The sequence below is a fragment of the Parvibaculum sp. genome, from assembly GCF_019635935.1.
Classification (GTDB): domain Bacteria; phylum Pseudomonadota; class Alphaproteobacteria; order Parvibaculales; family Parvibaculaceae; genus Parvibaculum.
In genome coordinates this window covers 1,012,660-1,066,543 of record NZ_JAHBYN010000001.1, presented here as the reverse complement: position 1 = coordinate 1,066,543, position 53,884 = coordinate 1,012,660, and the positions used below count along the sequence as shown (strand labels likewise).

At 65.1% G+C, this 53,884-nt stretch carries 61 protein-coding genes (2 of these 61 running past the window's edge); 21 read left to right on the top strand and 40 right to left on the bottom strand.

Annotation, left to right across the window (positions count from 1 at the left end; all coding sequences use genetic code 11):
* Positions 1–363, top strand: the 3' portion of a protein-coding gene (locus KF719_RS05375; protein ID WP_293507695.1) for an NUDIX domain-containing protein. 114 nt of this gene lie to the left of the window's left edge; 363 of the gene's 477 nt are visible here — the last part of the coding sequence; the start codon falls outside the window, past its left edge; it ends in the stop codon at positions 361–363.
* Between the two features lie 3 nt (positions 364–366).
* Here KF719_RS05375 and KF719_RS05370 read toward each other — a convergent pair whose 3' ends face one another.
* Positions 367–1,794 (bottom strand): amidase family protein, encoded by a 1,428-nt coding sequence (locus KF719_RS05370; RefSeq protein WP_293507694.1) that lies wholly within the window; start codon positions 1,792–1,794, stop codon positions 367–369.
* A gap of 165 nt (positions 1,795–1,959) precedes the next feature.
* Between KF719_RS05370 and KF719_RS05365 the strand changes: the two genes are divergently transcribed.
* Positions 1,960–2,331: a hypothetical protein gene (locus KF719_RS05365; protein WP_293507693.1), complete on the top strand. Its 372-nt coding sequence runs from the start codon at positions 1,960–1,962 to the stop codon at positions 2,329–2,331.
* Between the two features lie 3 nt (positions 2,332–2,334).
* Here the strand turns inward: KF719_RS05365 and KF719_RS05360 are convergent, their stop codons facing one another.
* The 3 genes from KF719_RS05360 to wrbA are packed head-to-tail and all read right to left on the bottom strand — an operon-like array spanning position 2,335 to position 4,720.
* Positions 2,335–3,321 (bottom strand): glutathione S-transferase family protein, encoded by a 987-nt coding sequence (locus tag KF719_RS05360; protein ID WP_293507692.1) that lies wholly within the window; start codon positions 3,319–3,321, stop codon positions 2,335–2,337.
* 32 nt (positions 3,322–3,353) lie between these two features.
* Positions 3,354–4,064, bottom strand: a complete 711-nt coding sequence (locus KF719_RS05355) for a pirin family protein (RefSeq protein WP_293507691.1) — start codon at positions 4,062–4,064, stop codon at positions 3,354–3,356.
* Positions 4,065–4,108: 44 nt separating this feature from the next.
* Positions 4,109–4,720: an NAD(P)H:quinone oxidoreductase gene (gene wrbA, locus KF719_RS05350; RefSeq protein ID WP_293507690.1), complete on the bottom strand. Its 612-nt coding sequence runs from the start codon at positions 4,718–4,720 to the stop codon at positions 4,109–4,111.
* 122 nt (positions 4,721–4,842) lie between these two features.
* Between wrbA and KF719_RS05345 the strand changes: the two genes are divergently transcribed.
* Positions 4,843–5,769 (top strand): LysR family transcriptional regulator, encoded by a 927-nt coding sequence (locus KF719_RS05345; protein WP_293507689.1) that lies wholly within the window; start codon positions 4,843–4,845, stop codon positions 5,767–5,769.
* Here KF719_RS05345 and KF719_RS05340 read toward each other — a convergent pair.
* A complete protein-coding gene (locus KF719_RS05340) occupies positions 5,745–5,906 on the bottom strand; it encodes a hypothetical protein (RefSeq protein ID WP_293507688.1) in 162 nt (53 codons plus the stop codon). The genes KF719_RS05345 and KF719_RS05340 overlap by 25 nt on opposite strands.
* A 76-nt stretch (positions 5,907–5,982) precedes the next feature.
* Positions 5,983–6,897 carry an SDR family NAD(P)-dependent oxidoreductase gene (locus KF719_RS05335; RefSeq protein WP_293507687.1) on the bottom strand — a complete coding sequence of 305 codons (915 nt, stop codon included), beginning with the start codon at positions 6,895–6,897 and terminating at the stop codon, positions 5,983–5,985.
* 358 nt (positions 6,898–7,255) lie between these two features.
* On the opposite strand from KF719_RS05335, the gene KF719_RS05330 reads away from it, so the two are divergent.
* Positions 7,256–7,774 (top strand): N-acetyltransferase, encoded by a 519-nt coding sequence (locus KF719_RS05330; protein WP_293507686.1) that lies wholly within the window; start codon positions 7,256–7,258, stop codon positions 7,772–7,774.
* Here the strand turns inward: KF719_RS05330 and KF719_RS05325 are convergent.
* The 8 genes from KF719_RS05325 to KF719_RS05290 all read right to left on the bottom strand — a co-directional run bounded on the left by KF719_RS05325 (position 7,771) and on the right by KF719_RS05290 (position 17,440).
* Positions 7,771–8,727 (bottom strand): zinc ABC transporter substrate-binding protein, encoded by a 957-nt coding sequence (locus KF719_RS05325; RefSeq protein WP_293507684.1) that lies wholly within the window; start codon positions 8,725–8,727, stop codon positions 7,771–7,773. The two genes, KF719_RS05330 and KF719_RS05325, sit on opposite strands and share 4 nt — an antisense overlap.
* A 14-nt stretch (positions 8,728–8,741) precedes the next feature.
* Positions 8,742–9,617 carry a metal ABC transporter permease gene (locus KF719_RS05320; protein WP_293507683.1) on the bottom strand — a complete coding sequence of 292 codons (876 nt, stop codon included), beginning with the start codon at positions 9,615–9,617 and terminating at the stop codon, positions 8,742–8,744.
* Positions 9,614–10,348 (bottom strand): metal ABC transporter ATP-binding protein, encoded by a 735-nt coding sequence (locus KF719_RS05315; protein ID WP_293507681.1) that lies wholly within the window; start codon positions 10,346–10,348, stop codon positions 9,614–9,616. The genes KF719_RS05320 and KF719_RS05315 overlap by 4 nt, the downstream gene beginning before the upstream one ends.
* Entirely contained in the window at positions 10,345–10,494 is a 150-nt protein-coding gene (locus KF719_RS05310; RefSeq protein WP_293507679.1) for a hypothetical protein, read from the bottom strand. The genes KF719_RS05315 and KF719_RS05310 overlap by 4 nt, the downstream gene beginning before the upstream one ends.
* Positions 10,495–10,593: 99 nt before the next feature.
* The gene (locus KF719_RS05305; protein ID WP_293507666.1) at positions 10,594–12,669 is read right to left on the bottom strand and encodes a hypothetical protein; all 2,076 of its coding nucleotides are present in this window, start codon (positions 12,667–12,669) and stop codon (positions 10,594–10,596) included.
* Positions 12,670–12,680: 11 nt separating this feature from the next.
* The gene (locus KF719_RS05300) at positions 12,681–15,479 is read right to left on the bottom strand and encodes a DUF4159 domain-containing protein (protein ID WP_293507664.1); all 2,799 of its coding nucleotides are present in this window, start codon (positions 15,477–15,479) and stop codon (positions 12,681–12,683) included.
* A 2-nt stretch (positions 15,480–15,481) separates the two neighbouring features.
* Positions 15,482–16,426, bottom strand: a complete 945-nt coding sequence (locus KF719_RS05295; RefSeq protein WP_293507663.1) for a DUF58 domain-containing protein — start codon at positions 16,424–16,426, stop codon at positions 15,482–15,484.
* A gap of 15 nt (positions 16,427–16,441) precedes the next feature.
* Positions 16,442–17,440, bottom strand: a complete 999-nt coding sequence (locus tag KF719_RS05290; RefSeq protein WP_293507662.1) for a MoxR family ATPase — start codon at positions 17,438–17,440, stop codon at positions 16,442–16,444.
* A gap of 142 nt (positions 17,441–17,582) precedes the next feature.
* Between KF719_RS05290 and KF719_RS05285 the strand changes: the two genes are divergently transcribed.
* The 6 genes from KF719_RS05285 (at position 17,583) to hemN (ending at position 23,411) form a co-directional block, all read left to right on the top strand.
* Entirely contained in the window at positions 17,583–18,218 is a 636-nt protein-coding gene (locus KF719_RS05285) for a DUF1285 domain-containing protein (RefSeq protein ID WP_293507661.1), read from the top strand.
* An 11-nt stretch (positions 18,219–18,229) separates the two neighbouring features.
* Positions 18,230–18,880: a CoA pyrophosphatase gene (locus KF719_RS05280; RefSeq protein WP_293507660.1), complete on the top strand. Its 651-nt coding sequence runs from the start codon at positions 18,230–18,232 to the stop codon at positions 18,878–18,880.
* A gap of 82 nt (positions 18,881–18,962) precedes the next feature.
* Positions 18,963–20,228: a CCA tRNA nucleotidyltransferase gene (locus KF719_RS05275; protein ID WP_293507658.1), complete on the top strand. Its 1,266-nt coding sequence runs from the start codon at positions 18,963–18,965 to the stop codon at positions 20,226–20,228.
* A 12-nt stretch (positions 20,229–20,240) separates the two neighbouring features.
* Positions 20,241–21,395: a hypothetical protein gene (locus KF719_RS05270; RefSeq protein WP_293507656.1), complete on the top strand. Its 1,155-nt coding sequence runs from the start codon at positions 20,241–20,243 to the stop codon at positions 21,393–21,395.
* Positions 21,396–21,435: 40 nt separating this feature from the next.
* The gene (locus KF719_RS05265; protein ID WP_293507655.1) at positions 21,436–21,981 is read left to right on the top strand and encodes a hypothetical protein; all 546 of its coding nucleotides are present in this window, start codon (positions 21,436–21,438) and stop codon (positions 21,979–21,981) included.
* 80 nt (positions 21,982–22,061) lie between these two features.
* Entirely contained in the window at positions 22,062–23,411 is a 1,350-nt protein-coding gene (gene hemN, locus KF719_RS05260) for an oxygen-independent coproporphyrinogen III oxidase (protein WP_293507653.1), read from the top strand.
* Between the two features lie 4 nt (positions 23,412–23,415).
* Here the strand turns inward: hemN and hemF are convergent, their stop codons facing one another.
* Together hemF and KF719_RS05250 are read right to left on the bottom strand one after the other, a co-directional pair.
* Positions 23,416–24,324, bottom strand: a complete 909-nt coding sequence (hemF, locus tag KF719_RS05255; RefSeq protein ID WP_293510583.1) for an oxygen-dependent coproporphyrinogen oxidase — start codon at positions 24,322–24,324, stop codon at positions 23,416–23,418.
* A 2-nt stretch (positions 24,325–24,326) separates the two neighbouring features.
* Entirely contained in the window at positions 24,327–24,803 is a 477-nt protein-coding gene (locus tag KF719_RS05250; RefSeq protein WP_293507651.1) for a tRNA (cytidine(34)-2'-O)-methyltransferase, read from the bottom strand.
* 244 nt (positions 24,804–25,047) lie between these two features.
* Between KF719_RS05250 and petA the strand changes: the two genes are divergently transcribed.
* The 6 genes from petA to mtnA all read left to right on the top strand — a co-directional run bounded on the left by petA (position 25,048) and on the right by mtnA (position 30,385).
* A complete protein-coding gene (petA, locus tag KF719_RS05245) occupies positions 25,048–25,587 on the top strand; it encodes a ubiquinol-cytochrome c reductase iron-sulfur subunit (protein ID WP_293507649.1) in 540 nt (179 codons plus the stop codon).
* Between the two features lie 13 nt (positions 25,588–25,600).
* Positions 25,601–26,869, top strand: a complete 1,269-nt coding sequence (locus KF719_RS05240) for a cytochrome b N-terminal domain-containing protein (RefSeq protein ID WP_293507647.1) — start codon at positions 25,601–25,603, stop codon at positions 26,867–26,869.
* Positions 26,870–26,880: 11 nt separating this feature from the next.
* The gene (locus KF719_RS05235) at positions 26,881–27,681 is read left to right on the top strand and encodes a cytochrome c1 (protein WP_293507645.1); all 801 of its coding nucleotides are present in this window, start codon (positions 26,881–26,883) and stop codon (positions 27,679–27,681) included.
* A gap of 153 nt (positions 27,682–27,834) precedes the next feature.
* The gene (locus KF719_RS05230; protein WP_293507644.1) at positions 27,835–28,725 is read left to right on the top strand and encodes an S-methyl-5'-thioadenosine phosphorylase; all 891 of its coding nucleotides are present in this window, start codon (positions 27,835–27,837) and stop codon (positions 28,723–28,725) included.
* Complete coding sequence (locus KF719_RS05225; RefSeq protein WP_293507642.1) at positions 28,694–29,263, top strand: adenine phosphoribosyltransferase; 570 nt, start codon at positions 28,694–28,696, stop codon at positions 29,261–29,263. Before KF719_RS05230 ends, KF719_RS05225 begins: the two co-directional genes overlap by 32 nt.
* A gap of 27 nt (positions 29,264–29,290) precedes the next feature.
* Entirely contained in the window at positions 29,291–30,385 is a 1,095-nt protein-coding gene (mtnA, locus tag KF719_RS05220) for an S-methyl-5-thioribose-1-phosphate isomerase (RefSeq protein WP_293507640.1), read from the top strand.
* A 314-nt stretch (positions 30,386–30,699) separates the two neighbouring features.
* Here the strand turns inward: mtnA and KF719_RS05215 are convergent, their stop codons facing one another.
* The 11 genes from KF719_RS05215 to lgt all read right to left on the bottom strand — a co-directional run bounded on the left by KF719_RS05215 (position 30,700) and on the right by lgt (position 40,037).
* Positions 30,700–31,377 (bottom strand): dienelactone hydrolase family protein, encoded by a 678-nt coding sequence (locus KF719_RS05215; RefSeq protein ID WP_293507638.1) that lies wholly within the window; start codon positions 31,375–31,377, stop codon positions 30,700–30,702.
* A 25-nt stretch (positions 31,378–31,402) separates the two neighbouring features.
* Entirely contained in the window at positions 31,403–31,879 is a 477-nt protein-coding gene (locus KF719_RS05210; RefSeq protein ID WP_293507636.1) for a MaoC family dehydratase, read from the bottom strand.
* A gap of 2 nt (positions 31,880–31,881) precedes the next feature.
* Entirely contained in the window at positions 31,882–32,355 is a 474-nt protein-coding gene (locus KF719_RS05205; protein ID WP_293507635.1) for a MaoC family dehydratase, read from the bottom strand.
* A gap of 240 nt (positions 32,356–32,595) precedes the next feature.
* Positions 32,596–33,705: a redox-regulated ATPase YchF gene (ychF, locus tag KF719_RS05200; protein WP_293507634.1), complete on the bottom strand. Its 1,110-nt coding sequence runs from the start codon at positions 33,703–33,705 to the stop codon at positions 32,596–32,598.
* Positions 33,706–33,708: 3 nt separating this feature from the next.
* Entirely contained in the window at positions 33,709–34,329 is a 621-nt protein-coding gene (gene pth, locus KF719_RS05195; protein ID WP_293507632.1) for an aminoacyl-tRNA hydrolase, read from the bottom strand.
* 26 nt (positions 34,330–34,355) lie between these two features.
* Positions 34,356–35,009, bottom strand: a complete 654-nt coding sequence (locus tag KF719_RS05190) for a 50S ribosomal protein L25/general stress protein Ctc (RefSeq protein WP_293507630.1) — start codon at positions 35,007–35,009, stop codon at positions 34,356–34,358.
* A gap of 152 nt (positions 35,010–35,161) precedes the next feature.
* Entirely contained in the window at positions 35,162–36,097 is a 936-nt protein-coding gene (locus KF719_RS05185) for a ribose-phosphate pyrophosphokinase (RefSeq protein ID WP_293507628.1), read from the bottom strand.
* A gap of 167 nt (positions 36,098–36,264) precedes the next feature.
* Positions 36,265–37,176 (bottom strand): hypothetical protein, encoded by a 912-nt coding sequence (locus KF719_RS05180; RefSeq protein WP_293507627.1) that lies wholly within the window; start codon positions 37,174–37,176, stop codon positions 36,265–36,267.
* 179 nt (positions 37,177–37,355) lie between these two features.
* The gene (gene pgeF / locus KF719_RS05175; protein ID WP_293507625.1) at positions 37,356–38,126 is read right to left on the bottom strand and encodes a peptidoglycan editing factor PgeF; all 771 of its coding nucleotides are present in this window, start codon (positions 38,124–38,126) and stop codon (positions 37,356–37,358) included.
* Between the two features lie 10 nt (positions 38,127–38,136).
* Positions 38,137–39,255: an SAM-dependent methyltransferase gene (locus KF719_RS05170; RefSeq protein WP_293507623.1), complete on the bottom strand. Its 1,119-nt coding sequence runs from the start codon at positions 39,253–39,255 to the stop codon at positions 38,137–38,139.
* Positions 39,216–40,037 carry a prolipoprotein diacylglyceryl transferase gene (gene lgt / locus KF719_RS05165; protein WP_293507621.1) on the bottom strand — a complete coding sequence of 274 codons (822 nt, stop codon included), beginning with the start codon at positions 40,035–40,037 and terminating at the stop codon, positions 39,216–39,218. Before lgt ends, KF719_RS05170 begins: the two co-directional genes overlap by 40 nt.
* 162 nt (positions 40,038–40,199) lie before the next feature.
* Here lgt and KF719_RS05160 point away from each other — a divergent pair, with 162 nt between their 5' ends.
* The 4 genes from KF719_RS05160 to KF719_RS05145 all read left to right on the top strand — a co-directional run bounded on the left by KF719_RS05160 (position 40,200) and on the right by KF719_RS05145 (position 42,732).
* Positions 40,200–40,505, top strand: coding sequence for an accessory factor UbiK family protein (locus KF719_RS05160; protein ID WP_293507619.1), 306 nt, complete (start codon positions 40,200–40,202; stop codon positions 40,503–40,505).
* Between the two features lie 171 nt (positions 40,506–40,676).
* On the top strand, positions 40,677–41,180 hold the full coding sequence (locus tag KF719_RS05155) for a YbjN domain-containing protein (RefSeq protein WP_293507617.1): 504 nt from the start codon (positions 40,677–40,679) through the stop codon (positions 41,178–41,180).
* A 45-nt stretch (positions 41,181–41,225) separates the two neighbouring features.
* Positions 41,226–42,053, top strand: a complete 828-nt coding sequence (proC, locus tag KF719_RS05150) for a pyrroline-5-carboxylate reductase (RefSeq protein WP_293507615.1) — start codon at positions 41,226–41,228, stop codon at positions 42,051–42,053.
* Between the two features lie 70 nt (positions 42,054–42,123).
* The gene (locus tag KF719_RS05145; RefSeq protein WP_293507614.1) at positions 42,124–42,732 is read left to right on the top strand and encodes a TetR/AcrR family transcriptional regulator; all 609 of its coding nucleotides are present in this window, start codon (positions 42,124–42,126) and stop codon (positions 42,730–42,732) included.
* A 4-nt stretch (positions 42,733–42,736) separates the two neighbouring features.
* Here KF719_RS05145 and KF719_RS05140 read toward each other — a convergent pair whose 3' ends face one another.
* From KF719_RS05140 to KF719_RS05125, 4 genes are all read right to left on the bottom strand, one after another.
* Positions 42,737–43,108, bottom strand: a complete 372-nt coding sequence (locus KF719_RS05140; RefSeq protein ID WP_293507612.1) for a nuclear transport factor 2 family protein — start codon at positions 43,106–43,108, stop codon at positions 42,737–42,739.
* A gap of 91 nt (positions 43,109–43,199) precedes the next feature.
* Entirely contained in the window at positions 43,200–44,507 is a 1,308-nt protein-coding gene (locus KF719_RS05135) for an ATP-binding protein (RefSeq protein WP_293507610.1), read from the bottom strand.
* Positions 44,508–44,608: 101 nt separating this feature from the next.
* A complete protein-coding gene (locus KF719_RS05130; protein ID WP_293507608.1) occupies positions 44,609–45,340 on the bottom strand; it encodes a response regulator in 732 nt (243 codons plus the stop codon).
* A 26-nt stretch (positions 45,341–45,366) separates the two neighbouring features.
* A complete protein-coding gene (locus KF719_RS05125) occupies positions 45,367–45,900 on the bottom strand; it encodes a MarR family transcriptional regulator (protein WP_293507607.1) in 534 nt (177 codons plus the stop codon).
* Positions 45,901–46,153: 253 nt separating this feature from the next.
* Here KF719_RS05125 and KF719_RS05120 point away from each other — a divergent pair, with 253 nt between their 5' ends.
* A complete protein-coding gene (locus KF719_RS05120) occupies positions 46,154–47,053 on the top strand; it encodes a branched-chain amino acid aminotransferase (RefSeq protein WP_293507605.1) in 900 nt (299 codons plus the stop codon).
* A 50-nt stretch (positions 47,054–47,103) separates the two neighbouring features.
* On the opposite strand, the gene KF719_RS05115 is transcribed toward KF719_RS05120, so the two are convergent.
* The 9 genes from KF719_RS05115 to KF719_RS05075 form a co-directional block, all read right to left on the bottom strand.
* On the bottom strand, positions 47,104–47,529 hold the full coding sequence (locus KF719_RS05115; protein ID WP_293507604.1) for a PaaI family thioesterase: 426 nt from the start codon (positions 47,527–47,529) through the stop codon (positions 47,104–47,106).
* 102 nt (positions 47,530–47,631) lie between these two features.
* Positions 47,632–48,081 (bottom strand): molybdopterin synthase catalytic subunit MoaE, encoded by a 450-nt coding sequence (gene moaE / locus KF719_RS05110; protein ID WP_293507602.1) that lies wholly within the window; start codon positions 48,079–48,081, stop codon positions 47,632–47,634.
* Between the two features lie 4 nt (positions 48,082–48,085).
* Positions 48,086–48,337, bottom strand: coding sequence for a molybdopterin converting factor subunit 1 (gene moaD / locus KF719_RS05105; RefSeq protein ID WP_293507600.1), 252 nt, complete (start codon positions 48,335–48,337; stop codon positions 48,086–48,088).
* Positions 48,334–48,969: a CDP-diacylglycerol--glycerol-3-phosphate 3-phosphatidyltransferase gene (pgsA, locus tag KF719_RS05100; RefSeq protein WP_293507598.1), complete on the bottom strand. Its 636-nt coding sequence runs from the start codon at positions 48,967–48,969 to the stop codon at positions 48,334–48,336. Before pgsA ends, moaD begins: the two co-directional genes overlap by 4 nt.
* Positions 48,970–49,028: 59 nt before the next feature.
* Entirely contained in the window at positions 49,029–50,942 is a 1,914-nt protein-coding gene (gene uvrC, locus KF719_RS05095) for an excinuclease ABC subunit UvrC (protein ID WP_293507597.1), read from the bottom strand.
* A gap of 335 nt (positions 50,943–51,277) precedes the next feature.
* Positions 51,278–51,685 (bottom strand): dihydroneopterin aldolase, encoded by a 408-nt coding sequence (folB, locus tag KF719_RS05090; protein ID WP_293507596.1) that lies wholly within the window; start codon positions 51,683–51,685, stop codon positions 51,278–51,280.
* Positions 51,686–51,696: 11 nt separating this feature from the next.
* A complete protein-coding gene (locus tag KF719_RS05085; RefSeq protein WP_293507595.1) occupies positions 51,697–52,461 on the bottom strand; it encodes an SDR family oxidoreductase in 765 nt (254 codons plus the stop codon).
* A gap of 10 nt (positions 52,462–52,471) precedes the next feature.
* Positions 52,472–53,518, bottom strand: a complete 1,047-nt coding sequence (locus tag KF719_RS05080; protein WP_293507593.1) for a calcium/sodium antiporter — start codon at positions 53,516–53,518, stop codon at positions 52,472–52,474.
* A 178-nt stretch (positions 53,519–53,696) separates the two neighbouring features.
* Positions 53,697–53,884: the 3' portion of a cupin domain-containing protein gene (locus tag KF719_RS05075; protein ID WP_293507592.1), read on the bottom strand. It continues 166 nt past the right edge of the window; the window shows 188 of its 354 coding nt (coding positions 167–354); the start codon falls outside the window, past its right edge — the gene reads right to left on this strand; it ends in the stop codon at positions 53,697–53,699.

The window sequence follows — 53,884 nt, the reverse complement described above, 5'->3', positions numbered from 1 at the left end:
GGGCGGGTGCTGCTGGTGCGGCATACCTATATTGGCGGCTGGTACCTGCCGGGCGGCGGCGTCGAGCGCGGGGAAACCATGCTGGCCTCGCTCCGGCGCGAGCTTGACGAGGAGGCCGGCGTGCTCCTGCACGGCGCGGCGCGGCTTGCCGGGCTCTATGCCAATTTCCGCGAATTCAAATCCGATCATGTGGCGCTCTACGTGCTCGACCACGGCACCTACGAGCAGGTGCCGCGCCAAAGCCCGGAGATTGCCGAGGCGGGATTTTTCGCGGTCGATGCGCTGCCGGAGGGCATCAGCGCGTCGACGCGGCGGCGCATCGCCGAAATTGCCGAAGGCCGCGCGCCGGACGAATTGTGGTGACGTTCAGAACGCCGGCCGCCGCTCGGCCCAGGGATTTGCTTCTTCCAGTTGCGCGGCGAGACGGAGCAGCGTCGCCTCGTCGCCGAAGCGGCCGGTGAACATCGTGCCGATGGGCAGGCCCGCCGCATTCCAGTGGAGCGGCACCGACATCGAGGGCTGGCCGGTCATGTTGGCGATGGCGGTGCCCGGCATGTATTCGTAGCTAACGCGCATATATTCGCCGACATCCTCCGTCATCATGTCGAGCGTGCCGAGCGGGATGGGCGGGACGCCGAGCGTCGGCGCCAGCAGCAGGTCGAAATTTTTCTGGAAGGCCGCGATCTGGCGGCCGAGGCGGTGGATGAAGAGCGTTGCCTCGGCGTAATCGGTGCTGCCCCGCGCTTCGGCGGCTCGGGCGATCAGCCAGGTGATGTGCTCGACATCGTTCTGCGTCACCTCGCGGCCAAGCGCTGCGGCGCGCTGGCGGAAGGTCAGTGCGGTGTTGGCGCCGACGATGGTCGCCTGATGCTTCGAGATTTCCTCGCGGCTGAGGGGCGGTGCGGCTTCCTCGACATGATGGCCGAGGTTCGCGCATAGCGCGGCCGCTTCCTTCACCGCCGCAACGACATCGGGGTGACATTGCGAACCGTCGGAGCGCTGCGTCGTGAAGGCGATGCGCAGGCGGCCGGGTTTGGCGCCGACTTCCTGAAGGAACGGCCGCGCCGGCGCTGGGGCCGCGTAGGGATCGCCCGGTGCATCGCCCGCGGTCGCATCGAGCGCGGCGGCGCTGTCGCGGACACTGCGCGAGACGACATGCGAGATCGAGAGGCCCGCCCAGCCCTCGCCGCGATCGGGACCCATCGGCGTGCGGCCGCGTGTCGGTTTCAACCCGAAGAGGCCGCAGGCGGCGGCTGGAATGCGGATCGAGCCGCCGCCGTCGCTGGCATTGGCGAAAGGCAGGATGCCGGCCGCGACCGCCGCCGCCGCGCCGCCCGACGAACCGCCGGCGGAGTGATTGAAGTTCCAGGGATTGCGCGTCGGGCCATAGAGCTGCGGCTCGGTCGTTCCGGCGAGGCCGAACTCGGGCGAGTTGGTCTTGCCGAAGATCACGAGGCCGGCCTTCAGGTAGCGTTCGGTCAGTGTCGAATTGTGATCGGCCTTGTTGCCCTCGAACAATGCCGAGCCATAGGTCGTCACCGTGCCTTCGAGCAGCAGGTGCAGGTCCTTCAGCAGGAAGGGCACACCGCTGAAAATACCGTCGGGCAGGCCGCGTACGATCTGCGCGCGGGCCGCGTCGTAATGCTTCATCACGACGGCGTTGATCTTCGGATTGATCGTTTCGGTACGGAGGATCGCCTCTTCGAGCAGGTCGCTCGCGCTCACATCGCCGCGCTTGACCAGGGCGGCAAGGCCCAGACCGTCATATTTGTCGTAGTCTGGAAAACCGCCCATTTACCCGCATCCCCTTCGCATATCCCGCTTTTGACGGTCGATCTTAAGGAGGGCGCGGGGGTTCTGCCCATGATTATTTTTCGCCACATTTATGGGCTACGAAAATGCCCGCGGGGGCGGCTTGTGACGGCGTGGCCTCAATCGGCCGCGCGGATGGAGGTTGCCATGAGACGGAAGATCATCGGCGGTTGCGTGGTCGCGGCGCTGGCGTTTGGCGGGATCGGTGTCGCGCAGGCAGCAGACAGCGTCGACTGGAGCGCGTTGCCGGACGACGAGGCGGCGCTCGCGCAAATCGACACCCAGCAGGAGCGCGCGCTTCGCCAGGCGGTTCGCCATTGCAACGATCTCCACCGGTCGAACCATCAGGCGAATGCCTGTGTGTTCACCGATGTCGACCGCAATATGCGGCAGAGCAGCGATGCGGCACTGCGCGCCTATCATTTCGCGCTGCCGCGCTCGATGCGCTACAGCGAGAACCGGAATACCGGCCTCGCCGTCAAGCAGGTGCTCGAGAAGCGCCAGTCGGCGGTCAACTGATCGTCAGGAGGCGGCGCGTTTCCTTTCGCGCGGTTCATCGAGATCGAGGATCGGCCCCGCCGGCACAATGCCGGTGGGGTTGATCGTTTTGTGGCTGCCGTAATAGTGCTGCTTGATGTGATCGAAGTTCACCGCCGCCGCGATGCCCGGCATGTTGTAGAGCCTGCGCAGAAGCCCAGTGAGGTTCGGATAGTCGGCGATGCGCCGCAGGTTGCATTTGAAGTGACCGTGATAGACGGCATCGAAGCGGATCAGCGTCGTGAAGAGGCGCCAGTCCGCTTCCGTGATCCGGTCGCCCGCGAGATAAGGCTGCGTGCCGAGACGGGCCTCAAGCCGGTCGAGTTCGGCGAAGAGCGCCGTCACCGCATCCTCATAGACCGCTTGTTCGGTCGCGAAGCCCGCCTTGTAGACGCCGTTGTTGACCTTGTCGTAGACGGTCTCGTTGATGGCGTCGATTTCGCCGCGCAGGGCGGACGGATAGAAGTCGAGGCCTGAGTCAACGCCCTCGATGCCGTCGAAGGCCGAGTTCAGCATACGGATGATATCGGCGGATTCGTTGGAGACGATGGTTCCGGTCTTCTTGTCCCAGAGCACCGGCACCGTGACCCGGCCGCTGTAGTCGGGCTTTGCGAGCGTATAGACTTCGTGCAGGCGGGTCTTGCCGTTGACGATGTCGCGCGTGCCGCCTTCGTCCTTCATCGTCCAGCCTTCTTCCAGCATCAGCGGATCGACAACCGTCAGCGAAATCATGCCGTCGAGCTTCTTGAGGGCGCGGAAGATCAGTGTGCGATGCGCCCAGGGGCAGGCCAGCGACACATAGAGGTGATAGCGCCCGGCCTCGGCCATGAAACCGGCCTCGCCCGTCGGTCCGGCCGCGCCGTCGGCCGTGACCCAGTTGCGGAAGGCGGATTCCTGCCGCTTGAAGGCGCCGCCGGTCGACTTGGTGTCGTACCACTTGTCGGTCCACTTGCCGTCCACCAGAAGTCCCATCGTGCTTTCCTTTCATTGTGCCGTTTGGCCGCTCACGCTTCGGGCGGCAGGTCCACCAGAAGAATTTCGGCGTCTTCGCCGGCGCGGATAATGAGTTCGGTCTCGCCGCGGATGGCGGCGCCGGCGCGTTCCGGCACCGTCACGCCATTGACCGTAATGTGTCCGCGCGCCGGAACGAGATAGACGAGACGGCCTTCCTCAGTGACATGGGTCACTTCGGTGCCTGCGTCGAGCGTCGCACCGAGAATTTCGGCGTCCTGCGCGATCCACAAGGCTTCGGCCGGCGCGTCCGGCTTGCCGCTGGCGAGCGCCATCAGCTTTCCTTTCCGGTCTTCCTTCGGAAAGGAGGCCGTTTCCCAGCGCGGCGCGATGCCCCGGCGGGCGGGCTCGATCCAGATCTGGAAAATTCGCGCATCGTCGCTTTCCAGATTCCATTCCTCGTGGCGGATGCCGGTGCCGGCCGACATCACCTGCACGTCGCCGGCCTTTGTGCGGCCTTCATTGTTCAGGTGATCGCGGTGGCTGACCGCGCCTTCGCGCACATAGGTGACGATTTCCATGTCGCGATGACCGTGCAGCGGGAAGCCGGTGCCGGCGCGAATGAGGTCGTCGTTCCAGACCCGGAGTTTGCCCCAGCCCATGCGCGCCTCGTCGTAGTAGCCGGCGAAAGAGAAGTGATGCTTCGCCTTCAGCCAGCCGTGATCGGCGCCACCAAGACTTTCAAGTGTGCGAATGTCGATCATGATTTTCTCCTTTCGGCCGCCGGGCTTTTGCGCGGGGCCGGATGCTATTGCTTCAGCTTGCTCGCGATGCGCGCGACATGCGCGCCCTGTTTGCGGGCGAGGCTCAGTTCCTTGTCGCTCGGGCTGCGGCTGCCGTCGCCGCCCGCCAGCGTCGATGCGCCATAGGGCGAGCCGCCGCGCACTTCCGAGATGTCGAAGAGTTCCGTGCCGACGGCATAAGGCAGGCCGACGACGACCATGCCGTGATGCAGCAGCGTGGAGTGGAACGAGGTGATGGTCGTTTCGTTGCCGGCACCCGTGCCGGTCGAGGTGAAGACCGAGCCCGCCTTGCCGACAAGCGCGCCCTTTGCCCAGAGGCCGCCCGTCTGGTCGAGGAAGGTGCGCATCTGCCCCGTCATGTTGCCGAAGCGGGTCGGCGTACCGAAGACGATGCCGTCGTAATCGGCGAGTTCCTGCGGGGTGGCGACCGGCGCATCCTGGTCGGTCTTCATGCCGGCGTTCTTCATCGCTTCGGCGGGCATGGTTTCGGGCACACGCTTCAGCGTTACTTCGACACCGCCGACGCTGCCCGCGCCTTCGGCAACGGCTTTCGCCAGCGTTTCGATGTGGCCGTAGGCGCTGTGATAGAGCACGAGAATTCTGGTCTTGCCGGTCATGCCGCTCTCCTGTTTTGCCCCCGAAGGGATGTCGTCAAATCCATGCCTCCTATCTAATTGGTATCCAGTGAGATACAATCTGAGGATATTGGAACAAATTGTTGCATATCAGGAACAATGTGATGACGGATCTCAACGGGTTTGCGGTCTTCGCGCGGGTGGTCGAGCTGGGCGGGTTCACGGCGGCGGCCGACGCGCTCGGGCTCTCCAAATCGGTGGTCAGCCGCCAGGTTTCGGCGCTGGAAGACGAGCTCGGGGTGCGGCTGCTCAACCGGACGACGCGGCGCGTCGCCGTCACCGAGGCGGGGGCGGTGGTCTTCGAGCGGGCACAACGCATCGTCGCCGAGGCGGAAGAGGCTGCCGCCGAAGCCAACTGCATCGAAGGCCAGGTGCGCGGGCGGCTGCGCATCAACGCGCCGATGAGTTTCGGCATTCTCGAACTTGGGCCGGCGCTGCCCGCGTTCGTTGCGCGCTATCCCGATCTCGATGTCGATCTCGTGCTCAACGATCGACGCGTCGATCTGATCGAGGAGGGGTTCGACGTGTCGCTCCGGATTTCGGCGCTTGAGGATTCAAGCCTGATCGCGCGCCAGCTTGCGCCGGTCGAACGCTATGTTGTCGGCGCGCCTGCCTATTTCGAGAAATACGGGATGCCGGCGCGTCCGGCCGATCTCGCGGCCCATCGCTTCCTGCTCTACACGCTGTTGTCGCGCCCCGAACAAATGAGTTTCGCCGGTCCGGGCGGCGCGCGCGAGGATGTCGCGGTCAGGGGACATCTGTTCTGCAACAATGCGGATGCGATGCTGCCGCTGCTGCGGGCGGGCGCGGGGCTCTGCCTTTCGCCCGATTTCGTCTGTCACGAGGAGTTGCGCACCGGACGGCTCGTCCGTGCGCTCGAAGACTGGTCGATGCCACCCTTGCGGCTCCATGTCATCTATCCGCATACGCGGCATCTGTCGGCGAAGGTCCGTGCCTTTGTCGATTTCGCGGCCGAGCATTTCGGACCGGGCAAGGCGCGGTGGATTCAGTCGCCGTCGTCTTCCGGCTGATCTTCCTCGACCGGCGGCTCGTCGGTTTTACGAGAGTATTTTCGCTTCGGTTTGACGACGCGCTTGCGGAACAGCGGATCGGCCAGCGCCTTCGCAACCGGATTGCGCGGTTTGGGCGGCGGTTTGCGTTTCGTCATGCGGCCTCCTCGACATGCAAACGGCCGGAGCATTGGAGCCCCGGCCGCGCATTCTGTCCAGTCGCCGTCGATCGGGTCAGACCGGTTCCCAGGTGAAAACCGAGCCGGTGTTGCCGAGGTCGGTATAGCCGCCGGCCATGGCGGGCAGGCCGTGGGAGAGGATCGTTTCCGGCGTCCAGCCGTCGATGCGGGCGACGCTCTTGACGGGCCGGGGCTGCGAGAAGAGCACGATCTCGTTGCCGCGCACGGAGAAGATCTGACCGTTCGTCGTGCATGAGGGCGCGGCCAGCGCCACGGCGAAATTGCCGACCTGTTCGGCGCGCATCGCATTCTTCATGCGCTCGACGCGTTGGGCCGATGCCTCGTCCTTCACCGGAATGGTGGCGATCATGCGCGTCCATGCGAAGGGCGCGATGATGTTGGAGCGGACGTTCTTCGACGCGCCTTCCATCGCGATGATGCGCGAGAGACCGGCAATGCCCATCTTGGCGGCGGCGTAGTTCGCCTGGCCGATATTGCCGATCAATCCGCTTGTCGAGGTGAAGAGAACGAAGTTGCCCTCCTGCTGTTCGCGGAAATGATTGATGGCGGCGCGGGTGATGTTGTAGCTGCCCTTCAGGTGCACTTCGAGGACAGCGTCCCAGTCTTCGTCGGGCATCTTGTGGAACATGCCGTCGCGCAGAATGCCGGCGGGGCTGATGATCGAGTGCAGGCCGCCGAACGTGTCGAGCGCCTGGGCGATCATGTTTTCGGCGCCCGACTTCATCGACACGCTGTCGGAATTGGCGACCGCTTCGCCGCCCGCCGCCTTGATTTCGTCGACGGTCTTTTGCGCGGCCGAGGCATTGCCCTCGTCGCCGCCCTTGACGCTGCCGCCGAGGTCGTTGACCACGACCTTGGCGCCCTGTTGGGCCGCGATCAGCGCGCATTCGCGGCCGATGCCGCCTGCGGCGCCTGTGACCAGCACCACCTTGCCTTCCAGAATTCCCATGACGTTCCCTCTCGGTCCGGTTGTCCTTGTTGGCGGGCAAGCTAGCCAAGGGCGAGCGGCCATTCCAGCCTTTTTCGGCCTTGCGCGCCCATGAAGGCGCTTTACGCAAGGAATTGGCCGTGCTACCGGACTGTCCTTTCAAGGCAGCGGCTGGCGCCCCACGGGGCGCGGCCTCAGACGGATCGACGGGATGACAGGCGGCGCGACGCAGCGACGACGAATGAAGGAAGGGAGCCGTGGCGCTCCCGGCCTGCCGCGCGCCCGCGCGATCCGTCCGTTCCCCGCCTGAGCGCGAGGGCGGGCGACGCAACGGGCGGGCACTTCCCGTTTGCGCGTCCAATCCTTGAAAGAAACTCCGATGTTTGAAATCGAAGCCGAGCGGCCCGAGCACGGGCCTGCCATCGAAGCACTGCTCGACCTTTCCTTCGGTCCCGGCCGTTATGCGAAAGCCGCGCAACGCTTGCGCGAGGGCAATCATCCGGCGCCGGAGCTTTGCTATGTCGCCTTTGCGGGCGAGGGCGCCGAACGCCGCATGGTCGGCGCCTTGAGCTTCTGGCCGATCCTGATCGGCGGCAAGCCGGGGCTGATGCTCGGGCCGCTCGCCGTCGAACCGCAACTGCGCGGCAAGGGCTGCGGCATCAAGCTGATGGAGAAGGGGCTCGCCGATGCCAAGCGCCTCGGTCATCGGCTCGTCATCCTTGTCGGCGATGCGCCTTATTATGCGCGGGTCGGTTTCGGGCCGGTGCCGCCGGGGCGGCTCACCATGCCGGGCCCGGTCGATCCGGCGCGGCTTCTCTATCGCGAGCTCGACATCGGCGCCTTCACCGGCGTCAAGGGTGCGATCGAGAAACCGCGATCCGCGGCCGCCGCCCGCTAGTCCTTCAGCATCGCCGCCACCAGCAGCGGCACGTTGTGACGGAACATCGCGATATAGGTCGGCGCGTCGCCACCGGCGCGCGAGAGCGCATCGGAATAGAGCGCGCCGCCCATTTCGGCGCCGGTCTCGCGCGAGACGGTTTCCATCATGCGCGCGTCCGACATGGTTTCGATGAAGAGCGCCTTGATGTTTTCGGCGCGGATCTGGTCGATCAGCCGCGCCAGCGCCTGCGCGCTCGGTTGTGCGCCGCCGGAAATGCCGAGCGGTGCGTGAAACTCGATGCCATAGGCATCGCCGAAATAGCCGAAAGCGTCATGCGTGGTGATGACCTTGCGTCTTTCCGGCGGCACCTTGCCGATCTCGGCGCGCACCCAGGCGTCGAGTTCCTTCAGTTCGGCGATATAGGCCGCCGCATTTTCTTCATAAGCATCGGCGTTGGCCGGGTCGACCTTGGCCAGCGCATCGGCGATGTTGCGCACATAGACCACGCCGTTTGCCGCATTCTGCCAGGCATGCGGGTCGAAGTCGTGCGGTACGGACGGATAGCCTTGCTTGTCGTGGCTGTGCTTGTGGCCGTGATCGTGCGCGTGTCCGTGGTCATGCGCGTGGTCTTCATCCATCTCGCGCGGGTTGATGCCGAAGCTCGCAACCGCATAGGTCGCCTTGCTCTTCGCGGCGGCGGCGAGGCGCACCATCCAGGGCTCGAAGCCGAGGCCGTTGACGACCAGAAGCTTCGCATCGGCAAGCGCCGCTGCATGGGCGGGGCCGGGTTCGAAACTGTGGGCGTCGCCGCCCGGTCCGACCAGCACCGTCAGTTCGATGCGGTCGCCGGCGATGCGTTCCACCATGTCGCCGAGAATGCTGAAGCTCGCCACGACCTTCAGCGGCTCGGCCGATGCGGGCGCCGCGCCGATGGTCAGGGCGAGAGCGAGGCCCGCCAGAAACCTTTTCATCGTCCGCCTCCCTTTTAGTCTTCGTGGAAATGCGCGCGCGGGAAATAGCGCGTGCGCAGGCTGTCGCGTGTGCCGAACAAGATGGAGCCGACATAGAAGGCGCCGGCGGTCAGGATGATCGAGGGCCCCGACGGCAGGCTGAAATTGTAGGAAATCAGCAGACCGATCAGGCCGGAGGTGAAGGCCATCGCGACCGAAAGCGCGGCCAGCGACCAGACGGCGCCGGCCCAGAAGCGCGCGGCGGCGGCCGGCAGCATCATCAGCCCCAGCGCCATCAGCGTGCCGAGTGCCTGAAAACCGGCGACGAGGTTCAGCACCACCAGCGTCAGGAAAATGAAATGCCAGAGCGTGCCGCCGCCCGTTGTGGCGCGCAGGAAGGCCGGGTCGAAACATTCGATCACCAGCGGCCTGTAGATCAAGGCCAGCGTCACCAGCGTCACGCTGGCGATCGCGGCGACCAGCAGCAGCGCGCCGTCATCGACCGAGAGGATGGTGCCGAACAGCACATGCAGCAGATCGACGCTTGAGCCGCGCATCGAGACGATCAACACGCCGAGCGCGAGGCTGATCAGGTAGAAGCCCGCAAGGCTTGCGTCTTCCCGGAGCGCCGTGACGCGCGACACGATGCCGGCAAGCAGCGCCACCGTCAGGCCGGCGACGAAACCGCCAAGGCTCATCGCCCAGAGCGAGAGACCGGCGACGAGAAAGGCGATGGCGGCGCCGGGCAGGATCGCATGACCCATCGCGTCGCCCATCAGGCTCATGCGGCGCAGCACCAGAAAGGTGCCGACGGGCCCCGCGCCCAGCGCCAGCGCGAAGCAGGCGACAAGCGCGCGGCGCATGAAGCCATATTCGACGAAAGGTTCGATCAGCGCCGCATAGAGCATCATGCCGCGTCGCTCCAGCCGTCGGAAATGTAGCGCGCGCGATGCAGGTTTTCCGGCGTCAGCACATCGGCCGCCGCGCCCCAGGCGACCGGCTCGCGCGCCAGCAGCAACGTATTCGGGAAGCTCGCGCGCACGCGCTCGATGTCGTGCAGCACGGCGATCACGGTGCGGCCTTCGCCGTGCCAGCGATGCACGAGGTCCATCAGGTCGGCGGCGGTGCGTTCGTCGATGGCGGCGAAAGGTTCGTCGAGCAGGATGACGCCCGCATCCTGCAGCATCAGCCGCGCGAAAAGCACGCGCTGGAACTGTCCGGCCGACAGGCTGCCGACTTGCCGGTTTTCGAAGCCCTTGAGGCCGACAGCGGCCAGCGCCGCCTCGGCGCGCGCGGTCAGGCCGCCGGTGATCGCGGCGAAGAGGCCGATTTCGGTCCAGAGCCCCAGCGACACCGCGTCGATGACGTCGATCGGAAAGCTGCGGTCGATCTCGGCGAGCTGCGGCAGATAGGCGACGCCGCGCCGCGTCAGCCCGTTCATGTGCACCGCGCCTTCGTCGGGCGCGATCAGGCCGGCGATGGTTTTCAGCAGTGTCGATTTGCCGGCGCCGTTGGGTCCCACGATCGCGGTCAGGCTGCCGGGCGCGAAACTGCCGTTCAGGTGATGCACCGCCGGCTCGCGGTCATAGGCGACCGTCAGGTCTTCGATTTCGATGGCGGGGGGAGTTGCGAAGGGGCTCATCGCGCCAGCGCCCAAAGGACCGCCAGCCACAGGATGGCGAGCGCGCCCGCCGCGGCCGCGAGGCGCGCCGCAAGGCCCGTGCCGAAGGCGCTGACGCGCCGCCGGCTTTCCGGCGCGTGGGCATGCTCATGGCGATGGTCGGCCACCGGCGTCTCCCGCAGGGATCAACGGATGTGATAATATAACATCGGGAAACTAGGCGCTAAAGCCGCGGCCCGCAAGCGCCAAAACGCGGGGATCGGACGTCAGCGCCCTTCGCGCCACCAGGCCAGCGCCAGCGTGCCGAGGATCAGGATGAGCGCCAGCGGGCCGACCAGCAGCGGCGACTGATGCACCGCATGGACCAGATATTTCTCGTTGCGCCTGAGGCCAAGCCAGGTGTCGCCCGCCGCGTCGTGGCCGGGGCGCACCGTGCGGATGCCGGGCGTGCCGGCGGCGTCGGCGCCGGCCCACCAGATGCCGCCGCCGGTCGCCTGCACGATCGGCTGCATGTGCTTGTCGGTGGCGCGGACATCGGCAAATTCGCGCGGGTTGAGCGGCCCGGCGGCGGCGACCACGTTGAGGTCGCCCTGCGAAATGCGGTAGAGGCCAAGTTCGCGCGCCGGCACCGACGCGGCGAAGCGGCCGGGCGCGGTTTCCTCCAGCGCAACCTCGCTGACCGCACCGGAAGGCGATGCGACGCGCGCGGGCATTGCCGTGTTGTCCATCGTGCGGCGCTCGATCGTTAGCGTTTCGCCCTGCACGGCGGCGGAAAGTTTTTCTTCCTCCAGATCGGGTTCCTTCATCAGCCAATGGGCGAGGCGGCGCAGAAGCTCCGCCTGCGGACCGCCGCCTTCATAGCCGCGCGACCAGAGCCAGATGTGATCGGAGAGCAATTGCGCGATGCGGCCCTTGCCCGCATGGTCGAGCACCATCAGCGGGCGTGCGTCCGGCGTTTCCATCACGATGCGGCCCTGACCGACCTCGACATCGATGGTGCGGAACCAGCGCCCCCAGGCCGGCGGGTCGCTTTCGCCGCCGGGCAGGCCCGCCGTCACCGGATGGCGCGCGCCGATCCCGGTGATCTGCGGGCGGAAGCCGCCGATGGTCGTTTCGCCGGAAGGCTGCGCCGGCAGGATCGCGGCCAGCGGTGTGCGGTAGATCGAAAAGGGCGACGCAAATGCGGGACCGGACGCCGCAAGGAAGGCGCCGCCATTCTCGACATAGTCGACGATGTTCAGAAAATAGGCGAGCGGCAGCACGCCGCGCCGCTTGTAGCGGTCGAAAATAATCAGGTCGAACTGATCGAGCTTTTCGTCGAAGAGCTCGCGCGTCGGGAAGGCGATCAGCGACAACTCGCCGATGGGCGTGCCGTCCTGCTTTTCGGGCGGACGGAGAATCGTGAAGTGAACGAGGTCGACCGACGGATCGGCCTTCAACAGGTTGCGCCATGTGCGCTCGCCCGGATGCGGTTCGCCCGACACCAGCAGCACGCGCAGGCGGTCGCGAATGCCATTGGCGACGACGACGGCGCGGTTGTTGAGCATCGTCAGTTCGTCCGGCCCTTCGGCGACGTCGATTTCGATGACATTGGGGCCGCCATGCTTCAGCGCCAGCGAAACGTCGGTGCGTTCGCCGATGACGGCCTCGACGGTCATTTCGGGATTGCCGTCGACCGAAATCGAGACGGTCGCGGTTTCGCCGGTCACGCCGTCGCCGGCCGCCGTCTCGTCGACGCGGAAGGAGAGCATCATCGGTTCGTCGACAATGCCGAAGCGCGGCGCCTCCACGACATGCAGCCGGCGGTCGCGTTCGCCCTTGCGGCCGATGATCAGGGCATGAACCGGCGCATCGAAGCCGAGCGCGGCGGCATTTTCCGGTACGTCATGCACCTGGCCGTCGGTGATGAAGATGGCGCCGGCGATGCGTTCGCGCGGCACGTCGGCGAGCGCCCGTTCGAGCGCCCCGAAAAGCGCCGTGCCTTCCTCGTCGCCCGGATTGCTCGCAACGGGCACGATGCGCGTTTCGATGCCGTCGGTGCGCGCGAGGCGTTCCTGAAGCATCGCAAGCGCGGCGTCCGTTTCGCCCGGACGGTTGCCGATGTCCTGGCTCTGGCTGCGGTCGACCACGATGGCGGCGATGTCGGGCACCGCTTCGCGGTCTTCCTGCCGGATGGTCGGGTTCAGCACCGCCAGCACGAGGATGGCGAGCGCGGCGGTACGAAACGGCGCACCGCGCGCGCCGCGCCATGCCGCATAGAGGAGCGCCGCGACACCCGGCAGCGCCAGCAGCACAATGGCCAGCAGCGGTACGACCGGTTCGAAGACGATGTTCCATGCCATCCTCGTGTCTCCTACTGTCCGAGACGTTCGAGAAGGGCCGGCACATGCACCTGATCGGATTTGTAGTTGCCGGTCAGCGCATACATCACGAGGTTGACGCCGAAGCGGTCGGCCATTTCGCGCTGCCGCTCGCCGCCGGGGCTGACCGGATAGATCGGGCGTCCCGCCTCGTTGCGCGCCCAGGCGGCCGCGTAGTCGTTGGAGCCGACGACGATGGTCGAGACGCCGTCATTGGCATTGGCGGCGTCGCTTCCGCCAGCTTCGACCCAGATCTGTCCGCCGTCCCAGCGGCCGGGAAAACTGTGCATCAGATAGAAGGATTTCGTCAGCACATGATCCTCGGGCACCGGCTCGATGGCGGGCAGGTCGAGCTGGCCGAGCAGACGGCGCAGCGTCATCGTCCCGGGCGTCACCATGCCGCCGATGGCGCGGTCCTGATCGCGCGTGTCGAACAGGATCGTGCCGCCGTTCTTCATATAGGCGTCGATTTTCGCCAGCGCTTCGGGCGGCAGGCTTTCCTGTCCGGTCGTCATCGGCCAATAGAGGATCGGGAAGAAGGCGAGTTCGTCGCGCAGGATGTCGACGCCCATCGGATCTGCCGGCTCGAAGGCGGTGCGCGTACGCAACACGCGGCTGAGCCCCGACAATCCGGCGGCGCTGACCTCGTCGGCTTCGCGGTCGCCGGTGATGACGTAGGCGAGCCGCGTTTCGAGCGAGGCGGTGAGTGCGAATTCGTCGATCGCGTTCTGCGCGTCGGCGCCGGTTGCGGGCAGGAGCAGCACCATGGCGGCCAGCACCGGCAGGCCGCGCGCGGCGAAGCGGCGGCGGCGGATTTTCTCGGCTTCGAAAAGACCCGTCATCCAGAGCGCCGCCACCGTATCGAGGATCACCAGTGCCAGCGCCAGTGCGAAGGCGAGCGCGGCGAGGCGCGTTTCGGCGCTACCGGAAAAGCCCCGGCGTTCGGCGATGCCCGGCGTGTCGGCAAGCGGCGTCAAGGTCAGCGCGGGCGTTGCAAGGTTCAGTGCGCGCGGTGCATTTGCCGGTCCGTAAAGGCCGGGCGGGTGGCGCGGTCCGCGAACGGTTTCGTCGAAGCCGGCCGCGGGAATCGCCGTTGCGGTTGCCGGCGGCGCGCTGAGCCGTCCGAAGCCGTCCAGCGTCGCGACCGGGCTCAGCATTTCGCTGTCGCGGCGCGCGCCCGCCGGTCCCGCATCGCCGTTTGCCGCGACGCCCTGCGAGAGCGCGACGGTGCGGCGAAGCATTTCGACGAAGAGGCCGGACAGCGCGAGGTTCGACCAGTCGCTGTTGGCGGTCACATGAAAGAGAACGATGGTACCGTTACCGCGTTTGGCGGCCGTCACCAGCGGCGTGCCGTCCTGCAACCGCGCCCATGTGCGGCCCGCGAGATCGGGCGCGGGCTCGGCCAGCACCTGCCGTGTCACGGTCACATCGGCCGGCAAGTCGAGGCCTTCGAAGGGGCTGCCGGGCTCGAAAGGCGCGAGGCGTTGCGGTTCGCTCCACGACAAGGCGCCGCCAAGCGCCCGTCCGCCGCTTCGGAGCGGCACCGGCACCAGGTCGTCGCTCTGCTCGGCCATGCGGGGACCGGCAAAGCGGATCAGCATGCCGCCCGCCTCGACCCATTGGCGGACGCGTTCATGGTCGGCGCCCGACAGCGTGCCGAGATCGGCCAGCACCAGCACCGACAAGGGCGCGTCGAGCAGCGCCGCGATGCGGCCTTCGTCGCCGGTATTGGCGTCACGCAATTCGGCGAAGGGGGCGATGGCGCGGCGCAGATAATAGATGTCGGAAAGCAGCGGTTGCGCCTCTTCCAGCGATGCGCCGGAGACGATGCCGACGCTGCGCCGCCGCCAGCGTTCGTCGGTCAGCACCACGGCGCCGGCCGACGCCTCGCCGGAAATTTCAAGCCGCGCGATGCGGTTCCTGAGTTCGAGCGGCAGGTCGAAGGTGGCGACGGCCTGCGTGTCGCCGGCCGCGAAGGTCCACGCCGCTTCGCCCAGTGTGCCGCCATCCTCGCTCAAGGCGCGGACGCTGCCCGCCGCCTCGCCGCCTTCGGTGCGAACAACCGTCGCGGCGAAAGTGTCGCCTTCGGATTTCGGCGGCAGCAATGCCAGCGGCCGCGCATCCGATGCCGGTTCGATCAGCGTCAGCCCGCCATTGCCGGCAATCGCGGCGAGCCGGCGGGAAAAAGCCGCAGCCGCGCCGTGTTCGATGCCATCGGAAATCCACACGGTCTGGATGTCGCCGCCGGAAAGCGTGGCCGCGTTTTCAAGATGCGCCGCAAGCGCCGGCCTGTCGGGGGCGATCGGTTGCGGCTGCATGGCGCGGGCGCGCGCGGCCGCATCGTCGGCGGCTTCGAAATTGAGTTCGGGTGCGCCGGGCGCGGGCGCGGTGCCGACGACGAGGACCGGGCGGTCGCCGCGTCCGGCATCGGCGATCAGGCCGTCCATCGCGGCGCGTCGGTCGCCCCAGCGCGCGGCGGCGGTCCAGCCATTATCGACGACGATCATCAGCGGGCCCGACCCTGCGATGCGCGGCGCCGGGTTCCACAGCGGTTCGGCCAGCGCCAGCACGATCAGCGCGGCGATGGTCAGGCGCAGGATCAGCAGCCAGAGCGGCGTATGCGCCGGCGTTTCCTCCTCGCGCGCCAGCCCTGCCAGCAGGCGGATCGCCGGGAAGCGGATGCGTTTGGGGAGCGGCGGCGAAATGCGCAGCAGCCACCAGATCGCCGGCAGCGCGGCAAGGCCGAGCAGCATCCACGGGGCGGCGAAGGCGAGGGGGCCGAGCTGCAACATGATCAGACGCCCGGCCGTGGCGGCTTGCGCGCCTCGATGGCGCCGGAAAGCGCACTATAGAGCGCCAGCAGCGCCGTCTGCGGCACACGGTCGGTGCGATGCGTTGCAAAGGTGAAGTTGATGCGCCGCGCCACGTCCATGATGCGGTCGCGGTGAATGTCGAGGCGTTGGCGATAGGCTTCGCGCAGGTTCTGCGCGCGTCCGGCCATCAGCCGCATGTCCTCCTCGACGCCCTCGAATTCGGTGCGGCCCGAAAAGGGCAGGTCTTCTTCCGCCGGGTCGAGCACCTGGATGATATGACCGCGAATGCCTTCGGCCGCGTATCCCTTGATGCGCGCGACGATGTCGTCGGCGGGTGACAGGAAGTCGCCGATCAGTACCACTTGCGCGTAACGCGGCAGGTGTTCGGGCGGCGGCAGGCTTTCGAACTTCATTGCCTCGCTGTCCTCCGGCGCGTCGAGCAGCGCATGCGCCATGCGGCGTTGCGCGGCGCGGCCGTTCATCGGTGCGAAGCCGCCGCCAAGCAGCGCGATGCTCTCGCCTCCTTGCACCAGCAGCGAGGAAAGCGCCAGCGCCAGCACGGTGGCGCGGTCTTTCTTGGTGCAGGGCGCGAAATCGGAGGCGTAGTCCATCGAGGCCGAACCGTCGCGCCATATCCAGACGCTTTCGGCCGCCTCGCGCTCGGTCTCGCGCACGAAAAGATGCGTCGAGCGCGCCGAATGCCGCCAGTCGACGGACGAGGCCGTGTCGCCTTCACGAAAACGGCGGAACTGCCAGAAGGTTTCGCCCATGCCGATGCGGCGGCGGCCGTGAACGCCCTGCGCGACCGTCGATGCGACGTGTTCGGCTTCCGTCACCAGCGGCGGCATGACTTCGGCCAGCGCCTCGGCCTGCTCGCGCAGGCCGGTTGCGCCCGAAGGGGCAGCCGGTGATCCGGGAAGGCGCATCGCTCTCACTCACATTCAGCCGAAGTTGCGGCAGAGCCTGTCGATCACGCCCGACACGGTGACGCCTTCGGCGCGGGCCGAGAAATTGAGCGCCATGCGGTGGCGCAGCACGGGCGCGGCCAGCGCCGTCACGTCCTCGATCGAGGGCGAGAAGCGGCCGTCGATCAGCGCGCGGGCGCGCACCGCCAGCATCAGCGCCTGGCTGGCGCGCGGGCCGGGGCCCCAGGCGACATGGCGTTCGACTTCGTTCGATGCGCCCTCCTCGGGACGCGCCGAGCGCACCAGTTCGAGGATCGCGTTGACGACCTTTTCGCCGACCGGCACGCGGCGCACCAGACGCTGCGCGGCCATCAAATCCTCCACCGTCATTGCGGCGCGCGCCGTCGGCATGCTTTCGCCGGTGGTTGCCAGCAACATGCGGCGCTCGGCCTCGAGGTTCGGGTAGTCGACATCGATCTGCATCAGGAAGCGGTCGAGCTGGGCTTCGGGCAGCGGATAGGTGCCTTCCTGCTCCAGCGGGTTCTGCGTCGCCAGCACATGGAAGGGCGCCGGCAGCTCGTAGCGGAGGCCGGCCACCGTCACCTGCTTTTCCTGCATCGCCTGCAACAGCGCCGACTGGGTGCGCGGAGAGGCGCGGTTGATTTCGTCGGCCATCAGCAACTGGCAGAAGACCGGACCCTTGATGAAGCGGAAGCTTCTGTGGCCCTGGTCGCTCTCTTCCAGCACTTCCGAGCCCAGAATGTCGGCCGGCATCAGGTCGGGCGTGAACTGCACGCGCTTGTCGTCGAGGCCCAGCACCTGGCCCATCGTGTGGACGAGCAGCGTCTTCGCAAGGCCCGGCACGCCAACGAGCAGCGCATGGCCGCCCGCCAGCACCGTCACCAGCGTCTGGTCGATCACCTGTTCCTGACCGTAAATGACCTCGCCGATGGCCTCGCGCGCCGCCGCGATCCGGGCCCCGGTCGCTTCGATTTCCTCGACGGCATTGCCGCCCGCTTCACTGAGTGTCTGCATTGACCTACATATACCGTATGTGCCGCATTTTGCCTCGATGGCCGGGGCGCCATTGGCGCGGGCCATCGTGACGATAATATGGCCGGAATCGCCGGTTTGCGGCAGCAAATCGCCTTCACGTTACCGGGAGGACCGAAGAAATATGGCCGGCGTGACCGGAAAGACCGCGGGCAAGCCCGAAAAATCCGAAGCCGGCGGCGCGCCGGGCGGGTTGAAGGGGCTGGCCGTTGCCGAGGCCGAAGGCCAAAAGGCCCGCGGGCTGCCGCCGGTCCACTTGTGGAATCCGCCTTTTTGCGGCGATCTCGACATGCGCATCGCGCGCGACGGCACCTGGTACTACATGGGGACGCCGATCGGCCGCGCGCGGCTGGTGCGGCTGTTCTCCACCGTGCTCAGGCACGACGAGGACGGGAAATACTATCTCGTCACGCCGGTCGAAAAGGTCGGCATCACGGTCGACGACGCACCGTTTCTCGCGGTTGCGATGAAGGTCGAGGGCGAGGGACGCGACCAGCAGCTCACTTTCACCACCAATGTCGGCGACGAGACGGCGGCCGGGCCCGACCACCCGATGCGCTTCGTGATCGACGCCGAAACCGGCGAGCCGGCGCCTTATGTTCATGTGCGAGCGCGGCTCGAGGCGCTGATCAACCGCGCCGTCTTCTACGATCTGGTCGAGCTCGGCGTCGAGGAGGAACATGAGGGCCGGCGCTGGTTCGGCGTCTGGTCCGGCGGCACCTTCTGGCCCTTCATGCCGGCCGAGGAGATGGCGTTCTAGGCCGCCTGCGCATGGAGCATTACCGCACCCGCATCCTTTCCCGCACCGACCGGGAGCCGCCGCCCCTGACCGCGCTTCTGGCACCTGAGGGTGTGCCGCGGCTGCGGGGCGACCACGATCTCAACCCGCCGGACGCCCATGTCTGGGTCGAGCCCGAGGAGCGGCCGAGCCTGCGCGCCGCCGCGGTGCTGGTGCCGGTCATCGAACATGCCCATGGGCCGCATGTGCTGCTGACGCGCCGGGCCGAGCATCTCGGTACCCATTCGGGCCAGGTGGCGTTTCCGGGCGGCAAGATCGATCCCGGCGAGACGCCGGCCGAAGCCGCCTTGCGCGAGGCGGAAGAGGAGGTCGGGCTCGCCCGCGCCCATGTGACGGTTGCCGGCTATCTCGACGCCTATGAGACCGGCACGGGCTTCCGCATCCTGCCGGTGGTGGCTTTCGTCACGCCGGGTTTCAGCCTGACGATCTCGCCGCATGAGGTGGCAGAAGCCTTCGAGGTACCGCTCGAATTCCTGATGGACCCGGCCAATCACCAGCGCCACAGCGCCGTCTGGCGCGGGCGGCGGCGCGAATATTACGCGATGCCCTATAATGGCCATTACATCTGGGGCGCGACCGCCGGAATGTTGAAAAACATGTATGACCGGCTCTATGGCGACTAGCCACCGGGGTTCGAGGGCAGACAGGCGCCGCCACCCGTCCTATATGTGACGGCCAGAATAAAAATCGCCGGAGTGAAACAGGATGAGTGCCGAAAAAGTGCCGAACGGGAAACTTGCGCGTGCCGAATGGCTGAACGCCGCCGACACGAAGGCCGTGCTCGACGCGCTCGGCGCCGATGGCGGCACGGCGCGCATCGTCGGCGGCGCGGTGCGCAACGCGCTGATGGGCGAGCCGGTTTCCGACATCGACATTGCGACTTCCGAAACGCCGGAGCGTGTTATGGCGCTGCTCGCCGCCCGGGGCATCAAGACCGTGCCGACCGGCCTCGACCACGGCACCGTCACCGCCGTCACGCCGAGCCGTCATTTCGAAATCACCACGCTGCGCGCTGACGTCAAGACGGACGGCCGCCGCGCCGATGTCGCCTTCACCGGCGACTGGCTGACGGATGCCGGGCGCCGCGATTTCACCATCAATGCGCTTTATTGCGACGCCGACGGCACGGTTCACGATCCGCTGGGCGGCGCCGACGACATCGCGGCCCGGCGCGTGCGGTTCATCGGCGATGCGCATCAGCGTATCCGCGAGGATTACCTGCGCATCCTGCGCTTCTTCCGCTTCCATGCGCATTACGGCAAGGGCGAGCCGGACGCGGCGGCGTTGCGTGCCTGTGCGGATGAACGCGACGGCCTCAAGCAGCTTTCCGGCGAGCGGGTGCGCGACGAATTGCTGAAGATCGCATCGGCCGAAGATGGCCCGGCCGCCTTCCGCCAGATGGCGGCGGCCGGCATTCTTACGATCGTGCTGCCGGAAGCAACGCGGCTCGACCGCTTCGAAAAGCTTGTCGAGATCGAGACGACGCAATTGTTCCGGCTTGAAGCCGATCCGATCCTGCGTCTCGGTTCGATGCTTGATCTCGATGCGGCGGGTGTGTCGGCGCTGGCGTCGCGGCTCCGGCTGTCGAACCGCGAACGCGACCGGCTTGCCGCCATGCTCACCGACCCGACCAAGATCGTCTGCTATATGTCGATGCGCGAAATGCGCCGCGCGCTCTACCGCATGGGCGTCGAACTTTTCAAGGATCGCGTCTCGCTCGGCTGGGCCGGCGACCGCCGCGGCCACAACGCCTTCCAATGGCGGGCGCTGCTCGCCATGGCCGACAGCTGGGAAAGGCCTGTGCTGGCCTTGACCGGCGACATGATCAAGGCCGCCGGCGTCCCCGAAGGCCCGGAGATCGGCCGGGTGCGCGCGGAAGTCGAGGAATGGTGGATCGATTCCGATTTTATCGAGGACGAATTCTCGATCATCGAACGGCTGAAGGCGGTGGTGCAGGCGACGGTTTACTAAGGGTGGTGAACGTTGATTTTTCGTAGAATAGCCAACTATCTTGGCAATTCTCCGCCGGTAATGTTGGCACGTCTTCGCATTGCGGACTGGCCAGCCAATTACAATGTCATTAAACTAAATAACTTACTCGACAACGCCGGATTAAGTGAAAAAACGCGCGATGGGTTTGTTGCTCCTGATGCGTGCGAGCAAGCGCAGGCGCTAATCGACAATGCATTAAAAGACCCTCGACCAATCAAAATGCGCATCAATCTTCTCCGTGGCGACGGCAAGCCATGGAAGTTCCATGGGTCTGCTACCACTGAAAGTGCAAAGAGCATACATCTATCCACGGCGCACCCAGCACATTTTCTAGAGGGATTCTTTTCTGAGCTTCGGGTTCAAAATCTTTCGCCCAGTGTTGAGATTGAAAACGCATCGATACGTGACTTTCATGTTGAGGTGAGCAAGGACGCCGGAGCAAAGACCGACTTACTCTTCACCAATAGCTGGCTTTCTCGTTTGACGCTTGCACCGTCGACAATTCGGCACTTCTCGTATCGCGATGGTGGAATTGGAGACATCGATTGCCCGGGGTCGGTTGCAAATAATCCGTTCACGGGGTCAGTGGTGTTCTCCAAGGTCTTTTTGCCCAGAACACGGCGCGGTTTCCAAATTGAAGGAGCGCAGCCTTATCGAAATATGCGATACCATCTGGCGCAGCTCCAAAATGGACCTGCAGCTTCAATTTTTCATTCTGCGGAGTTGGCGGTTGAGCGTGATGATGAGCGCGGGCTCAATTGGTTTTTCAATTTTCTATATGAAGAATTTTCGGACTATGGTGCATCACCGGTGCGGCCTCTGATTTGGTTGGGGTTGCTTTGGATCGCGACGGCCACGCTACTGTTTGCGACAGGAGTTGAAATTGGCGGCTCGCCGAAAGACGCCGTTGGCTGGCAAAGCCTTCTTTATCGAACTGATTGGAAAGGCGATCTGCTGCGAGCGGTGATTGTCGGCTTTCAACCGATCTCATGGCTTGGCTCTCTGATCTCACCGGGACAGCCTGTGGCAATGGTACCGAGTTGCTTGTTGACCCAGATTTGGCTTGTGATTGACGGAATTCTGTCCACGGTTTTGCTGGCTTTGTTTATCTTCGCTTTGAGGCGGCGGTTTCGTATGGCCAGCTAGCGGCTGAAATACGTCGCCAGATTTCAGGGGAGGGGAACCCATGATCCGTAACGCAGTTCTGGCGTTGTGCCTTGCCACACCGCTCGCCGCATGCGGCGACAGCGATGCCGAGCGCGGTGCGGCCGAGGTGGCGGCGAAGTTCTACGACATTCGCCTGAGCGAGCGTTCGGGCGGTGTGCCCGAAGGCGATCTCCGCACGCGGCTCCGGCCCGTCGTCTCGCCGGCGCTCGACAGCCTGTTCGCGCAGGCCGCCGAGGCCGAGCGGCGTCACACCGAGCGCACCAACAATTCCGAGCCGCCCTATCTGCAGGGCGACATCTTCTCGTCGCTGTTCGAAGGCGCGACGGGATACGAGATCGGCAAATGCGAAGACGATGAAGAGGCGCTCACCGCCACCGTCGTTTGCGACGTGATGCTGGTGCACGACACGGAGGACGAGCCCGTGCAATGGACCGACCGCGTCGTGCTCGTCTCCGACAACGGGCGCTGGATGGTCGACGACATTCGCTATGGCGGCGACTGGGACTTTGCCTCCAAGGGATCGCTGCAGCCGATGCTCAAGGCGGTGATCGCCGAGGAGGAATAGGGCCCCCGCGACCATCTGCCGCCCGGCTGCGGCATTTGTGCCGATTGCGGGCGCCGCCGCGCGGCGCCTAGCCTTTTTCCATGCGCAGCGATTTCATCGAGCGATACGACCTTCGGGTCCCGCGCTACACCTCCTATCCGACGGCGCCGCATTTCGGGCCGTCGGTGGACGGTGCGGTCTATGCGCGCTGGCTCGGCGGTCTCGATCCGGCGCTGCCGCTGTCGCTCTATCTCCACATCGCCTATTGCGCCGAGATGTGCTGGTTCTGCGGCTGCCACACCAAGGCGACGAAGAAATATGCGCCGGTCGCCGATTATCTCGACGCGCTGCTCGCCGAGGCGCGGCTCGTGTCGCGCCACCTGCCGGCGCGCATGAAGATCGACCACATTCATTTCGGCGGCGGCAGCCCGACGCTTCTGACGCCCGGCGATTTCGGCCGCACGCTGGCCGTCCTGCGCGAATACTACAACATCCCGCTCGATGCCGAGATCGCGGTCGAGCTCGATCCGCGCACGGCGGATGAACCTTATGTCGCGGCGATGGCGCGGGCCGGCGTCACGCGGGCCTCGATCGGCGTTCAGGATTTCGACGAACGGGTGCAGCGCGCGATCAACCGCATCCAGCCGCATGAGGTGACGGCGCGCGTCATCGGCTGGCTCCGCGCGGCGGGCATTTCGGCGATCAACATGGATCTCTGCTACGGGCTCCCCCATCAGACGGTGGCGAGCCTTCTCGACACGGTCGACAAGGCGGCGGCGCTCAGGCCCTCGCGCATCGCGCTGTTCGGCTATGCGCATGTGCCCTGGATGAAACGGCACCAAAGGCTCATTCCGGAAGCGGCGCTGCCCGGCCTCGCCGAACGCTGGGAACAATATGAGGCGGCGGCGGCGCGGCTTGCGGCGCATGGCTATGTCGCCGTCGGGCTCGACCACTTCGCGCTGCCGGATGACGAAATGGCGAAGGCGCATGAGGCGCATGCGCTTCACCGCAATTTCCAGGGCTATACGACGGATGCCGCGCCGGTGCTGATCGGCCTCGGCGCGTCGGCCATCGGCGCCTTGCCGCAAGGCTATGCCGCGAACGAACTGGCGATCGACCGCTACAAGGAAGCGGTGCGCGAGGGCCGGTTGCCGGTGACGCGCGGCATCGCGGTGACGCGCGAGGACAGGCTTCGCCGCGCGGTGATCGAACGGTTGATGTGCGACATGGGCGTCGACCTCGACGAGATCGCGTCGATGCATGACGTCGAGGCGGACCGTTTCGACGGCGAGCTCGACCGCCTCGCGCCGCTCGAAGCCGACGGCATCGTCACGCGCGACGGCCGCCGCGTGATGCTGACCGAAGAAGGCCGCCCGCTGGTGCGCGCCGTCTGCGCCGTCTTCGACAAATATCTGGGGCAGGGCGCGGCCCGGCACTCGAAGGCGGTCTAGCGCCTCACGGCCACTTCACCGTTGGCGGCATGGACGACAGGATCGCGTTCACATTTCCGCCGGTCTTCAACCCGAAAGTCGTGCCGCGGTCGTAGAGCAGGTTGAATTCGACATAGCGGCCGCGCCGCACGAGTTGTTCCTCGCGTTCGGCCTCGCTCCATGTCTCGTTCATGTGGCGGCGGACGAGCTGCGGATAGATGTCGAGAAAGGCCCGGCCGACATCCTGCGTGAAGGCGAAATCCTTTTCCCAATCGCCTGAATTCAGGTGATCGTAGAAAATGCCGCCGGTGCCGCGCGGTTCGTTGCGGTGGGGCAGGAAAAAGTACTCGTCGCACCACTTCTTGAACTTCGGATAATAGTCCGCGTCGTGCCTGTCGCAGGCGCGTTTCATGGCGGCGTGAAATTCGATCGTGTCCGGGTGGTCGTCGCGGCGCTGCACATCGAGCACCGGCGTCAGGTCGCCGCCGCCGCCGAACCAGCCCTTTGTCGTCACGACATGGCGCGTGTTCATGTGCACGGCGGGTACGCGCGGGTTCTGCATATGGGCAATCAGCGAGATGCCGCCCGCCCAGAAGCGCGGGTCTTCCTCCGCGCCCTGCATCTGCTTGCGGAAGTCTTCCGAAAATTCGCCATGCACGGTCGAAATGTGGACGCCGACCTTTTCGAAGACGCGGCCGGTCATTACCGACATTTCGCCGCCTCCTTCATCTCGTGTGCCGTCGCCGCGCTTCCAGGGCGTGCGCACGAAGCGCCCGGCGGGCCGGTCCGACAGCGTACCGGTCAGTTCGTCTTCCAGCTTCTCGAATTCGGCGCAGATCGCGTCGCGCAATTCGCGGAACCAGGCCGCGGCGCGCGCCTTCTGCTTTTCGGTGTCGTCGGTCGCGGACATGGCGGGCACGTTTCGCTGGAGCATTGTCATTCGGTCACCTCTCTATTAGCCGCCGTGAAGCCGTTTGTCTGCCGCAGCGCCTCGCCCAGCACCATTGCGGCGGCAAGCGCCACGTTGAGCGAGCGGGCGCCGGCCCGCATCGGGATCGTCAGGCGCGCATCCGCCGCCTCATGCACATCGTCCGGCACACCGGCGCTTTCCCGCCCCAGCAACAGGATGTCCGAGGCGGCGAAGCTAAAGTCCACAAAATTATTATGGCTTTTGGTCGTCAGCAGAACAAGGCGCGAATCCGCGGGCCGCGCCGCCGCGAAATGGGCCCAGGAGGCATGCCGGGTCACGTCGGCCAGTGCGCCATAATCGAGGCTGGCGCGTTTGAGGTCGCGGTCCGACCAGTGGAAGCCGCAGGGCTCGATGATGTCGACGGCGACGCCGAGGCAGGCCCCGAGCCGGATCAGCGTTCCGGCGTTTTGGGGGATGTCGGGTTCAAAGAGCGCAAGGCGCATCGGGGGCCTTTCCGTGGCGTGGTGAAGCGGCTGCCGCATGGCGCCGGCGGGCACTCTTTGCGTCATTTCGACATGCGGCGATGCGTCATCCTGCCACAGGCGCGGCGGGGCTGGACAATGTCCCGATTGGATGCCACAAAACCACGCAATGCATGGGGCGAAAGCAGGGGATTCGTCGGTCTTTCGTCCCGCGCAACGGGTGTCTTCCACCCCGTTGCCGCACTTCAACGAGGAGACCTGAACCGTGGCACAAACCCACGCGGTCGAGCCGACCAGGCGCGATTTTCTCTATGTAGCGACCGGATCATTTGCCGCCGTTGGCGCGGCCTTCGCGGTCTGGCCGCTGATCGACCAGATGAACCCCGATGCCTCGGTTCTGGCGCTGGCTTCGATCGAAGTCGACATTTCCAACATTCCCGAAGGCCAGGAAAGCACGTTCAAGTGGCGTGGCAAGCCGGTCTTCATCCGTCATCGCACGGATGCGGAAATCGCGGCGGCCGATGCCGTCGATACGGCCGCGCTGCCCGACCCGGAAGCCGACAGCGCGCGTGTGCGCCCCGGCCCGTCGGGCGAGCTTGAAAAGAAGTGGCTCGTCGTCATCGGCGTCTGCACGCATCTGGGTTGCGTGCCGCTCTCCTATCGCGGCGAGTTCGACGGTTATTTCTGCCCCTGCCATGGTTCGGTCTACGACACCTCCGGCCGCATCCGCAAAGGCCCGGCGCCAACCAATCTCGAGGTGCCGCCTTACGAGTTCGTGTCCGACTCCAGAATTCTGATCGGCTGAGGGGCATAAAAAGATGAGCCATCAAAGCACCTACACTCCCGGCAACGGCTTCTCGCGCTGGATGGACGAACGCCTGCCCATCATGCGGCTGGTCAATGACAGCTTCGTCGATTACCCGGTGCCGAAGAACCTCAACTACTGGTGGACCTTCGGCGCCGTGCTGAGCTTCTGCCTCGCGGTGCAGATCGTCACCGGCATCGTGCTCGCCATGCATTATGTCCCGACGACGGAACTCGCCTTTGCCAGCGTCGAGCACATCATGCGCGACGTGAATTACGGCTGGCTGATCCGTTATGTGCATTCGAACGGCGCCTCGATGTTCTTCATCGCCGTCTACATCCACATGTTCCGCGGTCTCTATTACGGCTCCTACAAGGCGCCGCGCGAAGTCCTGTGGATTCTCGGCGTGCTGATCTACCTGCTGATGATGGCGACCGCTTTCTTCGGTTACGTGCTTCCCTGGGGCCAGATGAGCTTCTGGGGCGCGACCGTCATCACCAACCTCTTCGGCGCCATTCCGCTGGTCGGCGAGGCGCTTCGCACCTGGCTCTGGGGCGATTTCGCGGTCGGCGATCCGACGCTCAACCGCTTCTTCTCGCTGCACTACCTCTTCCCCTTCCTGATCGCCGGCGTCGTGATCCTTCACGTCTGGGCGCTGCATGTGACGGGGCAGAACAATCCGGCGGGCATCGAGGTCAAGGATCCGAAGAAGGACACCGTCGCCTTCACGCCCTATGCGACGATGAAGGACGCCTTCGGTCTTGCGATCTTCATGATCCTCTTTTCCTACTTCGTCTTCTTCAATCCCAACGCGCTGGGCGAGCCCGACAACTACATCGTCGCCGATCCGCTGGTGACGCCGGCCCATATCGTGCCGGAATGGTATCTCCTGCCGTTTTACGCGATCCTGCGCGCGGTGCCGGACAAGCTCGGCGGCGTGGTGCTGATGTTCGGTGCCATCGCGATCCTGTTCGTGCTGCCCTGGCTCGACACGTCGAAGGTCCGTTCGGCGCGTTTCCGGCCGCTCTTCAAGCAGTTCTTCTGGATTTTCGTCGTCGCCTGCATCGGGCTCGGCTATTGCGGCGGCCAGTCGCCCGACAAGATCCTGATCGCGGTCGGCGATGGCGGCTTCGACGTCACCGATCTCTCGCGCATCCTCACCATCTATTACTTCCTGCACTTCCTCGTTCTCTTCCCGCTGTTGGGGCTGATCGAGAAGCCGAAACCGCTGCCCGAAAGTATCGCCGCTTCGGTGCTCGGGTCGGAACCGGCCAAGAGCTGAGGGAGACGAAAGTGAAAAGCAAGATGATCGACATCTCCCGCAAGACCGGCCTTCTGGCGCTGGCGGCTGCCGCCGCCATCGGCCTGCCGCTGCTCGCCGCACCGGCCGGGGCCGCCGACGCCGTCAAGCCGATCCAGCTCGACTGGTCGTTCCAGGGCGTCTTCGGCGTCTACGACCGCGACGCGCTGCGGCGCGGCTACAAGGTCTACAAGGAAGTCTGCGCCGCCTGCCACTCGGCCGAACTTGTTCGTTTCCGCAACCTGATGGAGCCGGGCGGGCCCGAATTCACCGAGGGTCAGGTCAAGGCGCTGGCCGCCGACATCGTCGTTGTCGACGGGCCGGATGATCGCGGCGACATGTTCGAGCGTCCGGGCGAGCCCAAGGACCGCTTCCCGTCGCCCTATCCCAACGATCAGGCCGCCGCCGCCGCGATGGGCGCCGCGGCGCCCGACCTCTCGGTCATCGCCAAGGCGCGGCCGGACGGCGTCAACTATCTCTACTCGCTGCTGGTCGGCTACACGGACGCGCCGGAAGGCTTCGAACTGCTGCCGGGCCTCTCCTACAACACCTACTTCCCCGGCCATGTGCTGGCGATGCCGCGGCCGCTCTCCGACGGTCAGGTCGAATACGAAGACGGCACCCCCAACACCGTCGAGCAGATGGCGAAGGACGTGACCCATTTCCTGATGTGGACCGCCGAGCCCAAACTCGAACAGCGCCACCGCCTCGGCTTCCAGGTGATGATCTATCTGGTGCTGCTGAGCGGCTTCCTCTGGTTCGCGATGCGCAAGGTCTGGTCCGACCAGCACTGAAAAGGCGTCACACGAAATTGACGGAAAAGGGCTCCCTCGGGGGCCCTTTTTCATGGCGCCGCCGCGCTGGTTTGTTATATGGGGACGCATAACCTCCGGTCGTCATGGCCCGGCTTGTCCGGGCCATGACGGTAAGAAAAGCGGGAGAGACCAGTGGCCAAAACCGTGCTCGGCGTCATCGGCGGCAGCGGCGTCTATGAGTTTCCGGGGCTGCGCAACGAGCGCTGGCAACGCATCGCCTCGCCCTGGGGCGAAGCCTCCGACGAACTGCATTTCGGCGAGCTGCCGGTGGGCGAGGGCAAGACCGTCGAAATGGTCTTCCTGCCGCGCCACGGCCGCGGCCATCCGCATTCGCCGACCACCATCAACTACCGCGCCAATATCGACGTGTTGAAGCGCGCCGGCGTCACCGACATCATTTCGGTCTCGGCGGTCGGTTCGCTGAAAGAGGAATTGCCGCCCGGCCATTTCGTCATTGTCGACCAGTTCATCGACCGCAGCTTCGCGCGCGAGAAAAGTTTCTTCGGCGAGGGTTTCGTCGCCCATGTCTCGATGGCGCAGCCGGTCTGCCCGCGCCTCGGCGACCACATTGAGGCCGCCTGCAAGCGCCACGACATCGCCCACACGCGCGGCGGCACCTACATGGTCATGGAAGGCCCTCAATTCTCGACGCTCGCCGAAAGCAATCTCTACCGCTCCTGGGGCTGCTCGGTGATCGGCATGACCAACATGCCGGAGGCGAAGCTCGCCCGCGAGGCCGAGATCTGCTACGCGACGGTTGCGATGGTGACGGATTACGATTGCTGGCACCCGGATCATGCCCATGTCGAGGTTGCCGATGTCGTGCGCGTGCTGGAGGAAAACGCCGGTCACGCCCGCGCCGTCATCCGCGCCGTTGCCGAAAGCTTCGGGCCCGAGCGCCAGCCCTCGCCGCAGGGCCTCGACCGCGTGCTCGACACCGCGCTGATTACCGCGCCCGACAAACGCGATCCGGCGCTCGTCAAAAAACTCGATGCGGTCGCCGGCCGCGTGCTCAAGGGGTGAGGGCCGACACATGAACATCAAGGAATTTATCCGCACGATCCCGGATTATCCGAAGCCGGGCATCCAGTTTCGCGACATCACGACGCTCTTGGGCGATCCCGCCGGGTTTTCCGGCGCGGTCGATGCGCTGGTGGCGCTGCATGACGGAGCGAAGTTCGACATCGTCGCCGGCATCGAGGCGCGCGGTTTCATTCTCGGCGGCGCGGTCGCCCACCGGCTCGGCCTCGGTTTCGTGCCGGTGCGCAAGAAGGGAAAATTGCCCTTCACCTCGATCGGACAGGACTACGACCTTGAATACGGCACCGATACGGTCGAAATCCATATCGACGCCATCAAGGACGGCGAGCGCGTGTTGCTGATCGACGATTTGATCGCCACCGGCGGCACGGCGGAAGCCGCCGTCAAGCTGATCGGCCGCGCCGGCGGCAATGTCGCGGCGGCGAGTTTCGTCATCGAACTGCCGGAGCTTGGCGGGCGCGGGCGGCTCGAAGCCTTCGACATCGAGGTTCTGTCGCTCTGCGCTTATGAAGGCCATTGACCCCGCGCGACACACCGGAGGGCCGCCATGAAGATCGACGGCACGCACTACCGCACCATCTGGCTTGCCGATGACGGCCGCGCGGTCGAAATCATCGACCAGACGAAGCTGCCGCATGAATTTACGACCCTCCGTCTCGAAACGGCGGAAGATTGCGCGCGCGCGATCCGCGACATGAATGTGCGCGGCGCGCCGCTGATCGGCGCCACCGCCGCTTATGGCATCTGCCTCGCGCTCCTGGCCGACCCGTCCGACGCTGCGCTCGACGCGGCTTGTGCGCTTCTGGGCGCGACGCGGCCGACCGCCGTCAATCTCCATTGGGCGATTGCCGAAATGCGCGCCGCCGTGCTTCCCATTGGCACGCAGGCCCGCGCCGAGGCGGCCTTTGCCCGCGCCGCGGCGCTTTGCGACGCCGATGTCGAAACCTGCCGCATGATCGGCGTTCACGGGTTATCGATCGTTCGCGGCATCGCGGAGGCAAAGCCCGGCCGCCCGGTCAACATCCTCACCCATTGCAATGCCGGCTGGCTCGGCTGCGTCGATTGGGGCACGGCGCTGGCGCCCATCTACATGGCGCATGATGCCGGCATTCCGGTTCATGTCTGGGTCGATGAAACGCGGCCGCGGAACCAGGGCGCGGCGCTCACCGCCTTCGAGCTTGGCGGCCACGGCGTGCCGCACACGATCATCGCCGACAATGCCGGCGGCCATCTGATGCAGCATGGCCATGTCGATATGTGCATCACCGGCACCGACCGCACGACCGCAACCGGCGACGTCGCCAACAAGATCGGCACCTATTTGAAGGCGCTCGCGGCGGATGCCAGCGGCATCCCCTTCTATGTCGCGCTGCCGCATACCACCATCGACTGGTCGCTGACCGACGGCATCGCGCAAATCCCGATCGAGGAACGCGACGCGCGCGAGATCACGCATGTGACCGGCCGCGCGGAAAACGGCGAAATCGTCACCGTCGAAATTTCAGCCCCCGGCAGCGCCGCATTGAACTATGGCTTCGACGTGACGCCGGCACGGCTCATCACCGGCCTCGTCACCGAACGCGGCCTCTGCGCGGCGAGCCGCGAGGGCTTGCTGGGGCTTTATCCGGAGCGGCGCGGGTAGGGTGGGGCGGGGCGAATTCCTTTCCGCTCCCGATCGTCATTGCGAGGAGCGCTAGCGACGAAGCAACCCAGAAGCGGCAAATGCAGAGTCTGTCGCTTCTGGGTTGCTTCGCTACGCTCGCAATGACGAATTTCTCATGTGCCTGCCAAACCCAAGGATGTCATCCCGGCGAAGGCCGGGGCCCATTGGTTCCCTCAGCAAGGGCGATTGAGCGCTGCGCCGGCGCCGACGCACAATATTGAGCCCTGCGGCAAGAGGCGCCGCGAGTGGGCCCCGGCTTGCGCCGGGGTGACAACAGCGGGTGGAACGCCCCCTCACGCCCCGTCAAACAGCGCCAGCGTCCGCTTCAGCGCCAGTTCGGCCGACGCCTTGTCGTAGTTGTTGCGGCGGTCGGAATTGAAGCCGTGGTCGGCGTCGTAGACATAGACCTTCACTTCCGGATGCGCGGCCTCGATGCGGCGCACGTCTTCCATCGGGATGCCCTTGTCCTTCTCGCCGAAATGGCAAATCGTCGGGCATTTCGGCGTCTCGCCGATATAGTCCTTGATCGCGCCGCCGTAGTAGCACGAGGCGGCGTCGAGCCCCTCGGCGCGGCAAGCCGCGACCCAGCTCACCGTGCCGCCATAGCAATAGCCGGTGATGAAGACCTTCGCGTTGCCGTCGGCGCGCAATTTGTCGATGCACATCTGCGCGTCGAGCACGGTGTTCTCGTAAGGATTGGCGGCGCGCAGCTCCAGCGACTTCTGGATGTCTTCCTGGGCATAGGTCGCCTGGAAATCCTTCACCTGCCGGTCATAGAGCTGCGGCGACAGCACGTCATAGCCGCGCGCCGCATAGTCGTCGCAGAGATCCTTGATATGCGCGGTGACGCCGAAGATTTCCATGATGAGGACGAGCCCGCCTTTGCGCGCGCCTTCGGCCTTTGCGTGGTAGCAGAGAATTTCCGCGCCGTCGCCGCTTGTCAGCGTGATCATGTTTCCCTTGCGTGCCATCGCTTCCTCCCTTTTGCGTTTCTTGTCAGCCCGGATTGCGGCGCTCGATCATGCCCTGTCCGGTAAATTCGAGCACCGTTTGCCCATGCTGGTTGATGCCGATGTTTCGGCTCCGGATGATGCCCCATTGTGGCCGCGATTTCATTTCGATTTTCTCGATCACCGTTGACGAATATGTGATCGTGTCGCCCGGGCGCACCGGGGCCGGCCATTTCATGTCGAGAAAACCGGGCGAGGGGCCGCCAGCGGGCTTGCGCCCCGTCTCGTCGGGCGGATCGTCGCGGCCCGTCCGTGAACGGATCATCATTTTCATCCAGGTGGCGGTCGTGTGCCAGCCGCTCGCCGTCAGCCCGCCAAAGGGGCCGGCTTTCGCCGCTTCCGCGTCGATATGGAAATATTGCGGATCGTATTTGGCCGCGAAGCGGATGATTTCTTCCTCGGTGAAGGTGTAGGGTCCGAGTTCCGTATGCGCGCCGATCTCGATGTCTTCGAACCAGGGCATGCCTATTCCTCCGCCGGGGCGCCGGGATGGCGGCGTCCGTACATCGCCCAGCCGAGCGAGGTCAGCACCACCTCGTCCTTCTGGTTCAGCATTTCGATCAGGAATTTCGTCAGGCCCATTTCCGGGCGGCTTTTCGAGGCGCGTCGTTCGGTGCAGGTGCGCCGTACACGGAGCACATCGCCCACATAGACCGGCTTCTTCCAGCGCACTTCGTCGACGCCCGGCGCGCCCATCGAGGCGCTTTCGAGGATGTAGCCGTCGCACATCATCCGCATCAGCATTGCGCAAGTGTGCCATCCGCTCGCGCAGAGCCCGCCCAGGATCGAGGCCTTCGCCGCTTCCTCGTCGAGATGGAAGGGTTGCGCGTCGAACTCGGACGCGAATTCGACGATCTCCTCCTTCGTCACCAGCTTCCGGCCGAACTCCACCGTCTCGCCGAGGCGGAAGTCCTCCCAGTAGTATTTCGGTTGGGTCATCGTTCTGTGCGCCTCTCGCAAAACCGGGGATAAATTATTTTCCCCGTCTCCGAATCGCCGCCGTGGCGTTTTCGCCGCCGTCCGAAACCGGGGATTACTTTTTTCGCGGCGCCCGAAATCCCGTTTGTGACAGTGTTTTGACAGTTCAGTGACAGTGAGGGTTTTTTCTGCCGTTTTCGACTGTCACAAACCGGGTTATCCCCGGCCGCCGGAGGTGTGATCGGATGGCGTTTCCGCTCCTCAATTGGCAAACCGGAAATGCATCACATCGCCGTCCTGCACCACATATTCCTTGCCTTCCAGACGCATCTTGCCGGCATCCTTCGCGCCCTGTTCGCCGCCAAGCTTCACATAGTCCTCATAGGCAATCGTCTCTGCACGGATGAAGCCCTTTTCGAAGTCGGTGTGGATGACGCCGGCGGCGGCGGGCGCGCGTGTGCCGCGCGTGATCGTCCAGGCGCGCGTTTCTTTCGGTCCCACCGTAAAATAGGTGATGAGATCGAGAAGTGCATAGCCGGAGCGGATCAGACGCGCGAGGCCCGGCTCGGCGAGGCCCAGCGTTTCGAGATATTCCTTGCGGTCCTCGGCCGGCAGTTGCGCGATCTCTTCCTCGATACGCGCCGAGATGACGACCGATTGCGCGCCTTCGGCCTTGGCGCGCGTTTCGACCGCCTTCGAGTGTTCGTTGCCGGTCGCGGCCGAAGCCTCTTCCACGTTGCAGACATAGAGCACCGGCTTCGAGGTCAGCAGGTTGAGCCCCTCCCAGGCCTTCATGTCCTCGGCGGAGATTTTCCCCTGCGCCGTCGCGATCCGCGCCGGCTTGCCCTCGCGCAGAAGTTCAAGCGCCACATGCATCAGATCGAAAAGCTGTTTGGCTTCCTTGTCGCCGGCCTTCGCCTTTTTTTCGGCAGCCGCCGCGCGCTTTTCGAGGCTGTCGAGATCGGCGAGCATCAATTCCGTCTCGACGATTTCGGCGTCGGCCAGCGGGTCGATGCGGTTCTCGACATGGGTGATGTCGTCGTCGACAAAGCAGCGCAGCACATAGGCGACCGCGTCCACCTCGCGGATTGTTGCGAGAAACTGGTTGCCGAGGCCTTCGCCTTTCGACGCGCCTTTCACGAGGCCTGCGATATCGACGAAGGTCAGCCGTGTCGGGATGATTTCCTTGCTCTTCGCAATGCGCGCCAGTTCGTCGAGCCGCGCATCGGGCACCGCCACTTCGCCGACATTCGGTTCGATGGTGCAGAAGGGATAGTTCGCGGCCTGCGCGGCGGCGGTCTGCGTCAGCGCGTTGAAAAGCGTCGATTTGCCGACATTCGGCAGTCCGACAATGCCGCATTGGAAACCCATGGCTCACGCATCTCCGTTCTTTGTCTTGTCGATCTTCTTCGTCTTCGGCGGTTCGGGGTTGAGCGCCAGATGCACCTTGTTGGCGAATGTGGCGTCCTTGCCTTCGGCCAGCAGCGGCGCGGCATCCGCAATCGCGTCGATCAGCGGCTCCACCCAGTCCTTTATTTCGGCCTTCGAGAAGTCGCCCAGCACCGCGCCCAGCACGCGCTCCTTCTCACCCGGATGACCGATACCGATCCGTACACGGCGGAAGTCGGGACCGATATGTGCGGCGATCGAGCGGATGCCGTTGTGGCCCGCCGTTCCGCCGCCGGTCTTGATGCGCAGCTTCGCCGGCGCGAGGTCGAGTTCGTCGTGGAAGACGATCACGTCGGCGGGCTCGATCTTGTAGAAGCGCATCGCCTCGCCGACGGCGCGCCCGCTCTCGTTCATGTAGGTCGTCGGTTTCAGCACGATGGCCTTTTCGCCATCGAGCGTACCTTCCGAGACGAGCCCCTGAAAGCGCGCGCGCGGCGCGGCAAAGGAATGGCGGCGAACGATCTCGTCCGCCGCCATGAAACCGATGTTGTGGCGGTTGCGGGCGTATTTCTCGCCCGGATTTCCGAGACCGACGAGCAGGATCATCGCCGGCTCCTTTCAGGCCACGCGGATCAGTCTTCCTTGTCGGAAGACTTCTCCTCGTCCGTCTTCTCCGCTTCGGCAGGTGCCGCTTCGGCGCTCGCCTCGGCCGAAACCACGGCGGCCGGCGCGGCGATGGTCGCGATGGTGAAGTCGCGGTCGGTAATGGTCGGCTTCACATTCGACGCCAGCTTGACGGCCGAAATATGAATCGAAGTTCCCATCTCGTAGCCGGTGAGGTCGATGTCGAGCTGCTCGGGGATCGCGTCGGCCGGGCAGATCAGTTCGACCTCGTGGCGCACGATGTTCAGTACACCGCCGGCTTTCAGGCCGGGCGAAGCTTCGTGGTTGTGGAAGTGCACGGGCACGTCGACGGTGACGGTCGCGTTCTTGCCGAGGCGCAGGAAGTCGACATGAATGATGAAGTCGCGCACCGGTTCGAACTGCACGTCGCGCGGGATCACGCGTTCCTTCTTGCCGTTGATGTCGACGTCGAGCACATGGCTCATGAAGGTGCCGGTCTGGTAGAGCGTCGTCACGTCCTTGTAGCTGACGGCGATCAGTTCGGGCGACTTCTTGTCGCCATAGATGACGGCGGGAACGCGGCCTTCGCGACGGAGCGAGCGGACAGCCCCCTTGCTGCCTTTCTCGCGCGTCTCGGCAGCGAGAATCTGGGTCTCGGCCATGACAAAATCTCCAATAAAAACAGGGCCTTAAGGGCCCATTCGATGACCCGCAAGTCTCCTCCAGGGGTGTGGAAGTGCGGGATTGCGGGCCTTATAGCCGCCAATCGGGCAAAACTCAACCGGGGCGGGGTGGGGCGCCGGAGGCCTTGCCGTCAGTCGAACAGGCTCGAAACCGAGCGTTCCTCGGCGGTCCGGCGCATGGCCTCGCCGATCAGCGGGGCGATCGTCACGACGCGGATGTTGTGGCTGACGCGGACGGCTTCCGTCGCCTGGATCGAATCCGTGATGACCAGTTCCTTCAATTGCGAAGCCGAGACGCGGGCGACGGCGCCGCCGGAAAGAACGCCATGGGTGACATAGGCGGAGACTTCGGTGGCGCCCGCCTTGAGCAGCGCGTCGGCCGCGTTGCAGAGGGTGCCGGCGCTATCGACGATGTCGTCGACCAGGATGCAGGAGCGGCCTTTGACGTCGCCGATAATGTTCATCACTTCGGATTCGCCGGCGCGTTCGCGGCGCTTGTCGACGATGGCGAGGTCGGCGCCGATGCGTTTGGCGATGGCGCGGGCGCGCACCACGCCGCCGACATCCGGCGAGACGATCATTACATTGCCGTTGGCCGCATAGTGCTGCTCGATGTCGCGTGTCAGAACGGGCGCGGCGAAAAGATTGTCGGTCGGAATGTCGAAGAAGCCCTGTATCTGCCCCGCATGGAGGTCGAGCGTCAGCACGCGGTCGGCGCCGGCCGTCGTCACCAGATTGGCGACGAGCTTGGCCGAGATCGGTGTGCGCGCGCCGGGCTTGCGGTCCTGCCGCGCATAGCCGAAATAAGGGATCACCGCCGTGATGCGCCGTGCGGATGCGCGCCTGAGCGCATCCATGATGATCAACGTTTCCATCAGGTGGTCGTTGGCGGGATAGGATGTCGACTGGATCACGAAGACGTCTTCGCCGCGGACGTTCTCCTGGATTTCGACGAAGATTTCCATGTCCGCGAAGCGTCGGACGACGGATTTTGTAAGTGGCAGGTTGAGGTAGGCGGCGATCGCTTCGGCAAGCGCCCGGTTTGAATTGCCTGCGACCAGTTTCATGCCGTGATCCCCGCGCTTCGCCCCTGAACTTCAAATCGCCGCGACGGTCCTGCCGGAAACGTGACAGGCCGGTGACGGCGCGAGCGCGTTGTAACAAGGGGGCCCGACCCTGTAAACACGCAAACTTCCGGCCCGAAACTGCCTGTTTTCAGGGCATTCTCGCGCAATCAGGATTGGCCGCGCGACGGCGCCAGCAATGCCATCACCCCCTCGGCGGCGGCCTCCGCGGCGCTCTCGGCGAGCTTGCCCCAGCGCCCGGCGATCTGCGCTGCGTCGGTCGCATTTTTCTGGTTCACCTCGCCCAGCGTTTCGCCCTCGGCCGATGTCACGACCCAGCGGATCGAAACGTCGGTGCGGCCGTCTGCGCGCGATGCGGTGACGACGCTTCCCTCGACCTTGTAGCCGTCGTCCCGCAACCAGGTTGCCGTCGGCACCCGGCGCGCGAGCGCACTGTCGAGCGCGCGGGAAAGCGCCTGGTTGCCGTCGCCTGGTGCTGCGCCGACGATGACCTTGAAAGGCAGGCGGTTGTTCGTTTGCGGGAGCGGCGCCCGCGCCGTGCCGGGCGCGATGCTGCCGGTGACGATGGTGTCGATGTTTTCACCCGCCGCCTGCATGCCGCCCTGCGCCTCGATTTGACCTGAATACCAGACGGCAAGTTTCGAGGCCGCGTCGCTTGCGATGCGCCGCAAGTCGGCCCGGCCGATACTGGACCATGGATCGCCGCCCTCGGCGCGAAGCGGCAGGGTTTCCTCGTTGACGACCCGATGCACGCGTTCGCCGGATGCGTCGTGCACATCGATGACGGTCACGACATAGGCGCCGTCGGCATTTTTGCCGGCGCCCATCGCGCCCGACACTTCGTATGTGCCGGCGCCGCCGATTGCGACCGGCAACCGAAGTCTCGCGGTTTCTTCCTTCAGCAGCGCGGCGAAAATATTCGCTTCCGTGTCGGGCACGCCGCTCAGCGCCGCAATCGCAATGCCGGGGGTCGCGGCGGACGGGGCCGCGCTTGCGACCGTCGCGTCGGTTTCACGCTGTGCGTTGCGGTCCGATGCCGCCTCGTCGGCACAGGCCGCCATGGCGAAAATTGCGATGGCCGCGCCCACGCGAAGGCGATGCGCGCCGGTCTGTTTCCAGCCCGGAGCGCTTTCCGCTAGTTCTGGCCGCGTATTTGTCAGCACCGCCGGTAGCCTCTCGTGTCCCGCCCGGGCGGCGGGCGCCCTCGGCGTTAGTCTAGTCCGATTCGGATGGCCGCCATTCATTCAGGGCGCAGCACGATGGCGGAGATTTGCCGCCCGTAATCGGGCTCGTTCCGGTGGGTCGCGCGGCGATAGGAATAGAATCGCGCCCGCTCGCGATAGGTGCAGTGCCCGAGCACCGCGACCGCGCCGATGTCGGCGGCGTGAAGGCGCGCTTCGGCATATCCGGGCAGGTCGAACATGAAATGACCGGGCTTTTCGGACGTGCCGAACCATTTGGCGTTTTCGGCATCGGCATCGAGGAAGCGCATCCGGAATTCGGCGCCGACCTCATAGGCCTCACGCGAGATGCAGGGGCCGATGGCGGCGGCGATGTTGCCCCGCGTGGCGCCGAGCTTCTCCATCGCTTCGATCGTCGCCTCCATGATGCCGGTCAGCGCACCCTTCCATCCCGCATGGGCCGCGCCGACGACGCGGGCTTTCTTGTCGGCGAAAAGAACCGGCGCGCAATCGGCGGCCAGCACGCCCAGCACAATGCCGGATGCGGCGGTCACCATTGCGTCGGCTTGCGGCGCCTCTTCCCATGTCCATGGCGCCGCAACCTCAACCACATCGGCGCTGTGGATCTGGTGGACGGTGACGAGGCTTTCAGGCTCGACGCCGAGCGACCGGGCGACGCTTGCCCGGTTTTTCAGCACCGCCTCCCTGTCGTCGTTCGAGCCGAGCCCGCAATTCAGCGACGCATAGATGCCTTTCGACGCGCCACCCTCGCGGGTGAAAAATCCGTGCCGGACATGGGGGACGACTTCGAGTGGCTTTGCGGTCAGCATGGAGGCTCTCTCACACAAATCCGGCGGGCGTGGGCGTGCCGCGCGGCACGATCCCCAGCACCTTGAACAAGCTGCCCATCTCGCCGGGCGCGGTCAACCGTCGCAAGCCCGCATCGATGTCGGGGGCCTGAGCCGCCGTCGCGCGCCGGCGCAAGTTTGCCGCGCGCGCCTCGATGCCGAGCGCCGTCAGGAACGCGCCTTGTTCGACGGGCCCATGCGCCGCCGCACCACCGGCACGAACGGCGTTCGCCAGCGCTTCGAAATCGACATGCGCCGTCAGGTCGGCCTCGCCGGGTGCTGCGAACGGGTCGGCATATTGGTGGCCGCGCAGCGCCTGCAGCGTGTCGCCGGGCGCGCTTCGCGCATGGCCGTAGTCGACGATCAAGGCCGCGCCGCCCTGCGCGGCGATGCGTGTGGCGATGGCTTGCGCGATCGCCGCCGATGCCGGTGAAATTTCGGCGATGGCGCCAAGGGGCGCGGCGCGCATGGCAGGCGGCAGGCCGGTCTCGCCGGGAAGCGGCACCGGCGCGAGCACCGGTGCGAGGCGGCCTTCCGCGATGCCCACATACCGCTCGCACCAGCCGCGTTCGGTGCGCTGGTACTGGACGATCGGCAGCGCGTCGAAGAACTCATTGGCGATCAGGAAGAGTGGTCCTGCGGGCAAGGTGTCGATGCGCTCGTGCCATGTCGCCCGCGGAACGCGCTCCCTTTGCGCTTTGCGCAGCACCGGGCTCGTTTCGACGAAGTGAATTTCGGCCGCGTCGGTCATGCCGGGCGCGGCGCGCATGGCGCGCAATGCATCGGCCATCAAAGTGCCGCGGCCGGGGCCGAGTTCGGCAAGCAGGAAGGACGCGGGCGCGCCTTGCGTCGCCCATATGTCGGCCAACCAGAGGCCGATCAGTTCGCCGAACATCTGGCTGATTTCCGGCGCGGTCGTGAAATCGCCGCGCGCGCCCAGCGGATCGCGCGTCATGTAGTAGCCGTGTTCGGGATGGCCGAGCGCCAGCGCCATGTAGTGGGAGAGCGGGATCGGCCCCGTTTCCTCGATCAGCCGGGCGATGTGGCGGGCGAGCGGTGTGGCGTCCGCCGTCATTTCCGTTTCGGCTTCGGCGCCGGAGCGCTTGCGCATTTCCAAACGATCGCGACGCCGATCAACGCCATCGGGATGGACAGCATCATGCCCATGGTCAGCCAATCGCCGGCGAGGAAACCGATCTGTGCGTCGGGTTCGCGGAAAAACTCGACGATGGTGCGCGCGACGCCATACCCCACGATGAAGCCGCCCATGACGACGCCAGGTTTCTGCAGCATGCCGAAACGATGGGTCAGCAGGCGCAGGACGAAGAACAGGACGATGCCTTCGAGCGCCGCTTCGTAAAGCTGGCTCGGGTGGCGCGGGAAGGGGCCGGCGCCCGGAAAGATCACGCCCCAGGGCGCGTCGGTGACGCGGCCCCAGAGTTCGGCATTGATGAAGTTGGCGATGCGGCCGAAGAAGAGGCCGATGGGCGCCGCGGCGCTGACAATGTCCATCATCGTCAGGCCGGATATGCCCCGTCTGCGGGCGAACCAGAGCATTGCGACGAGGACGCCGAAAGCGCCGCCGTGGAAGCTCATGCCGCCCTGCCAGACATAGAGAATTTCGAGCGGGTTCTGAAAGAAGTATCCGGGATTGTAGACCAGCACATAGCCGAGGCGGCCGCCGAGAATGACGCCGAGCGCCGCCCACAGAAGCGCATCGTCGACATCGAGCCTCGTGACGGGCGACTTGCCGGGCCAGAGCCGCGGCGTCTCCGCGAGCGCCACGACATAGCGCCAGCCGAGGATCAGACCGGCAATGTAGGCGAGCGCGTACCAGCGGATGGCGAAGGGGCCGATCTGGATCAGCACCGGGTCGATGTCGGGGAAGGGCATGCGGCTCGGCCTCGGTGTGGGGCCCGCTTCGGGGCAATGGCGCGCTAGTTTGCCCCCCGACCTCATCATGTCAAGGAAGGGCCCGCGTCGTTCGGTCCGGTTCGCTTTCGCGGCGCGAGGCGCTATCTTCCATTTGCCGACGCCGCAACCGGAGAGCCGCCCATGACCCAGACGCAGAACCGTATCCTCGACGAACTCGGACGGCTTTTCACAAATGCCGCCGGCGCCGCGCAAGGCATGCGCACCGAGGTCGAGACGCTGATCCGCGCCCAGGCCGAGCGGCTGATCGCCGATATGGACCTTGTCGGCCGCGAGGAATTCGATGCGGTGCGCGCCATGGCCCAACTTGCGCGTGAGGAGAACGAGGCACTCAAGGCACGGATCGAGACGCTTGAAGCGGCGCTCGCGGCCAAAAAATCCAAACCCTCGAAGCCGCCCGCGGGCAATGTCGGCGGCGAGGGCATCTGACGGCGGCCTCGGGTTTCCCACAGCTTTTGTCCCGATTTCGGCCAAGGGGCCGTCCCGCAGGGTTGCACCGACTCAACGCATCATGCAGGTTAGGTATCGTGTTCAAGGGCAGGACGCCTACTAGATATGGGGTTTCGGCCCTGTTCAGTTGCATCCGATGCGGGGGATCGAATGAAAGGCACAGTCGCCGAGACTGCGGAATTCGACGGCAATCCCCTCGATCTTCTTGAGCAGGTGGCCTCCGTCCGCGACTGGTTTTTCGAACGCAGCCATGAGGATGAACTGAACATCTGCGTGGCGGGCGACTGGCGCGACTACCAGATTTCACTCAACTGGCGCGACGACCTTTCGGGGCTTCATGTCGCCTGTGCGCTCGACCTGCGTGTGCCGCCCGAGAAGCGGCCGGTCATTCGCCATCTCCTGACCCTGATCAACGAGCAGCTCTGGTCCGGGCATTTCGACATCTGGTCCGACGACGGGGTCGTGCTGTTTCGCAACAGCCTGCTGCTTTGCGGCGGTGCGGCGGCGACGCCCGAGCAATGCGAAGCGCTGCTGCGGCTCGCGGTCGAGGCGTGCGAACGCTATTATCCGGCAATGCAGTTCGTCATGTGGGCGGGCAAATCGGCCGAGGAGGCGATTGCCGCAGCCATGTTCGAGACGCAAGGCCGCGCCTGACGGCTTTCCGGTTCCGGCGATTTCATTCAGACGACGGTTTCAGCCATGACACTTTCTCTCGAGCGCCCGCTGGTCTTGGTGGGTGCCGGCAAGATGGGCGGTGCGCTGCTTTCGGGTTGGCTCGACAAGGGCCTCCTGGCCACGCAGGTTTTCGTTCGCGATCCCGCACCCGGGCCCGACGTCGCCGAACTGGTTGCGGCCAGGGGCATTGCGCTCAATGCGGCGGTGCGCGATATCGCGGCGGCGCGGCCATCCGTCGTTCTCGTTGCCGTCAAGCCGCAAGCCATGGGCGACGTGCTGCCGGAGCTTGCGCTTCTGGTGCATCCCGAAACGCTGTTCATCTCGATCGCCGCCGGCACGAGCCTTCACCGGCTGAAAGAACTTCTGGGCGCCGAGTTGCATGCGGTCCGGGCCATGCCCAACACGCCGTCGGCGATCGGGCGCGGCATTACGGTCGCCTGCGCCAACGAGCGGGTAACGGCCGCGCAACGCGAAATCGCGCAACAGCTTCTTGCCGCCGTCGGCAATGTCGACTGGGTCGAGAGTGAGGCCCAGATCGACGCCGTGACGGCGATTTCGGGAAGCGGTCCGGCCTATGTCTTCTACATGGTCGAATGCCTCGCAGCGGCGGGGGAGGCGCTGGGTCTCGATCCGGCGCTGGCGATGAAGCTGGCGCGCGAAACGGTGAGCGGTTCCGGCGAAATGCTGCACCGATCGTCCGAGCCGGTTTCGGCATTGCGCGCCAACGTCACCTCGCCGGGGGGCACGACCGCGGCGGCGCTCGATGTGCTGATGGGCGAGGGCGGGCTGTCGCCGCTGATGCGGCGGGCGGCGCTGGCGGCGCGGGACCGGGCGCGCGAACTCGGCAAATAGGTCTTCGCCGTCTCGTCAAACCTGCTGCAACGCCCTATCTTTGTTGCTCAGGCGTTTCGAGGAACGAGACATGGCGGCAAAACGCGACCCCGAAGACAAGATCATCGATGCGGCGCTGAAGCTCGCGGCGTCGCGCGGGTGGTCGGGCCTGTCGCTGGCCGACATCGCAAAATCGGCGCGGGTCGGGCTGCCGGTGCTTTCCGGTCTCTTCGCCTCGAAAAACGAAATCCTCGCGGCTTTCAGCCGGCGCATCGATGCCGCGGTGTTGAAGGCGGCGTCGGCGGAGGATCTGTCGGGCGAAGAGGCGCGGGACCGGCTGTTCGATGTGCTGATGATGCGCTTCGACGCATTGGCGCCGCACAAGCCGGCGCTGAAAAACATTGCACGGGACCTCCGGCGCGACCCGGTGGCGGCAGCGGGATTGGTGCGGCCCATGCTGCAATCGCTGGGCTGGATGCTTGAAGCGGCGGGCATCGACAGTTCGGGGTTGGGCGGCGGCTTGCGGGTGCGCGGCATTGCGCTGGTCTGGGGCGCTGCGTTTCGCGTCTGGCTTGAAGACGGCGACGATCAGGCGAAGACGATGGCCGAGCTCGACCGGCGGCTGCGGGGCGGGGAGGCGTTTCTCGAACGCTTGCAGAGCTTTGGAAGAGGCGGTCGCGCGGGCGAAGCGGCGGCCTGAACCTTCAGAAGTGAAAGACGCGGCAGGCCGTGATCTTGCCGCCGCTCCATTCGATGATCTCGACGGCGCGTGTGCGGCCTTCCTCATTGCCATTGAGGACGCGCCAGTACTCGACCGATGCGCGGCCGGCGCCGTCTGCCTCATCCGCGATCACCTGGAGGATGTCGGCCTCGAATCTCGCGAGCCGTCCGGCCGCCGCCTCGGCATAAGCGCGTATTTCCGCAAGGCCGCGCAAAGTGCCGTCGGCGCGGTTCATCCGTTCGACGACGACCGAACTCATATGGGTGGCGCCGGGTGCGTACAGGCCTTCGATACGCGCGGGGTCGAGGCCTTCCCACGCGGCCTTCCAGCGGACGACAATGTCGGGCGGTGTCATCGGCAGCTCTTCTGGTAATTTTGTTACTTCTAACTGCCGGAATTTATACGATCATTTCAAAATAAAGTCAATATTGCTGACCTAACTTCCGTCAAACAGGGACGTGAATGATCGCGCGCAGACCGCCCATCGGACTGCGCGCCAGGACGATATCGCCACCATGGCCGCGGGCGATGTCGCGGGCGATCGCCAGCCCGAGGCCGGAACCGCCATCCTCCAGATTGCGTGCCGCGTCGAGCCGGTAGAATGGACGGAAGACTTCTTCGAGCTGGTCGTCCGGTATCCCGGCGCCGTCGTCGTCGATCAATATGTCGATGCCGCCGCCATCGCCCGCGTCATCCGTGCCGTGGATCGCGGTGATCCAGACATGCGGCGCGTGCTTGCAGGCATTGTCCACGATGTTGGTGAGGCAGCGCTTGAAGGCGTGGCGCCGGAGCGGCAACACGAGGTCGCCGTGCAAATCGAGCCGCAACTCGTAACCCTTGCGCTGCGCGTCGGCGCGCACTTCCTCGATGAGTTCGGCGAGGTCCGTTTCTTCCGAGGTTTCGCCCTGATGGCCGCGCGCAAATTCGAGGTAGTCCTCCAGCATACGCTCCATCTCGGAAATGTCGGCCCGTAGTTCCTCTATTTCGGGTGCGTCGCCGAGCATCGCAAGTTGCAGCTTGAAGCGCGTCAACGGCGTTCGCAGGTCATGACTGACGCCGGCGAGCATCGCGGTGCGCTGTTCGATCTGGCGCTTTATGCGCGCATGCATGTCCATGAAGGCCTGTGCGGCGCTCCGGACTTCGGCGGCGCCCTGCGGCCGATAGCTCGGCACGTCGCGGCCCTTGCCGAAGGATGTTGCGGCTTCGGCGAGGCGTTCGATCGGCCGGATCTGGTTTCGCAGGAAGACGATCGCGACGATGATCAGCACCACGGACGTACCGAACATCCAGACCAGAAAGATATGCCAGTTCGAGGCATAGACATGCGATGCCGGCGTAAGTATCCGCATGACGCCGCCATTGTAGGCGATGCGGATGTCCACATATTTGGAGTATTGCGCGGTGTTGATCCAGAAGGGGCGCGCGATACGCTGGCGCAATTCGTCGTTGAGCGAATTGTCGAGCAGGCTTCCCGTAGATGACGGCGTTTCGGGAAGCACTTCGCCGTCGAGGAATGCAATCGGCAGGCCCAGATGGGCGTTGGCGCGCGCGGCGATCCGCGACGCTTGCAGGGGTGTCGGATTTTCGTTGAACTCGGCGAGCATCAAGGCGATCTCGGCGACGGTCTTTGCCGATAGCCGTTGCGTCACAAGCTGCCAGTGACGCTCCAGAAAAACATAGGTCACGACGAATTGCAGCAGCACCATCGGTGCAACGATGATGATGAGCGAGCGCCCGTAGAGGCCGCGTGGCATCAGTCTCTTCATTATCTGGAACGGGCGCCAAGCCGCCGGTGCCGCCCGCGCGCGCTCCGGTTTCGTATCCGCATGAACCTCGGTTTGCATTTCGGCCACCGTCAGTCGGGCATCAGGGCGTAGCCTTCGCCGCGCACCGTCTGGAGGTATACAGGATTTCTCGGATCGCTTTCGAGTTTGCGCCGCAGCCGATTGATCTGGACGTCGATCGAGCGTTCGGCCGCTTCATTGTCGCAGAGGTCCAGTCGCGACAGGGGCGTGCGGGGGTTGGCCGAAAAAATGCGCATCAGCTGAATTTCACGCGTCGTCAACCGTATCTGCGTGTCGCCGTTCCACAATTCGCCGCGCGTGACATTGAAGCGGCAGGGGCCCAGGGAAATCTCGTCATGTTTCACCGTGCCCGGCGCCTGGGCGCGCCGCAGGATCGTGCGGATACGCAATATCAGTTCGCGCGGCTCGAAGGGCTTGGCGAGATAGTCGTCGGCGCCGCGCTCCAGCCCGTCGATGCGGTCGCCGGCCTCGCCGCGCGCCGTCAACATCAGGATCGGCACCGTCGAGGTGCGGCGCAGGTCGCGCGTCAGGTCGAGGCCGCTTTCGCCGGGCATCATCACGTCGAGCACCAGCAAATCGAAGGACAGACCGGCGAGCCGCGTCCGCGCCTCCGCGGCATTCTCGGCCGTGGTCACGCGAAAGCCGTTGTCGGCGAGGTAGCGTTTCAGCAGCTCGCGGATGCGCCGATCGTCGTCGACGACCAGTATGTGCGGCGCATCGTCGGCGGGGCCCGGCTTGTCGCCCGCTTTCGTTTCGCCGTCTGTCGTCGCTTCCGCCGTCACTCTTGAACCTTCCCGGTATTTCCCGTTCAGCCCGCGGGCGTCTTTGCGATCAGGGTTTCGACCTCCGGCCGGTCTTCCTCGTTCACCAGTGCCAGCAGGACGGTGCGCCACGCCGCGCTTGCGCCGGGGCCCGCCTTTTCGAGAGCGGCGGCAACGCGGGTTCGCTGCGGTGCCTCAAGGCGCTGCGCCAGTTCGCGGCCTGTGGCGGTCAGGAAGAGCATACGCTGGCGGCGGTCCTGCTTTCCTGTTTCCTGCTCGATGAACCCGCGTTCGATCAATTGTTTCAGCACGCGGGCAAGGCTCTGCTTGGTGATGCGCAGGATGTCCAGCAACTCGGCGACCGTGATGCCGGGGTTGCGGCCGACAAAATGCACCACACGGTGATGGGCCCGGCCGAAGCCGTATTCGATCAGGATTTCGTCGGGGTCGCTGATAAAATCGCGATACGCGAAGAAAAGCAGCTCGATTGCCTCGGTCAGATGGTCCGGGGCGCCGTCGCCAGCCGGAGCCGCGGTGTCGCCTTCCAGCGCGGGCGGGCGCTTTGTCTGGGGTTTTCCCATCGATTTTCCGTTCGCCATCATTTTATGTCAGCTATGTTGACATATTTTTGCCGGAGTGCTACCTCTTGCGGACTGCTTGAGACAGAATAAGCGCAAGGCTGGAAGCCTCGAATCTTCCGGCCACTATAATAGACGATTGCCGCGTAAATCTGTCTCCGGCAAATCCCGGTAAACGGGACCGCGAGGGCGGGGCAGGGCCAAGATCGACAACGACGAATGCCCACGCGACGCGGAAACACCAGGAAACCAGGTCATGGCAGACATTCCTTTCGATAAACGCGACGGCTTCATCTGGTTCAATGGTGAGCTCGTTCCCTGGGCGGACGCCAAGGTGCATGTGCTGACGCACGGGCTGCATTATGCGAGCAGCGTGTTCGAGGGCTGCCGGGCCTATGGCGGCGAGATCTTCAAGCTGCGCGAGCATTCGGAGCGGCTGATCAAGTCGGCCGATATTCTGGGGTTCAAGATTCCCTATTCGGTCGAGGAAATCGACGAAGCCTGCCGCACGGCGCTGCGGGCGCAGAAGCTTGTCGAAGGCTATGTCCGTCCCGTTGCCTGGCGGGGCAGCGAAATGATGGGCGTCAGTGCGCAGAAGAACAGGATCAACTTCGCCGTCGCGGCCTGGGAGTGGCCGTCCTATTTCGATCCGGAGCAGCGCAAGGTCGGCATTCGCCTCGACATCGCGAAATACAAGCGACCGTCGCCGGAGACCGCGCCGTCGATGGCGAAGGCTGCCGGCCTCTACATGATCTGCACGATTTCCAAGCACGCGGCCGAGAACAAGGGCTATGCGGACGCGCTGATGTACGACTATCGCGGCTATGTCGCAGAGGCGACGGGCGCCAACATCTTTTTCGTCAAGGACGGCGTTATCCACACGCCGAAGCCCGACTGTTTCCTCGACGGCATTACGCGGCAGACCGTGATCGCGCTCGCCAAGGCGCGCGGCTACGAGATCGTCGAACGCCACATCATGCCGGACGAACTGCCGGGGTTCAGCGAGTGCTTCATCACCGGCACGGCGGCCGAAGTGACGCCTGTCGGCGAGATCGGCCCGCATCGTTTTACGCCGGGCGTCATTTCCGCGACGCTCTTCGAGGATTATATGGCGGCCGTCAATCCGAAGGTCGCGGCCCGGGTCGCGACGGCCTGAACCTCCGCATCGCGGTTTGAAAGAGGGTGGCGCGTGCCGCCCTTTTTTGTTCAGCGTTTCACGATGCTGAAGGTGGCGTTACCGCGTGCGCAGGGTTTGCCGTCGGCCGTCACCCGGCATTGAGCGAAAGAGAGCGCCGCGCCGGTCTTGACAACTTCGGGCCGCACTTCGAGCCATTGCCCGATCCGCGCCGTGCTCAGAAAGTCGATCGTGAGGCCGACCGTCACCAGCCCGAGGGTATTTTCGAGCTTCAGACCGCAGGAAAGCCCCATCGCATTGTCGGCCAGCGCCGAGATCAGCCCGCCATGTGCGAAGCCGCGCGAATTGGTGTGCGGGGCGGCGACGCGCAGGCCGAAAAAGATCGCGTCGCCGGTGTTTCGCGAGTAGAGCGGCTCCCAGGGATCGGTGAGGGGGCTTCGGCGGAAATGGCGGGAGAAGCCTTCGGGTGGGGCGAGGGTGTTTTGATCTTGGGTCATGGGCCTAGTCCGGCGATGTTTCGGGATAGACCCGTTCTAGGCCGCCGGCCGGCTGCGGGTAACGCGGCGTTCGCGCAATAGTCGTGGCGAAAATGCGGCGCGCTAGCGCTTCCAGCGCGTTGCGGCCTTGTCGTCGCTCTCGCGGGCGTCCACCCAATGCGCCTCGCCCTGGCCTTCTTCCCGTTTCCAGAAGGGGGCGCGGGTCTTCAGATAGTCCATCAGAAAGGACGCGGCCTCGAAGGCGGCCTCGCGATGGGCCGAGGCGGCGACGACGAGGACGATATTGTCGCCGGGCGCCAGCCTGCCGACGCGATGCACGATCAGCGTCGCCTGAAGCGGCCAGCGCTCATGGGCTTCCGCCTCGATGCGGGAGAGCTCTTTTTCGGTCATGCCGGGATAGTGTTCGAGTTCCATCGACGTGACGGGTGCGCCCCCGCTCGCATCGCGCACCAGTCCGGAGAAAGTCACGACCGCGCCGATGTCGGTGCGGCCTTCCGTCAGCGCCGCCACTTCGGCGCCGATGTCGAAATCATCGGTCTGCACACGGATCATCTGCTCAGCCGCCCGTCACCGGCGGAAAGAAGGCGACTTCGGAGGCGCCGGCAATCGGCGTGTCGAGGTCGCCATGCTCCTGGTCGACGGCGCAGCGGATGACGCCGAGATCGGCGAAAGCGGCTTCGTATCCTTCACCGCGCGTTTTCAACCAGGCGATCAGTTCATGGACGTTGCCGGTGCCGGCGGGCGGCACGACATCTTCCTCGCCCATGCCGGTCTTCTGTTTCACCCATGCGAAATAGAGGAGCTTCACGCCCGTCCGTCCTGTTCGGCCGTCGGCTTTGCCGCTGCCGGCGGTTCGCGGCGCTTCGGCGTTTCGTCGGTGAGGTGGTGGATGCCGGCCCGGAAATAGTCGTAGCCTGTGTAGAGCGTCAGGATGGCGGCGGCCCAGAGCAGCGTCAGGCCCATCTCGGTGATGCCGGGCATGATCTTGTCGGCAGCCGGGCCCCCGAGCAGGAAACCGAGCGCCACCATCTGGATCGCGGTTTTCCATTTTGCAAGTTGCGTCACAGGTACACTGACGCGCAGCTCCGCCAGGAACTCGCGCAGGCCCGAGACCAGTATTTCCCGGCAGAGGATGATGATCGCCGCCCAGAGCGAGAAGCCCGCTATGACGTCCTGCCAGGTCAACGCGATCAGCACGACGGCGACCAGCAGCTTGTCGGCGATCGGGTCGAGCATCCGTCCGAGATTGGACTGCTGCTCCCATGCGCGGGCCAGATAACCGTCGAAGAAATCGGTGAGGCCGGCGACGATGAAGAGAAACAGCGCGGCCCAATGCCCGGCGTCGCCGGGGATGTAGAAGCAGGCAACGACCGCCGGCACCAGCGCGATGCGGAAATAGGTGAGCAGGTTCGGCAGGTTGGTCGCCATTTCGGGGTCCATATGTCGTGGGCCTGCAGTCTAGCATTCCCGATGCGAATGTCGCGACCGGCGGGCGAATATCAAGCTGCGCCGTCCGGATTCCCATGGAAATGATCATAGACGGCGCGTGCCACGGCCGTACTGATGCCATCAACCGATTCGAGGTCGGTGAGGCCGGCGCGGGCCACGGCGCGCGCCGATCCGAAATGTTTCAGCAAGGCACGCTTGCGGCCCGGACCGACGCCGGGCACCTCGTCCAGCGGATTGACGCCGATCGCCTTCGAGCGCCGCGCCCGGTGGCTGCCAATGGCGAAACGATGCGCTTCGTCGCGCAGGCGCTGCAGGTAGTAGAGGACCGGGTTGCGCGGCTCGAGCATGAAGTCGCGACGGCCGGCCATGAAGAAGCGTTCGCGGCCCGCGTCGCGTTCCGGTCCCTTGGCGACGCCGACCGCCGTCACGCTGTCGATGCCGAGTTCGGCCAGCACCTCGGTCGCGACCTTCAACTGTCCCGCGCCGCCGTCGATCAGGATGAGATCGGGCCATACGGCGTCCGGCCGGGTTTCCTGCGGTCCGTCGTCGGCATTGTCGCCGTCGTTCTCCTTCAGCAGCCGCGTGAAACGCCGCGTCAGCACCTCGCGCATCATCGCGTAGTCGTCGCCGGCCGCCATGTCGGCGTTCTTGATGTTGAATTTGCGGTACTGGGACTTCATGAAGCCTTCGGGGCCGGCCACGATCATGCCGCCTACTGCCTTCGCGCCCTGTATGTGGCTGTTGTCGTAGACCTCGATGCGCTCGGGCGTCTGCTCCAGCCCGAACACCTCGGCGACGCCTTCGAGCAGCTTGCGCTGGGACGAGCTTTCGGCGAGGCGGCGTCCCAGGGCTTCGCGGGCATTGGTCAGCGCATGGTCGACAAGCTCGCGCTTTTCGCCGCGGCGCGGCACCCCGACCGCGACCTTGCGGCCCGCACGGATCGTCAGTGCTTCGGCCAGCAGCGCCTTGCCGGGCGTGTCGTGGCTCAACAGGACCATGCGGGGTGGCTGCCGGTCTTCGTAGAATTGCGCGAGAAAGGCATCGAGCACTTCTTCGGTGGGCAATTCGCGGTCGTGACGGGGGAAGTAAGCCCGGTTGCCCCAGTTCTGACCGGCGCGGATGAAAAAGACCTGCACGCAAGTCTGTCCGCCTTCCGCCCAGGCTGCGAAGAGGTCGGCTTCGGTCACGGTTTGCGGATTGATGCCCTGATGCTGCTGGACCTGCGTCAGCGCGCGAATACGATCCCGGTAGACGGTGGCGGCTTCGTAGTCGAGGCTGGCGGCGGCCTCGTCCATCAGCCGCACGAGCTGTTCCTGCGTCTTGCGGCTGCGGCCTTTCAGAAAGTCGCGCGCTTCGGCAACAAGTTCGGCGTAGTCCTCGCCGGAAATCTCGCCCGTGCAAGGCGCGCTGCAGCGTTTGATCTGGAACAGCAGGCAGGGCCGCGTCCGGCTTTCGAAGACGCTGTCGGAGCATGAGCGCAGCAGGAAGGCCTTTTGCAGCGCGTTGAGGGTGGCATTGACTGCGCCGGCGCTCGCGAAGGGTCCGAAATAATCCCCGCGCCGGGCGCGGGCGCCACGGTGTTTCAGCACTTGGGGGAATTCGTGATCGCCGGTCAGCAGGATATGCGGGAAGGACTTGTCGTCCCGCATCAGCACGTTGTAGCGCGGCTTCAGCCGCTTGATCAGGTTGGCTTCCAGCAACAGCGCGTCGGTTTCGGTCGCCGTCGTGATGAATTCCATCTGTGCCGTCGCCGTGATCATCCGGGCGATGCGGTTCGGTTGTCCGGCGAGCTTGGTGTAGCTGGCGACACGCTTCTTCAGGCTGCGCGCCTTGCCGACATAGAGAAGTTCGCCATCGCCGTCATACATGCGGTAGACGCCCGGACTGTCGGGCAGCACACGCACTTTGGCGGCGATTAGCGCCACGCCCGTTTTTTCGGCAGATTTGCGTTCGGTGTCGTTCATTGTGGTTTGTATAGCATTGCGGGCGCCTTCGCGGCCCGCCGCAGCCTGTGGATAAGTGTGTTGAAACTTTCCGGTCTGACCGGTCCCGGGACTGTCAACGTCTTGTAATAATTAGGATTTGTGACAGCGGGTCAAATCCCTGCCTTTGCTAAGACATTGGAATGTATGGGTTTTTCTGACCTATTTCATGGCCGCCACCGCCCCGGCCAATTCGGCGCGCCATCCGGCCGGACGCAGGGAGGTGGGTGCGTTGCTGTGCACAAATCCTCCGTGTGCGGCGTTTGAAATGCCCAACGCGTTGATTCTATTGCGGCTTTCGGACGCCGCTTTTGGCGTCAGCCGCGCGGGCGAATACGCTCGATTTCGACGCCCACGCTCGAGGCTTCGGGAATCACCGCCAGCTTTTCGACGCGCACCAGCGCCACGCGCACCCGCTCGTCGGACAGGCAGGAACCGGCGATGCGTTCGGCCAGTGTTTCGACCAGGTTGAGATGGCCCTCCGCGACGATGGTTTTGATCCGGTCGACGACGGTCGCGTAGCAGACGACGTTCGACAATTCGTCGCCATGGGCCGCCTCCGAGACGGTCAGGTCGACATTGACGCGGATTGGCTGGGCGGCGCCGACCTCGTGGCGGAAGGCGCCGATATGCGCGTCCAGCAGCAGGTCCCGCACGAAGACGTGCCGCGTAGCTTCCGCGGCACTGGCTATTTTCAGACGGGTCACATTGTCAGGCTGGTTCATGTGTCGTTCTTCTATTCGGGAATGCCGGCGACGTCGGGCGTTTCCCAAGCGAGATGCTGGCCGCCGTCAAGGGTAATCATCTGGCCGGTCATTGAGGGCGCGGAGAGGATAAACCGGATTGCGGCGCAAATCTCTTCGGGCGTGGTTCCGCGTTGCAGGATCGTCGCGGCGCATTGCCGTGCGAAATCGGCCTCCGACTGGCGGGCATTGATCATTGCCGGTCCGGGGCCGATGCCGTTGACGCGAATATCCGGCGCCAGTGCGCGGGCCAGCACCTGGGTCAGATCCCAAAGCGCCATTTTGCTGATTGTGTAGGAAAGGAATTTCGGCGTCGGCGCCCAGACGCGCTGGTCGATCATGTTGACGATGTTGCCTTGCGCGCCTGTGGGCAGTTGCGCCGCGAAGGCCTGGGCCAGAAAGGCCGGCGCCCGCAGGTTGGCGTCCATATGGGCGGCCCAGCTTTCGGGCGTCATCGTTGCGGCCTCGTCCTTTTCGAAAAGCGAGGCATTGTTGACCAGCAGCGTCAGGGACCCAAGTTTACCCGTGATCGCCGCGACGAGGCCTTGCATTTCGCGGAGATCGGTGAGGTCGGCTGCAAAGGCGGCGGCGCGGCCGTTCCGCGCTTCGATTTCGCGCACGACTTCGGCGGCTTCGGCGGACGCGCTGCGATGATGCACGGCGACGGTCCAGCCGTCTTCCGCCAATGCGAGGGCAATGGCGCGGCCGATGCGCCGCGCCGCGCCGGTGACGAGGGCGGTGCCTTTGGTTGTCGTCACAATCGTTCTCTCAGAATCCGTTCAGCCCGTTTTCAAGTGCGGGCGCCATGTGTCCAAGCGCAAACATCGCATAGAGATAGGCGCCATAGCAGACCAGAAAGACAGCGCCGGCAATGCGCCCGATCTTGTGTCCCGTCATGGCCATGGGCAACAGCAGGACGGCGGCTCCCAGCATGACCCAGAGGTGGAAGGACAGGAAGTCCGGGTCGATCGGCAGTGGCGCGATCAGCGCCGTGATGCCGAGAATGGCCAGGATGTTCATGATGTTGCTGCCGATGATGTTGCCGACCACCATCTCGTCGTTGCGCCGGAAGACGGCCATCACCGAGGTCGCCAATTCGGGCAGCGACGTGCCGACTGCGATGAGAGACAGGCCGATCACCGCATCGGAAACACCGAATGCCTGTGCGATGTCGATGCCGCCATCGACCACCAGCCGGGCGCCGAGGGGCAGGCCGGCGATGCCTATGACGATTTTGAGCGCAATAACGCGGCGCGACTGCAAAGGCGGCGGTATGTCTCCGTGCGGCAGCTCGCGTGCATAGGACGCGCTCTGGGCGAAGGCGTCGTCCGGCACATCTGCCACGAGTGGCGAGGGCTCGTGCGGGTTCATGCGCGCGTCCCAGCCTGAATAGACCAGGTAGGCCGTCAAAAGTGCGAGGAGGAATATGCCTTGCCAGAACCCGAGCGGTCCGACGAAGCAGAGAACGACCAGCAGGACGCTTGCCGCCATCATGATCAGCATGTTGTGCGGCACGATCCGGCCGGCGCATGCGATCGGATAGATCAGGGCGGGCAGGCCGAGAATGAGCAGAATGTTGGCGATGTTGCTGCCGACGACGTTGCCGAGCGCGATGCCCGGTGCGCCGGCGAGGGCGGCGCGGACCGAAACCAGCAGTTCAGGCGCGGATGTGCCGAAGGCGACGATGGTGAGTGCGATCAGAAGCGGCGACAGGCCGTAGCGGGTGGCCAGCGAGGTGGCGCCCCTGACCAGCAGGTCGCCGCAGATGAGCAGCACCAGAAGGCCGCAGGCCAGATAGAGAAAATCGGGCAGCATCAACAGCACCGCCGTTGGGGCATACGCGTCACTGAGCCGCCGCGATGGCGGTTATTCGATCTGGTAGCGATGTCGATCCCCTTGATCGCTGCGGGTTCGCCCCCGAACCCGTATGTCCTTGTTGACGCATATAGGGCCCCGCGGTCCGTCTGACAAGAATCCGCGCGTTGACGCAAGGTCAGGCCTCGTAAATCGCATAATGCTTCCGGGTCGTTTCGACGACCTCCCAGACGCCACGAAAGCCCGCCGGGATCGCGAAGGCGTCGCCCGCTTTCACGGTCACGGGTTCGCCGCCGTCCGGGGTGATGCGGCTGATGCCCGAAAGGATATGGCAGAACTCGTGCTCGGAATATTCGATGCGCCAGG

What these genes read in the sequence shown, in the direction of transcription:
- KF719_RS05205 (WP_293507635.1), bottom strand. Translation starts at nt 32,355, where the DNA reads ATGACCCAACCGAAATACTACTGGGAGGACTTCCGCCTCGGCGAGACG.
- KF719_RS05285 (WP_293507661.1), top strand. Translation starts at nt 17,583, where the DNA reads ATGGCCGGCGTGACCGGAAAGACCGCGGGCAAGCCCGAAAAATCCGAA.
- KF719_RS05335 (WP_293507687.1), bottom strand. Translation starts at nt 6,897, where the DNA reads ATGGGAATTCTGGAAGGCAAGGTGGTGCTGGTCACAGGCGCCGCAGGC.
- KF719_RS05120 (WP_293507605.1), top strand. Translation starts at nt 46,154, where the DNA reads ATGGCAGACATTCCTTTCGATAAACGCGACGGCTTCATCTGGTTCAAT.
- KF719_RS05265 (WP_293507655.1), top strand. Translation starts at nt 21,436, where the DNA reads ATGATCCGTAACGCAGTTCTGGCGTTGTGCCTTGCCACACCGCTCGCC.
- proC (WP_293507615.1), top strand. Translation starts at nt 41,226, where the DNA reads ATGACACTTTCTCTCGAGCGCCCGCTGGTCTTGGTGGGTGCCGGCAAG.
- pgsA (WP_293507598.1), bottom strand. Translation starts at nt 48,969, where the DNA reads ATGGACCCCGAAATGGCGACCAACCTGCCGAACCTGCTCACCTATTTC.
- KF719_RS05180 (WP_293507627.1), bottom strand. Translation starts at nt 37,176, where the DNA reads ATGGCGGCCTGTGCCGACGAGGCGGCATCGGACCGCAACGCACAGCGT.
- KF719_RS05125 (WP_293507607.1), bottom strand. Translation starts at nt 45,900, where the DNA reads ATGGGAAAACCCCAGACAAAGCGCCCGCCCGCGCTGGAAGGCGACACC.
- hemF (WP_293510583.1), bottom strand. Translation starts at nt 24,324, where the DNA reads ATGCTCCAGCGAAACGTGCCCGCCATGTCCGCGACCGACGACACCGAA.
- KF719_RS05340 (WP_293507688.1), bottom strand. Translation starts at nt 5,906, where the DNA reads ATGACGAAACGCAAACCGCCGCCCAAACCGCGCAATCCGGTTGCGAAG.
- KF719_RS05320 (WP_293507683.1), bottom strand. Translation starts at nt 9,617, where the DNA reads ATGATGCTCTATGCGGCGCTGATCGAACCTTTCGTCGAATATGGCTTC.
- KF719_RS05210 (WP_293507636.1), bottom strand. Translation starts at nt 31,879, where the DNA reads ATGCCCTGGTTCGAAGACATCGAGATCGGCGCGCATACGGAACTCGGA.
- KF719_RS05355 (WP_293507691.1), bottom strand. Translation starts at nt 4,064, where the DNA reads ATGATCGACATTCGCACACTTGAAAGTCTTGGTGGCGCCGATCACGGC.
- KF719_RS05295 (WP_293507663.1), bottom strand. Translation starts at nt 16,426, where the DNA reads ATGCGCCTTCCCGGATCACCGGCTGCCCCTTCGGGCGCAACCGGCCTG.
- KF719_RS05145 (WP_293507614.1), top strand. Translation starts at nt 42,124, where the DNA reads ATGGCGGCAAAACGCGACCCCGAAGACAAGATCATCGATGCGGCGCTG.
- moaE (WP_293507602.1), bottom strand. Translation starts at nt 48,081, where the DNA reads ATGATCCGTGTGCAGACCGATGATTTCGACATCGGCGCCGAAGTGGCG.
- KF719_RS05160 (WP_293507619.1), top strand. Translation starts at nt 40,200, where the DNA reads ATGACCCAGACGCAGAACCGTATCCTCGACGAACTCGGACGGCTTTTC.
- KF719_RS05370 (WP_293507694.1), bottom strand. Translation starts at nt 1,794, where the DNA reads ATGGGCGGTTTTCCAGACTACGACAAATATGACGGTCTGGGCCTTGCC.
- KF719_RS05305 (WP_293507666.1), bottom strand. Translation starts at nt 12,669, where the DNA reads ATGGCATGGAACATCGTCTTCGAACCGGTCGTACCGCTGCTGGCCATT.
- KF719_RS05365 (WP_293507693.1), top strand. Translation starts at nt 1,960, where the DNA reads ATGAGACGGAAGATCATCGGCGGTTGCGTGGTCGCGGCGCTGGCGTTT.
- KF719_RS05360 (WP_293507692.1), bottom strand. Translation starts at nt 3,321, where the DNA reads ATGGGACTTCTGGTGGACGGCAAGTGGACCGACAAGTGGTACGACACC.
- KF719_RS05325 (WP_293507684.1), bottom strand. Translation starts at nt 8,727, where the DNA reads ATGAAAAGGTTTCTGGCGGGCCTCGCTCTCGCCCTGACCATCGGCGCG.
- uvrC (WP_293507597.1), bottom strand. Translation starts at nt 50,942, where the DNA reads ATGAACGACACCGAACGCAAATCTGCCGAAAAAACGGGCGTGGCGCTA.
- KF719_RS05190 (WP_293507630.1), bottom strand. Translation starts at nt 35,009, where the DNA reads ATGGCCGAGACCCAGATTCTCGCTGCCGAGACGCGCGAGAAAGGCAGC.
- KF719_RS05170 (WP_293507623.1), bottom strand. Translation starts at nt 39,255, where the DNA reads ATGCGCAAGCGCTCCGGCGCCGAAGCCGAAACGGAAATGACGGCGGAC.
- KF719_RS05215 (WP_293507638.1), bottom strand. Translation starts at nt 31,377, where the DNA reads ATGGCACGCAAGGGAAACATGATCACGCTGACAAGCGGCGACGGCGCG.
- ychF (WP_293507634.1), bottom strand. Translation starts at nt 33,705, where the DNA reads ATGGGTTTCCAATGCGGCATTGTCGGACTGCCGAATGTCGGCAAATCG.
- KF719_RS05240 (WP_293507647.1), top strand. Translation starts at nt 25,601, where the DNA reads ATGAGCCATCAAAGCACCTACACTCCCGGCAACGGCTTCTCGCGCTGG.
- wrbA (WP_293507690.1), bottom strand. Translation starts at nt 4,720, where the DNA reads ATGACCGGCAAGACCAGAATTCTCGTGCTCTATCACAGCGCCTACGGC.
- folB (WP_293507596.1), bottom strand. Translation starts at nt 51,685, where the DNA reads ATGAACCAGCCTGACAATGTGACCCGTCTGAAAATAGCCAGTGCCGCG.
- KF719_RS05115 (WP_293507604.1), bottom strand. Translation starts at nt 47,529, where the DNA reads ATGACCCAAGATCAAAACACCCTCGCCCCACCCGAAGGCTTCTCCCGC.
- KF719_RS05345 (WP_293507689.1), top strand. Translation starts at nt 4,843, where the DNA reads ATGACGGATCTCAACGGGTTTGCGGTCTTCGCGCGGGTGGTCGAGCTG.
- KF719_RS05080 (WP_293507593.1), bottom strand. Translation starts at nt 53,518, where the DNA reads ATGCTGCCCGATTTTCTCTATCTGGCCTGCGGCCTTCTGGTGCTGCTC.
- lgt (WP_293507621.1), bottom strand. Translation starts at nt 40,037, where the DNA reads ATGCCCTTCCCCGACATCGACCCGGTGCTGATCCAGATCGGCCCCTTC.
- KF719_RS05275 (WP_293507658.1), top strand. Translation starts at nt 18,963, where the DNA reads ATGAGTGCCGAAAAAGTGCCGAACGGGAAACTTGCGCGTGCCGAATGG.
- KF719_RS05300 (WP_293507664.1), bottom strand. Translation starts at nt 15,479, where the DNA reads ATGTTGCAGCTCGGCCCCCTCGCCTTCGCCGCCCCGTGGATGCTGCTC.
- KF719_RS05250 (WP_293507651.1), bottom strand. Translation starts at nt 24,803, where the DNA reads ATGCGCCTTGCGCTCTTTGAACCCGACATCCCCCAAAACGCCGGAACG.
- pgeF (WP_293507625.1), bottom strand. Translation starts at nt 38,126, where the DNA reads ATGCTGACCGCAAAGCCACTCGAAGTCGTCCCCCATGTCCGGCACGGA.
- KF719_RS05225 (WP_293507642.1), top strand. Translation starts at nt 28,694, where the DNA reads ATGCGGTCGCCGGCCGCGTGCTCAAGGGGTGAGGGCCGACACATGAAC.
- KF719_RS05290 (WP_293507662.1), bottom strand. Translation starts at nt 17,440, where the DNA reads ATGCAGACACTCAGTGAAGCGGGCGGCAATGCCGTCGAGGAAATCGAA.
- hemN (WP_293507653.1), top strand. Translation starts at nt 22,062, where the DNA reads ATGCGCAGCGATTTCATCGAGCGATACGACCTTCGGGTCCCGCGCTAC.
- mtnA (WP_293507640.1), top strand. Translation starts at nt 29,291, where the DNA reads ATGAAGATCGACGGCACGCACTACCGCACCATCTGGCTTGCCGATGAC.
- KF719_RS05135 (WP_293507610.1), bottom strand. Translation starts at nt 44,507, where the DNA reads ATGCCACGCGGCCTCTACGGGCGCTCGCTCATCATCATCGTTGCACCG.
- KF719_RS05330 (WP_293507686.1), top strand. Translation starts at nt 7,256, where the DNA reads ATGTTTGAAATCGAAGCCGAGCGGCCCGAGCACGGGCCTGCCATCGAA.
- KF719_RS05315 (WP_293507681.1), bottom strand. Translation starts at nt 10,348, where the DNA reads ATGAGCCCCTTCGCAACTCCCCCCGCCATCGAAATCGAAGACCTGACG.
- KF719_RS05185 (WP_293507628.1), bottom strand. Translation starts at nt 36,097, where the DNA reads ATGAAACTGGTCGCAGGCAATTCAAACCGGGCGCTTGCCGAAGCGATC.
- KF719_RS05280 (WP_293507660.1), top strand. Translation starts at nt 18,230, where the DNA reads ATGGAGCATTACCGCACCCGCATCCTTTCCCGCACCGACCGGGAGCCG.
- KF719_RS05155 (WP_293507617.1), top strand. Translation starts at nt 40,677, where the DNA reads ATGAAAGGCACAGTCGCCGAGACTGCGGAATTCGACGGCAATCCCCTC.
- pth (WP_293507632.1), bottom strand. Translation starts at nt 34,329, where the DNA reads ATGATCCTGCTCGTCGGTCTCGGAAATCCGGGCGAGAAATACGCCCGC.
- KF719_RS05140 (WP_293507612.1), bottom strand. Translation starts at nt 43,108, where the DNA reads ATGACACCGCCCGACATTGTCGTCCGCTGGAAGGCCGCGTGGGAAGGC.